Source organism: Nostoc sp. PCC 9305 (assembly GCF_963920915.1).
Lineage (GTDB): Bacteria > Cyanobacteriota > Cyanobacteriia > Cyanobacteriales > Nostocaceae > Nostoc.
Genome location: NZ_CAWUDN010000017.1, coordinates 1 through 57,671, shown reverse-complemented (window position 1 = coordinate 57,671; position 57,671 = coordinate 1). Strand labels below are relative to the sequence as shown.

26 protein-coding genes (1 of these 26 running past the window's edge) are annotated in these 57,671 nt (G+C 44.6%); 7 read left to right on the top strand and 19 right to left on the bottom strand.

From position 1 onward, the window contains the following. The 13 genes from ACM0OX_RS08965 to ACM0OX_RS08905 all read right to left on the bottom strand — a co-directional run. A protein-coding gene (locus ACM0OX_RS08965) for an efflux RND transporter periplasmic adaptor subunit (protein WP_414514571.1) crosses the window boundary here: on the bottom strand, positions 1-346 show its start. It extends 809 nt beyond the left edge of the window; 346 of the gene's 1,155 nt are visible here — the first part of the coding sequence; it begins with the start codon at positions 344-346; the stop codon falls past the left edge of the window. Positions 347-368: 22 nt separating this feature from the next. Then, entirely contained in the window at positions 369-1,787 is a 1,419-nt protein-coding gene (locus ACM0OX_RS08960) for a lipase family protein (RefSeq protein ID WP_414514570.1), read from the bottom strand. 302 nt (positions 1,788-2,089) lie between these two features. Beyond that, entirely contained in the window at positions 2,090-5,014 is a 2,925-nt protein-coding gene (locus ACM0OX_RS08955; RefSeq protein WP_414514569.1) for an AMP-binding protein, read from the bottom strand. A 192-nt stretch (positions 5,015-5,206) separates the two neighbouring features. Beyond that, positions 5,207-7,429, bottom strand: coding sequence for a beta-ketoacyl synthase N-terminal-like domain-containing protein (locus ACM0OX_RS08950; RefSeq protein WP_414514568.1), 2,223 nt, complete (start codon positions 7,427-7,429; stop codon positions 5,207-5,209). Next, positions 7,426-8,529 carry a radical SAM protein gene (locus tag ACM0OX_RS08945; RefSeq protein WP_414514567.1) on the bottom strand — a complete coding sequence of 368 codons (1,104 nt, stop codon included), beginning with the start codon at positions 8,527-8,529 and terminating at the stop codon, positions 7,426-7,428. The genes ACM0OX_RS08950 and ACM0OX_RS08945 overlap by 4 nt, the downstream gene beginning before the upstream one ends. Positions 8,530-8,568: 39 nt before the next feature. After that, positions 8,569-9,669, bottom strand: a complete 1,101-nt coding sequence (locus ACM0OX_RS08940; protein WP_414514566.1) for a 4Fe-4S cluster-binding domain-containing protein — start codon at positions 9,667-9,669, stop codon at positions 8,569-8,571. Between the two features lie 258 nt (positions 9,670-9,927). After that, on the bottom strand, positions 9,928-10,200 hold the full coding sequence (locus ACM0OX_RS08935) for a phosphopantetheine-binding protein (RefSeq protein ID WP_414514565.1): 273 nt from the start codon (positions 10,198-10,200) through the stop codon (positions 9,928-9,930). Between the two features lie 39 nt (positions 10,201-10,239). Then, positions 10,240-10,983 (bottom strand): polyketide synthase, encoded by a 744-nt coding sequence (locus tag ACM0OX_RS08930; protein ID WP_414514564.1) that lies wholly within the window; start codon positions 10,981-10,983, stop codon positions 10,240-10,242. Further along, entirely contained in the window at positions 10,976-11,776 is an 801-nt protein-coding gene (locus tag ACM0OX_RS08925; RefSeq protein ID WP_414514563.1) for an enoyl-CoA hydratase/isomerase family protein, read from the bottom strand. The genes ACM0OX_RS08930 and ACM0OX_RS08925 overlap by 8 nt, the downstream gene beginning before the upstream one ends. Next, positions 11,767-12,987, bottom strand: a complete 1,221-nt coding sequence (locus ACM0OX_RS08920; RefSeq protein ID WP_414514562.1) for a hydroxymethylglutaryl-CoA synthase family protein — start codon at positions 12,985-12,987, stop codon at positions 11,767-11,769. The genes ACM0OX_RS08925 and ACM0OX_RS08920 overlap by 10 nt, the downstream gene beginning before the upstream one ends. Before the next feature lie 69 nt (positions 12,988-13,056). Beyond that, positions 13,057-15,885: a type I polyketide synthase gene (locus ACM0OX_RS08915; protein ID WP_414514561.1), complete on the bottom strand. Its 2,829-nt coding sequence runs from the start codon at positions 15,883-15,885 to the stop codon at positions 13,057-13,059. Then, positions 15,882-22,328, bottom strand: a complete 6,447-nt coding sequence (locus ACM0OX_RS08910) for a beta-ketoacyl synthase N-terminal-like domain-containing protein (protein WP_414514560.1) — start codon at positions 22,326-22,328, stop codon at positions 15,882-15,884. Before ACM0OX_RS08910 ends, ACM0OX_RS08915 begins: the two co-directional genes overlap by 4 nt. Before the next feature lie 38 nt (positions 22,329-22,366). Next, positions 22,367-22,576, bottom strand: coding sequence for a hypothetical protein (locus ACM0OX_RS08905; protein ID WP_414514559.1), 210 nt, complete (start codon positions 22,574-22,576; stop codon positions 22,367-22,369). A 178-nt stretch (positions 22,577-22,754) separates the two neighbouring features. Here ACM0OX_RS08905 and ACM0OX_RS08900 point away from each other — a divergent pair, with 178 nt between their 5' ends. From ACM0OX_RS08900 to ACM0OX_RS08885, 4 genes are all read left to right on the top strand, one after another. Continuing rightward, on the top strand, positions 22,755-24,212 hold the full coding sequence (locus tag ACM0OX_RS08900) for a PP2C family protein-serine/threonine phosphatase (RefSeq protein ID WP_414514558.1): 1,458 nt from the start codon (positions 22,755-22,757) through the stop codon (positions 24,210-24,212). Positions 24,213-24,248: 36 nt separating this feature from the next. Next, the gene (locus ACM0OX_RS08895; RefSeq protein ID WP_414514557.1) at positions 24,249-24,680 is read left to right on the top strand and encodes an ATP-binding protein; all 432 of its coding nucleotides are present in this window, start codon (positions 24,249-24,251) and stop codon (positions 24,678-24,680) included. A 643-nt stretch (positions 24,681-25,323) separates the two neighbouring features. Further along, positions 25,324-36,252 carry an SDR family NAD(P)-dependent oxidoreductase gene (locus ACM0OX_RS08890; RefSeq protein WP_414514556.1) on the top strand — a complete coding sequence of 3,643 codons (10,929 nt, stop codon included), beginning with the start codon at positions 25,324-25,326 and terminating at the stop codon, positions 36,250-36,252. Next, positions 36,249-41,078 (top strand): thioester reductase domain-containing protein, encoded by a 4,830-nt coding sequence (locus ACM0OX_RS08885; RefSeq protein ID WP_414514555.1) that lies wholly within the window; start codon positions 36,249-36,251, stop codon positions 41,076-41,078. The genes ACM0OX_RS08890 and ACM0OX_RS08885 overlap by 4 nt, the downstream gene beginning before the upstream one ends. A gap of 181 nt (positions 41,079-41,259) precedes the next feature. Here the strand turns inward: ACM0OX_RS08885 and ACM0OX_RS08880 are convergent, their stop codons facing one another. The 3 genes from ACM0OX_RS08880 to ACM0OX_RS08870 all read right to left on the bottom strand — a co-directional run bounded on the left by ACM0OX_RS08880 (position 41,260) and on the right by ACM0OX_RS08870 (position 49,338). Further along, positions 41,260-43,488 carry a CHASE2 domain-containing protein gene (locus ACM0OX_RS08880; protein WP_414514554.1) on the bottom strand — a complete coding sequence of 743 codons (2,229 nt, stop codon included), beginning with the start codon at positions 43,486-43,488 and terminating at the stop codon, positions 41,260-41,262. Between the two features lie 191 nt (positions 43,489-43,679). Beyond that, positions 43,680-44,417: a DUF928 domain-containing protein gene (locus ACM0OX_RS08875; protein WP_414514553.1), complete on the bottom strand. Its 738-nt coding sequence runs from the start codon at positions 44,415-44,417 to the stop codon at positions 43,680-43,682. An 82-nt stretch (positions 44,418-44,499) separates the two neighbouring features. Continuing rightward, on the bottom strand, positions 44,500-49,338 hold the full coding sequence (locus tag ACM0OX_RS08870; protein WP_414514552.1) for a CHAT domain-containing protein: 4,839 nt from the start codon (positions 49,336-49,338) through the stop codon (positions 44,500-44,502). A gap of 892 nt (positions 49,339-50,230) precedes the next feature. On the opposite strand from ACM0OX_RS08870, the gene ACM0OX_RS08865 reads away from it, so the two are divergent. Beyond that, a complete protein-coding gene (locus ACM0OX_RS08865; RefSeq protein WP_414514551.1) occupies positions 50,231-51,565 on the top strand; it encodes a phthiocerol/phthiodiolone dimycocerosyl transferase family protein in 1,335 nt (444 codons plus the stop codon). Between the two features lie 50 nt (positions 51,566-51,615). Here the strand turns inward: ACM0OX_RS08865 and ACM0OX_RS08860 are convergent, their stop codons facing one another. Then, on the bottom strand, positions 51,616-51,942 hold the full coding sequence (locus ACM0OX_RS08860; RefSeq protein ID WP_414514550.1) for an anti-sigma factor antagonist: 327 nt from the start codon (positions 51,940-51,942) through the stop codon (positions 51,616-51,618). Between the two features lie 311 nt (positions 51,943-52,253). Continuing rightward, complete coding sequence (locus ACM0OX_RS08855; RefSeq protein WP_414514549.1) at positions 52,254-54,476, bottom strand: sensor histidine kinase; 2,223 nt, start codon at positions 54,474-54,476, stop codon at positions 52,254-52,256. A 670-nt stretch (positions 54,477-55,146) separates the two neighbouring features. Here ACM0OX_RS08855 and ACM0OX_RS08850 point away from each other — a divergent pair. Then, on the top strand, positions 55,147-55,875 hold the full coding sequence (locus ACM0OX_RS08850; protein WP_414514548.1) for a DUF3865 domain-containing protein: 729 nt from the start codon (positions 55,147-55,149) through the stop codon (positions 55,873-55,875). Between the two features lie 25 nt (positions 55,876-55,900). Beyond that, positions 55,901-57,001: an aromatic ring-hydroxylating oxygenase subunit alpha gene (locus ACM0OX_RS08845; RefSeq protein WP_414514547.1), complete on the top strand. Its 1,101-nt coding sequence runs from the start codon at positions 55,901-55,903 to the stop codon at positions 56,999-57,001. Positions 57,002-57,247: 246 nt separating this feature from the next. Here ACM0OX_RS08845 and ACM0OX_RS08840 read toward each other — a convergent pair. After that, positions 57,248-57,671: WD40 repeat domain-containing protein (locus ACM0OX_RS08840; protein WP_414514546.1), on the bottom strand; the 424-nt coding region annotated here is incomplete at its 5' end.

Sequence of the window (57,671 nt, the reverse complement as noted above, 5' to 3'; positions counted from 1 at the left end):
CTACCTGGCTAGCAACCAAATTTCGTTTAGCCAGCATTTCTTGGTGACTTTTTAGATAAGCCAAAACTTGCCCGGTTTTAACCCAATTACCCTCAGAAACTTTTAATTCATCAATCTGTGCCCCCACTGGAACTGCAACCTTGGTAATCTCCCCCTCTGGTTCCAACCGCCCCAGTGCCAGGACTTTTGTTTTTTCAGGGGGCAACGATAAGGATGATGGTGAGGCGTTGTTGACGGGTGACTGGCTAGATACCTTAGATAGGAAAACGTATCCAGCCCCGATACTTAATGCCAGTAGACCAGCAAAGATACTAAGATTGCGAGCAGTAACAGTAGGGGTCATCATAAGTAGCAAAAGTTATCAGTTCTTATTCGTTTTTCAAGTTCAGCCCCGATCGCTGAATTTCGCTTTTAAGTTCGTCTAGAGATTGTTTGAGACTGCGAATTTCTTCAGATGTCTGTTCTTGAACTCCCCGTATTTGTTCTTCGGTAGTCATCACAATCCCAGCTTCCTGTTCCTGGAGCATTTCTTGTAAAAAGATGCTGAGAATTCCTCTAATCGGTTGCCACAACTGATGCCACCGTTTTTTGTCTTCTTCTAGCAGTTGAATGTAGGTATCGAAGCTGTGAGGGAAAGGAATACCTCCCATAAATTCTGCTGCTCCCCCAAAATTCAGAGAGACACCGTGATTTCCCAGTCCGATTACGTGATGAACTTCTCCCACATGTTCGTAATTGCCTAAGTAAAGTTCCCCCACTCTCAAGCCATTGCCAGCAACCATACTTAAAGGGAAAGGAAGGGTAAAAGGTACTAGAGTAAACAGATCCAGTTGATTTTCGACGCGGTAACTAAATCCTTCTCCTAACTGTTCGTTGTAGTAATTGGCAAAATGGTGATTGCCAACTTTCACAGATCCAAAGGTGTATACTTTGACTCGTAAAGCTGACTCTCCTAAAGAACTAAAACGGCGTTTTAAGAACAGAGCGCCGAGTTGAGCTAAACCACCACCCAAACTATGTCCCCCTACGAAAACCTCAATCCGGCTGGCGTTTTTAGGCATCTTAGGTCTAGAACTCAAGCTAGTACCAACCCTGCGACTATTCGATAACTCACTCATTTCTCTAGAGATATCTTCAAAGTTCAAGAGTTCATCGCGGGCAAAACTCCAGGCTCGATTCAGGTTGCCGATCGCATCATAAGAGAAGACTTCCGAAATTAGTTTTTTTAATCGACGCTCAAAGGCCAGTCCGAATCGGATTCCTCCAGCTGCCGCAATGGCATGGGCAATAGCAATTTGTTTGGCAGAATTTAAGGTTTGAAATATCTCAAAATCTTGAGCATTAATTTGACCTAAGAGAACCTGAAAAAAGGCAGCAAGTTCATCTTTAACGGCTTCAAATCCTTCAAAAAATCCCCGTGCAACTTTGACTCGCGTATCTGGTAGAGAACCATAGTTAATTAATGACCAATTGAGATCGGTCAAAATATCCGTTAATTCAATTTGACCGCGATCGGTAACAATAGAGCCTCGAAAAATCACCGCAAATTGATTACTTCCTTCTCGTTTAAAAATGAAACCTCGAATATTATTTTCATTATTCTGCAAGCTATGAACTAATTTCCAGCCCTCATTCTTATACAGAGAGTTATAGATATCTTGGACTTCGGCATCTTCAACAGAGCCTCCTCCGACTTGAAATATTTCATAACTTCGTTTGGAGAACTTAGCCATTAAAATTGCTTCATCAAAGCTAAAACCACTGCGAAGCTTTAAAGGTATACTCATAATAAGTAGGTCGGTGTGAATATTGATTATTGGAATTGGGCAGAAGCCAGCTACGCTGGAGGCAGAAGGAAAAAGGGTTTAAGGTATTTCATTTTTCTTTACATAGTTTGGTTTTTTGAAGTCGTTCTACTTATGCTTGACTTTTATCCTCTGAATATAAATGGGGACTTGATAGGATAATATCAGTTAGTGCGGTTTTATAACTATCAGTAATAAAATTGGAAACTTTGGTTATTATTTATTTTTATAAATCTCCTGATAGTATTATCAAGCTAATAGAAGACTGCTAGGAAAGACAAAATCTACAACACCTCCATCTTTTGAACCTGCACGCGATCGAGACAAGCTTTTAGTTTTTCGGCAAGTACCTCTACATGGGGCGGGAGGACTAAATTCAGATGGTTTCCCGGAATTTGATGAATCTCAACTCCGCCGATTGCTAGATCGCCCCAGCCAAGGGTTGCATCTTGGGGATTTTTTCCAGTTTGTTTACTCGTCCGAAAGAGGGTAACTTTACCCGGATAAGGCTGCGGCTTGTATTTGAGGAGGGCTGAGTTGTTAGCTTGTATGACTTGAAATAGCCGTCGCGCAGCTGGTTGGAAAAGCTTACTCAGCCTGGACTGGTGGGCGACAACCTTAGCTATACTTCCTGGCTCAACCAAAAAATGCAATGGCTTCGAGGTCTTAGTTCCAATCTGTTGGGTGAGTTGTCGTTCTTCGACAGCAGTCAGAAAATGATCCACTGTTTCATCCAGATAAGGGCCAAGATTGCGAAGCACGGAATTCACCAGAAATTTAGCCATCTGGAAGAAATTCTGAGTGCGATTGTCGCAAAAGGCAGGAGTATCAATCAGTGCCAGTAATACAATGGTCTGTCCTGCTTGCTGTAGCTGTTGGGCCATTTCAAATGCCACCAGCGCCCCAAAAGACCAACCTCCTAGACAATAGGGGCCTTCTGGTTGCACCTGTTGGATACCGTGGATATACTCAGCAGCAATGTCTTCTATACAATCTTTTGATTTGCCTTCGCCAGTAATCCCCGCAGATTGTAGCCCATAGAAAGGTTGTTCTTGACCCAATAACTCTGCCAGATCGGAATAAACGGAAGCGACACCCATCACCGGATGAATGCAGAAAAAGGGTAGCTTTTCGCCTTGCTGCTGAGAATTTACTCCAGTCAATTGTCTGAGAATTTGAGCAGCGAGATTTGCGATCGTCACACCTTCCAAAAACTTGACCACAGGAACATTCACTTCTAAATCGACTTCGATTTGATGTTTAATCTCGATTGCAGTCAAGGAATCAAGGCCTAGCTGATGCAAGGGTTGTTGGGGATGCAGTTTTGCCAAGTCAACTTTCAGTCCCCTTGCGAGTTTTGCTTGAATGTAAGACTCTAAGTGCTGCTGTCTTTTTGTGGGAGCGATCGCTAGCAGTTCTGCTGCTGTGAGTTTATATTCGCTATCGCCGCCATCCCATTGGGGCAAGATGTCAGCAGCAATGATGTCCAAACTCTCTGTTTGAAATCCATTGCGGCAAGCAGTACGGGAAATCTTACCACTTGAAGTTTTGGGAATGCTGGCAGTCTTAAGCAGCAACACTGCATAAACTGATAACTCATGAACCTGTGACACCGCTTGACGAATTGCCGCGATCGCTTCATCTGCATTGAGCTTTCTTAAGTAGGTTCGCTCGATTTCTTGAGCCACGACGATTCTTTCTTCCCCTTCTACCTCAATGGCAAACACTGCTCCACAGCCATGTCGGAGAGCTGAATGACTTTCCTGTACCGTCAGTTCAATATCTTGAGGATAGTAATTGCGACCTCGAATCACAATTAAATCCTTGAGTCGCCCGGTAACAAATAATTCACCATTATGCAGAAATCCCAGGTCGCCCGTTCGCAGAAACGAACCCCCGTTTGTATCGTCTAAACAGGCATAGAATGTTTCTTGCGTCTCTTGGGGTTTCTGCCAGTAGCCTTGAGCAATACTCGCTCCTGTAACCCAAATTTCTCCAACTGTACCATCTGGACATCTCTTGAAAGATTGCGGATTGGCGATCGCAATTGTTTGACCTAACCCCGTCCTCCCTTGTCCCACAATCTTTATACTATGCTGCTGTTGCTCTCCACAGAACACAACTTGGTTTTGTTCGAGAGCAGCACTTTCTACATTACACACCGTTGGGTAGCACTCTTTTATCCCCCCGGAAATCAACAATGTGCCTTCAGCCATCCCATAGCAAGGATAAAAAGCTTCAGGGCGAAAGCCGTAAGGCTCAAACTTGGTAACAAATCGTTCTAGGGTCTGGGCACGAACTGGTTCAGCACCATTGAAAGCAACTTTCCAACTGCTCAGATCGAGACCCACTAATTGTTCTGGCTGAATTTTCTGCACGCACAAGTCATAGGCAAAATTCGGCCCGCCGCTAATCGTCGCTTGATAGCGGGAAATTGCTTCTAACCAACGATAGGGCTTCTGCAAAAACGCAACGGGCGACATCAAAATTATTGAAGAGCCGACATAGAGGGGTTGGAGGATGCCACCGATTAAGCCCATATCATGATAAGGGGGCAGCCAGGATACGCCTAATTGGTTGGGAGTGGTTTGGAAAAACTGATGAATCAGTTCTAAATTGTGCAGTAAGTTGCCATGACTGACCATAACCCCCTTGGGTGTCCCGGTTGAGCCAGAGGTGTATTGTAGAAATGCGATCGCGTCTGGATCGAGTAAAGGTTCGTGCCATAACTCTGCTTGCTGATTAGTGATGGTGTCTGTAGTTAAAATCTGTTTTGTAGCCAGTTGTGGATGATGCGTAAACTGAGTAGCGATGGTAGCGAGTAGGGAGGTTGTAGTTAGGGCAACCCTAGCCTGGGCATCTGCCATAATTGCCATCAGCCTAGAGATGGACTGATTTTGTCGAGGCGGATAAGCAGGAACGGCGATCGCACCAGCATATAAGCAGCCAAAGAAGGCGGTAATGAAATCAAGACCAGGCGGGTAGAGGAGGAGGACACGTTCATGCTTGGCACTGACAGTTTGCAGTTGCACCGCGATCGCTCGTGCCGATAAATCTAGTTCTCCATAGGTAAGACTAATTACTTCCTTTTCTCCATCCAGCAAAAAACTATAGGCGAGGCGATCGGGTTGTTGTTCGGCGCGATAACGCGTCAGTTCTACTAAATTTTTGACTGACAAACTGGATGTTAACAATTCATTGAATACCATATTTAGCCCTCTCCAAAACCCGATCTGCTTCTGTTTTGGCGTTGCATATTTGCGGGATGATTTTGCTAGTTTTGTGGGATGGGCATCTTGCCCGTCCCTTGTATTTCAGGGCTCTCGTGTCGCCCACCCTACAAGAATCATCTCTTAATTCAGCAACACCTGTTTTTTACCCGTCTCAATACCGAACTGAGGCTAAAGTGTTAACTCCTCTATTTCCTCGACAACATTAGCAATCTGAATAGTTGGTATCAAATTTTTCAAAATTAATTGTTCGTGGCAAGCTTGAGCTAATTCTGCAATGCTAGGACTAGCAATAAACTGTTCGATTGGCAGTTCAATCTTTAAATTGGTGACAATGTGATTTCTCAGACTCACAGCCATCAGAGAATCGATGCCCATACTATTAAGTGGCTTTTGGACATCAAGTTGAACAGGCTCACACTCTAAGGCTTGGATAATTTGTGCTTGAATGTAAGTGCTTAATAAATCGGTGCGTTGGCTATTTGCCGCTACTGACCATTGCTTTATAATATCAATCTGAGAGCCGTTGGATATAACCGCATTAGAGGCTTGGGCAGTATTAGATTCTCCTAATCTATCTTGCCGTGAGGCTTCTGATTCTTGCCAGTAACGCTGTCGTTGCCACGGATAGGATGGCAAACGCACAAAACAACCACCATGAGGATAAAGAGCGTTCCAATCAATGGAATCTTCTAAGGTATAGCGCTCTGCTAAGGAATTCAATATCTGAGCGCGTTCAGTAGCAAAATTTAGAATTTTGAATTGAGGAATTCTCCCCTGCCCCTCTGCTCCCCTGCCCCTCTGCTCCCCCTGTTGCTCTAAAAACATCGAGGGACGGCTTTCTTGTGCGAGAAAAGCCACTAAATGCTCGACGAGTTGTTTCTTAGAATCAACTACCATTGCTAAACGGTAGGAATGATGGCTGCGGCGCAGACTAGTTGTATAGCAAATGTCTGCCAAAGAAATTCTGGCGCTAGAATCCTGGCTTAAAAACTCAATATAAGCTTTAGCAAAGGCTTTCAAAGCCTCTGGACTACGAGCCGACATTAAAAACAGTTGTGGTTGGTTAGCGATCGCAGTATCACTTGTCAAGGATTCTACTCCTTGCAGAATCACATGAACATTCGTGCCCCCCAGACCAAACCCATTCACACTGACGATCGGTGGTTGATTATCCTTATTTGTTAGTGGTTCTAAGGATTGTGGCACCCGCAACCGCAGTTCCTCCCAAGGAATTTTGGGATTGGGGGTTTGAAAATGCAGATTGGGTGGAATCTGACGATGGTTAACCGCCAACGCAGCTTTAATGAGTCCGCCAATGCCGGCAGCCGCTTCCATGTGTCCAATATTTGTTTTCACAGATCCGATGGCGCATTCATTGCCTAAAGAGCGATCGCTGCCGATGACAGCCCCGATCGCTTTGGCTTCAATCTCATCCCCCATCGGCGAACCGGAGCCTTGAGTTTCTACATACTGCACCTGCTGAGGGAGAATTCCTGCCCGCTGATAGGCTTTTTGCATGACTGCCTGCTGCGCCAAAGCTTCGGGGGCTGTAAAACTGCTGCCGCGACCATTCTGGCTGACAGCACTGCTGCGGATCGTTGCATAAATAGCATCACCGTCAGCGAGGGCATGGGATAGCGGCTTCAGAACCACAACCCCCACCCCTTCAGCCCGAACAAAACCATCTGCTGCGGCATCAAAACTCTTGCAACGACCATCCGCAGACAGTAAAAATGCCTTACTCATGGCGATGCTGATTTCTGGTTTGAAGATGATATTGACCCCACCTGCGAGGGCAAGACTACATTCACCATTCCAGAGACTAGAGCAAGCAAAGTGAACGGCAACTAATGACGAGGCACAGCCAGCGTCAATCGGTAGACTGGGGCCTGTGAAGTCAAAGCAGTAGGAAATGCGATTTGGTACCAAGTTGAGGTTTGAGCTAACTATGGTATGGGCATTAATCGCATCGCGATTGCGCTCATCCATTTGAATGTAACTGTAATCTCGGTTAAGTACCCCAATAAAAACCCCGGTATCGCTGCCAGCCAGATGTTCCGGCACTTGCCCAGCATCCTCTAGTGCCTCCCACGTCGTTTCTAACAAGAGTCGTTGTTGAGGGTCAATCCGAGCCGCCTCCGCGCCGGAAATTCCAAAGAATTTGGCATCAAACTGGTCTATTTGGTCGAGAAACCCACCCCAACGGCTGTACATTTTACCTGGTTCTACCGGATCGGGATGATAAAATTTGTTGACGTTCCAGCGATCGCTAGGGATTTCTGTAATTGCATCCCTGCCATTTTGCAACAGGTTCCAGAAGCTAGCTGGACTGCGGACACCTCCGGGAAAGCGACAACCAATACCAACAATTGCAATGGGTTCTGGAATCATAAGCTGTTCACTCTTCTGTGAATCTCAGGTAAAACCTGAACGCCGGCTTCAAAGTCAATAGCTCTGGCAGTCAGGTAAAACATATACATTGTTGTCAGCCAGTTGGTAAACTCCTGCTTAGAACCTAAGTGCCGCTCCATATTCAGCATAATCCAGCCAATCTGCGACCAGGTTTGATAACAGGTTGAGCAATCGGGATGTTCGCTGGTGCAGCATGTCCTGGTTGATTTGGCATCAGGATTGTAAGCACGAAAGTGAAGATTATAGGGTTTACCATTTTGGAATCGGGCTGCATTCTCTGGGCGATTTTCACTGATGCAAGGACAGACATCATAGCCCCAGGTTTCATCATACATTTGCCCTGTAGTAAACACTTGATTCATGTATGAGGTCATCAAGATGCGATCGGGATAACGGGCAATCATCCGGTCGATTTCATGACGCACATCTGCAAACCCGCGATCGTCATCATAAACACCCCCTAACCCCGCCTTATCCCCGTAAAAGTTAAATATTACAAAGTTGCCGTTCTCGACACATTGTTCAACAACCCGTTCTATTTCATGGGCGTTACCAGCAGTGGTAGTGTAGTACCAAAAGACTCGGCGATCGTCTTTGTAATTTTTGAGAGCCTTGCTGAAAACATCTAACTTCCCTCCTCCGCGTAGCTTTTTATCGGTTTCGCGATCGCCCCAAAGAGAAACACTGATTGTTATATTTTCAAACCCCTCATAAGGGATTTTGATCATCCCGTTTGTGACGACAATCATCCAAAAATTTTGCGCCAGCTTTCGCAATCGATCCAGCATTAGGGTAGGCTCACCCCCAACTGCTGTAATGTAGTTAGTGCCTCTAGCTTTTTCTTGTGCAATTAATGCCTCAAATTCAGCATCATCTTTGGGTGCTGCATTTTGATCCAAGTCGTCGGTGAAAAAACAACAACCCTCACACCGCAGATTACATAGATGAGTTAAGTCTACAGATATTCCTTTAATGGCACCCGCTTTTCTAACCTGAGTAAACAGGTGATGTAGAAAGGGGTCTTCTAAATACTCCATTAAGGGATCTTGTACCTCGGTTTCTATTACCTGAGCAGCCATAACAATTTATTTCCTTTGCGAAAAACCGAGCAATGATGATTAACAAGTTACTCGTTGATGAATTTCCGGCAAAAGTTGCACACCGGATTCAAAGTCAACCATGCGGCACATCAGGTAAAACAGGTATGTGGTAGTCAGCCAGTTAGTAAATTCTTGTTTGGAACCGAGGTGTCGTTCTAGATTAATCATGATCCAACCAACCTGCGCCCAAGTTTGGTAACAGGTTGAGCAATCTTGATTATCACCTGTGCAACAACGCCGAGTTGATTTCAGATCGGGATTGTAAGCGCGATAATGGGGGTTATAACGTTTACCATTTTTAATCCGGTTTTGATTAATTTCATGATCTACAGTGAGGCTGGTGCAAACTTCATAACCCCAGGTTTCATCGTAAAGTTGCCGAGTAGTAAACACGTTGCTCATGTACGAAGTCATTAAAATTTTGTCAGGGTAACGCGCGATCGCTTTATTAATCTCACGCCGCACATCTGCAAATCCCAGATTATGATCGTAAACTCCTCCCAAGTCAATGCGATCGCTGTAAAAGTTAAACAAGACGCGATTACCGTTGGCTACGCACTGCTCAACAACGCTAGCGATTTCATGGGCGTTACCCGGTGTGGTAGTGTAATGCCAAATAGCACGCGGATCGTCTTTGTAATTTTTTAAAGCTTTGCTGAAAACATCGAGTTTACCACCCCCTCGGAGTGTTTTGTCAGTTTCGCGATCGCCCCAAAGAGAAATAGCGATCGGCATTGTTTCAAACCCTTCATAAGGGATTTTGATCAGGGCGTTGGTAACAACCATTAATCGAAAATTCTGGTAAAGCTTCTGCAATCGCTCTAGCATCAGGCTGGGTTCTCCCCCAACCACTGTAATAAAATTTGTTCCTCTGCCCTTTTCATGGGCAATAAATGTATCAAATTCGGCTTCATCTTTGGGTGCTTTGAATTGATCCAATTCATCTAAAAAGAAGTAGCATCCCTGACACCGAAGATTGCACGCATGGGTTAAATCAACTGATATCCCTCTAATTTGTTCAGCTTTTCTAATTTGTTTAAAAAGGTGATTTAAAAACGGATCTTCCAAGTATTCAATTAATGAATCTTGGACATCTGACTCGACAACTTGAGTAACCATTTCCACCTGCTTTTATAAAAAGGATTGGGGACTGTCTAAAGAGCAGAAAATCGTCCTTGCTTCAATCCCACGTTTTTAAGCGTGGGTTCCTCCTGCCTCCTGCCTCACTTCGATTCCCTTCTCTACGAGAGGCTGCGCCCGAAGCGTAGCTATGCCGCAGGCTTTACGGCTCCGCTCAGGGCAAGCCGCTCAGTGACCACCTGCCTCCTCCTCCTGCCACCTGCCACCTGCCTCCTGCCTCCTTCACCGATCGCCCTTTTATTGCGTAACTTTAACTTCTTGAGAAGCTTCGTCTTTAAACTTGGCAAACAGTTCCACCAAGTCATTGATTGTCTTAAAGCTAGAAACTTCTGTTCTGGGAATTTTTATTTTGAGTTCTCGCATACAAGCAGAAACAATTTCTACGCCGTCAAGACTGCTGGCTCCATATTCTCCGATTGTTTTCTGCGGATCTATTTCAACATTTTCTAGTCCATCTACGTTGAGCTTGATATGTTTAATTACGACATTTAATACTTGCTCTCGATCCATGATCTCTTGTCTCCTATATTGAAAATCAAAAAACAAAATTTAGGCTAAATAGGCCGCTTCGATATGTGCTAATGTCCCTGGAACCCCAAAACAGATTTTGTGCATTAGGTGTTCGCGGGACAATGCTGCTTGGAGAGCTTGACGCCGGGGTAATGACAAGGTGTCTTTTACCATCTCCAAAACATGTCTGGGTTTTTCAGCGATTCTCCGTGCCATATCCAAGGCTAAAGTCATAACTTCTTCAGTTGGAACTATGTAGTTAAATAAACCTCGTCCCTTGAGTTCTTTGCCTTTGTAGAGCTTGGCGGTGAGGAGCATCTCGCTAGCAAAGTGATGTCCAACCATTGCTGGTAAGACAGATAAGATACCCATTCCAGGAGTAAATCCCAAATCTGTAAAATTAACTCCGTACCGACTGTTTTCGGATGCGATCGCCATATCGCAGTAGAGTGCTAACGCTACCCCACCTCCCACAGCATGACCTTGCAAAGCTGCAATAATTGGTACGGGAAAGCTAAGTAGTTGGTTGGGCAGTGATAAATCTTTGACATCTGCATTGCCACTCACAACTTGTTTGATGGTGTCCAAGCTTGCTCCGGCACAGAAGACATCGGATCGCCCAGTCAAAATCAAGACTTTCAGGCTCGGTTCTGTTGCTAGATGAGTCAGGGTTGTCATTAATTCATCGCACAGTTCTTCGCTCAAACGATTTTCGTTTTCAGGGTCATCGATTTGCAGTTGGAAGATGCCGTCTTCTAGATTGGCGAGCAAAATTTTAGACATGGGTTTTCCCCCTGTACTTTTGAAACCAAGGTGGCGAGAATCCCTCGGTGAAATTTTGAATTCCTTCTAAAACCTCCGGTTGTGCTAACCATGAAACAAGTTGATTAAGGGCAATATTGGTTTGTCGCTGTAAATCTGACCCATAAAGTTGTTCAAAATATTGTTTACTGGCAGCGATCGCTTCGGGAGAAGAACGAAACAGCCGTTGTAATTGTCGGTTCAAGGTGGTAGCCATGCCTTCAGTCGCAACTTCATCTACTAACCCACAGGCCTTGGCTTCTAGGCTGTCAATTCCCCGACTGCTGAGGGTTAAATACTTAAGCTGTGCTATGGTCAGACGACGCAGTAAGAAGGGTGCAATCAGAGCCGGAATCATACCAATGATCACTTCTGGCAACATAAATATTGTGTTCTCGTTGGCAATGACGAGATCGCAAGCCGCAACTAAACCTAGTCCTCCACCTGTAACATTACCTTCAACACAGGCGATTACAGGCAAGTGGGAATGACAAATTAATTGCAGACAATTTATAAAGGCTTGAAACAGTTCGATTTGAGGTCTTCCTCCCTGCTGTAATATCCATTCCAAATCAAGTCCTTTGCAGAAGTCAGTTCCCTCAGCCCGCAGCACGATCGCCCGACAAGATGAATCAGCGATCGCAGCTTGTAAGGCTTGACTAAGTTGATTAATAAAAGATGGATTGAGCGCATTACCTGTTTGGGGCTGCACTAAAGCAATCTGGGCAACTCCTGAATCGATTTTATAGCGGACGGCCTCTACTATTAACTCCATTTATATTGCCTATAGTAATTTTCAACATTGCTTAACACAAGTAAACCTCGGTCTCGATAGCGTTTTTCATAGCATTCATCTAAATAGTTTTCTAAGTTAAAGTCTCGGCGATCGCTATATTTTTCACGGGTCAATTCACTAGCTTCATAATCTGCAACAGATAAACGAAGTCGCTGATTGAGGTGTTCGTCAATGTTGAGCGATCGGACAATTTCAGTTGCAGCCTTTCCAATGGTGGCGCTGTAGAATTCTGCTTGGCAGCCACCACCATAAGCAAACAGGGAAATGCGATCGCCCGGACTCAGATCCTTGGCATAATTCAAAAGACTTAACAAACAAATAAAATTGGAACCCCCATACGAACTACCAATTTGTTGAGCAAAGTGTATACTCTCTGCAACTTTTGATTGAAAACTTAACTTAGCAGCCGCTTTCCCTACCGCCTCAAATCGGTTGAGTATGGTGCGATGTGCCTGAAACGTCATTGCTGGAAAGGGCGCATGATAAATGTGTTTTTTGAAATCAGCATCATAGTCTACAGAACCCACGATTTGCTCGTAGTGACTGAATGCTCCCTCCAAAGCATCTAAATAAGAGTAAAGACTCGTTTCACTTTTGATCACTTCGGTGTTGAAAGTGGGGCGCAGGTAGTCAGAAATCTCTTTTGTCCAGTAACCCGCCTTATCCAGTTCAATTTCGAGAATTTGTGGATTAGTACTAACGAGCATCGCCACTGCACCACCTCCGCAGATAAACTCCTGGTCAGTATTGAGCGTGACGCTGCTGAAATCCGTGTTAATTACCAATGCCTTTTTCCCAGGTCTCGCCCCTGAAGCTACCCACGAAGCGGCCATTTTGAATGCCGCAGTGCCACCGTAACAGGCATGTTTCACCTCGAAGTTACGGCAATTAGGAGACAAATTACAAAACCGATGTACCCAGGTGGACAGGGATTTGCCACAATCAACCGCAGATTCTGTACCAACAATTAGTAGTTCAATGTCTTCTAGGTCTTGAGGTGATAAGAGTTGTTTGGCGGCATTCACCGCCAGAGTAATAGCATCTTCATAGACCGGATAAACCGATCGCGTTTTGCACATTAAACTATCGGCAATGTGCTGGAAGTTTTTACCACGCGCTTCGGCAAGATCGGCAATATCTAGATAGAACTGCCCTGAGTAAAGATTAAGTTTCTCAATTCCTATAGGCATAGAGCGTCAGTTATAAGCTGTGCATTACTATTTAACTTCTAAAATTTACGTAAAAATTCTCTAAAACTCTTATTCCTCCGTGTCCTCTGCGTCCTCTGTGGTTCGATTTTCCCTTACCTCTGCGTAAGCCTTAATTCCAAAAGAATCATTCCAACAGCGTTGGCGCTGGAAAGGATAAGTGGGCAGAGCAACTCGTTGTCTGGGAGAATCTCTATGAAATTCCGACCAATTAATGTTTATACCCTTCTTGTATAAAGTAGCCAGACTGTCGAGCAGCGATCGCCAGTCATCATGCCCCTGTCTTAAAGAAGACAACCAAGCAGCAGTGTTTTTAGGTAGACAGCGCTTACCCATACTTGCCAAAGTATCTGTTGGCCCAATCTCCAGGAAAATATCATACCCTGCCTCTGCTAAGGTCTGGATACCTCGGTCGAAACGCACGGGCGATCGCAGTTGAGAGCGCCAGTAGTTAGCATCTAGTACCCCTGCCTCGAATTCTCCCGAAAGATGAGAGATAAACGGTAGACTTGGGGGATGAAACTGCATTTTCCTCAAAGTCTGCTCAAAGGCATTTTGGATGGGGTCTACTAAGGGTGAGTGAAACGCGTGGGCAACATTCAACTCGCGAGTCATAATGAAATCGGATTCCAGACGGGCGATTGCTGCTGAAACCGCTTGTCTATCGCCCGCAATCACAGTTTGGCTAGGGCCGTTATAGGCAGCAATTGCAACAGCATCTTGGTATGATGCGATCGCCTCCTCCACAATCTCCTTAGCTGCAAACACCGCCACCATTTGCCCTTCTCTGGGCTGCGTTGCCATCAGTCGTCCCGGTTCGGCGCTTAAGTACAGTCCTGCCTCCAAGCTAAATACACCTGTCACGCAAGCAGCTACATACTCTCCGACGCTATGACCCATCACCGCATCTGGTTCAATGCCCCATGACTGCCACAATTTTACTAATGCATACTCTACGGCAAATAGAGCAGGTTGGGCGTAGGCAGTTTCATCTAAAAGATGAGGCGCTGAGTTTCTTTCCCTTTCCCCTTTCCCCTTTTCCCTTTCCCCTAACTTTGGATACAGTACCTCCAGAAGTGGTCGATCCAAATAAGAGCGTAAGATGCGATCGCAATCGTCTAAGGCAGCACGGAAAATAGGTTGGCTGTTGTAAAGTTCCCATCCCATACCAAGGTATTGCGAACCCTGTCCAGCAAACAAAAATGCAATCTTCGGCCTATTCTCCGGCTGTAGCCGTCCTGTTGTCTGTTTGCTAGTGGCGAATGTCTTCAGTTGGCAGATTAAATGAGGTAAATCGCCTGATGAAATAATGGCATGACGATAGTTAAAATGCGATCGACCGATATTAGTTGTGAAACAGATATCAGGAATGGATGGATCTGCATGATTTTCTAAACTATCCGCATAGCAACTTGCTAGTTCCCGTAACGCTGTCTCAGTTTTTGCCGAAAGCGTCAACAGCGATTTGATATGTGAAGCTACTCCCTGCCCCCCTGCCCCTCCGCCCTCCTCTGCTGCTTCCAATACTACATGAGCATTAGTACCGCCAAAGCCAAAGGAATTAACGCCAGCAAACCGAGGCTTGATATCTATCGGACGATCGATTGTAGGAATCAAGAATGGTGTTGACTTGATGTCAATATGGGGATTGATGGTTTTGAAATGGGGATGAGGGGGAATTTCTCCCTGTTGCAAACAGAGGACAGTTTTGATGAATGCGGCAATTCCACCAGCAGCTTCTAGATTGCCAATATTAGTTTTCACAGAACCAAGTCCGCAGGGTTGGTCAAGGGTTCGCCCCTGTCCTAGTACCCCCAAGATTGCTTGTAGCTCAATGGCATCCCCCATTGGAGTACCCGTACCATGTGCCTCAACATAGTCAATTTCATCGGATGCTACTCTCGCATTTGCCAATGCTTGGCGAATCACTGCTTGTTGAGCCAAGCCATTTGGTGCAGTTAGTCCAACACTGCGGCCGTTGTGATTCACCGCGGTTCCCCGCAGTAAGGCTAGAATGCGATCGCCATCTTTGACTGCATCTGAAAGACGCTTCAAGATAACTATCCCACATCCTTCTCCTCGCACGTAGCCATCGGCTGTAGTATCAAAGCTTTTGCAGCGTCCATCAGATGACATCATGCCAGCCTGAGAAAAGGTAATATTCACCTCCGGTAACAACATAATATTCACACCGCCCACCAATGCGAGATTTGACTCTCGATGCCGCAGACTTTGGCAAGCGGTATGAATAGCAACCAGGGACGACGAACAAGCAGTGTCCATTGTGACGCTAGGGCCTCGCACATCCAAAAAGTAGGACAGCCGATTTGCCGCCATACTATTAGCAATACCAGTGCCGGCTCTCGTGGGAATTGCGGTCATGGCTTTGTAATAATCACAAGTGGCAATTCCCATAAACACGCCAGTCTGAGAACCAGCTAATTGTAAGGGGTCGTATCCGGCGTTTTCTAATGCCTCCCAACTTACTTCTAATAGCAGCCGTTGTTGGGGGTCAATACTAGCTGCTTCGCTCGTGGAAATTCCGAAAAAGGCAGGATCGAATTGATTGATGTTTGCTAAAAAGCCACCCCAACGGGTGTTAGTTTTGTCATAACTACTTAGATCGGGATCGTAGTAAGCATCTACATCCCAGCGATCGCTAGGGACTTCGGCGATCGCATCACCACCATTTTTGCACAACAGCCATAACTCCTCTGGAGAGTTAACTCCTCCAGGAAAGCGGCAACCAATACCGATGACTGCAATGGGTTCAGTGGCAGCATGTTCGAGAGTATTTAGCTTTGCTTGTAGGGCCGATAGCTCCAGCAATGCGCTCTGCATCAATTGTCCATAATCTCTGGTTTCTGAAGGACGACTCATAGCAGTTTTCCCTCTCTGATTGATGCTAGTTTTGCAGCCAGCAAATCTGCAATTTCGTCAAGCGATTGGTCGGGTGATGACAATTTCACTCTTTTTTCTTCTAATAATGATTCTTCGAGTAAGGCTTGTTGCTGGAAACTCTCAGAATTAGAGTTAGCCTCCTGGGCTGATGCTTGTGGATCTAAGAGCGACAACACTTGCGTTTCTAGATAATTTGCCAACGCTGCTACCGTCGGATAATCAAATAGTGTGGTTGGGGAAAGCGAACAGCCTAAACTATTTTGCAATTGCTCTTTCAACTCCGTAGCAGTTAATGAATCCATCCCTAATTCAAAGAAACCTTGCTGCAAGCCGATGGACTGGGGTTGCTTTAAGCCTAAAACTTTGGCTACTAGTGAGCGGACATGAGCTACTAATTCCTCCTGTCGCACTCGTGGAGGCTTGGTTAGTAGCGATTGGAGAAATGTTGATTGTGGCGTGTTGATGGTAGCAGCAATGGGCGATGGAAGATGATTGTGGTTAACTGGGTTATTGCTGCTTATGCTCTGAGCCAGGATGACAACCTGTTGGAATGAATCGCCGATCGCTTCGCAATCAGGCGCAAGATGCACAGCCCCTTGAAACCCACAATCAGACAATAATTCCAGCCAGTCAGTCACTGCTAACAAAGGGTAAAATGGTCGCAACTCGTAGTCTGAGAATTTCCACCACCCTGGCGTTAATCCAAAGACCAAATCTAACCAGCGTCGGGGACTTGTTCCCTCCAGCAACACTAACAATCCTCCTGGTGCTAATAGGCTGCGAACGTGACGTAAGGTTTGCTGTAAATCCTCAGTTGCGTGCAGGACATTTGCTGCCACAATGATGTCGTATTGATGGTTAGTAAATCCCTGAGATTGGGGGTCTTGTTCAATGTCTAAGGATTGATAACGGACAAATGGGTAATCCCGGAATTTCTCTTGAGCCTTGGAAGTAAACCATGTTCCTAAGTCTGTGAAGACATATTCAGTTCGATCTGCTGGGAGATGAGGTAGGAGGTAAGCAGTTGTTCCACCAGTTCCGGCTCCAATTTCCAAAATGCTGACTGTAGTAGTGGAAATCGCGGTTGAAATTGCCTTTTGGACTAGCGCGTTCATTACCTTTGCGCCAGGAGAGTCCTGGTAAAGCTGGGTTAATGCTATCAAATCGCCTTGGGGAAATAGCAACTCCAGTGGGCGAGTTTCACCTTGGAGTACTTGAGCCAGGTGCGAACCGCAACGCTCTAGCAGTGTCAGTTCTGCATTTGCTTGGGGATATTGCGATCGCAACTTATGCAGTTGCACTTGTGGCGTGGGTAACTCCAGTATTCGAGTTACTTCCCACTGATTACCAATTCGCTGAAGCATCCCTTCTTCAACCAGCATTTCCAACAGGCGCAAAGCGAGTTTCTGATGTTGCTCAATGACTCCTAGTTTGGTAAGTTGGGGGATGGAATAGCGATCGCCTAGCTGCAAATTCCACCCCATCTGCCGGAATGCCGCCACCACATAAAGGATACTTAGTGATTCCAAATTACTTAGGGCTTCCCCATAGTGTTTGAGACTTAGTTGAACTGTCAATTCAGCCAACTGGGGTACGAGTAAACGCTTGATTTCTGCTGGCGAGCAGAGCGATTCTCTAGCAGTAACGTCACTAGATGCAGTTTCCATCCAGAAACGCGATCGCTCAAAGGGATAATTAGGCAATATGACCCGACGATGTTGAGAGTCATGATGGAAGCTTACCCAATCGATGGATATTCCAGACTCGTACAAAGTTGCCAAACTGGACAACATCTGCTGTGAATTCGATTCCTTTTTGAGGCTGGGAAGCCAGATATTCTCCCTATTGGGTAAGCACTGGCGACCCATTCCCAATAAAATCGGTTGCGGCCCTACTTCCAAATACACTAACGCTCCTAATTCTGCTATAGTTGCCATCCCATCAGCAAACCGGACTGGCTGCATCACATGTTTTACCCAATATTCAGGCGTGGCGATCTCTGCTTTTGCTAGTTGACCTGTGAGATTAGAAATAAAGCGAATATCGGGGTTTGGCGGACAGTAGTTTACTTGCTGGACAATTTGCCCAAACTCCGCCAGCATGGGTTGCATCAATGGCGAATGAAAAGCATGGGAAACCTCAAGTGGTTTTGTCTTCATTCCCTTTGCTTCTAATCTGGCCACAGCCGATGTGATAGATTGAGATCCACCTGAGATGATCAGATGTGCGCCATTCATTGCTGCGATCGCCAAATCTGAATACTCATCAATAATGCTCGATACTTCTTGCGACTGGGCAAAAACCGCTACCATTGCTCCCACAGACGGTAATGCTTGCATCAGTCTTCCCCGTGCGGCAATCAACTTCAGCCCATCTTCCAGACTGAACACTCCTGCTACACAAGCAGCAACATACTCACCGATACTGTGTCCCATCACCACACTCGGTTTGATTCCCCAAGACTGCCATAGCTCAGACAATGCATATTCCAGAGCAAATAAAGCAGGTTGAGTATAAGCAGTTTCGTGAATAGAGGCTTGAGTTGTATTGTCTAACTCACTCGTAGGATATAGAACCTCTAACAGAGACTGGTTCAAGTATGGCTGTAAGATTTCAGCACAGCGTTCTATGGCTTGCCGGAAAACGGGTTGCGTGTTGTAAAGTTCCCGCCCCATACCGATATATTGCGAACCTTGCCCAGTGAACAGGAAAGCAACTCCCTGACAACGATCGCCTATTCTGGAAGGCGGTGAATTATAAATGAACGCTGCGAGTTCCTCGCAAAATTCCTCAGAGGATTCTGCAACCAGAGCTAGCCGATGGTCAAAATGCGATCGCCCCACATTGCTCGTATAACAAATATCCCCCAGAGATACTTCTGAATGAAACTCCACAAACGCCACATACCGCCGAGCTAATTCCCGTAACGCTATTTCACTTTTTGCCGAAAGCGTCAACAGCGATTTGACGTGTGAAACTGCTCCCCCTGCTTCCCCTGCTCCCCCTGCCCCCCTACTCTCTTCCGGCGCTTCCTCCAGAACAACATGGGCATTCGTACCGCCGAAGCCAAAGGAACTTACTCCTGCAAAACGTTGCTCTCCAACACCAGACCACTTCTGAGTCTCGCGGGGAATTGAAAAAGGCGTGTCTTGGATGAAAATCTTCGGATTTAGCTCCTTGAGATGAAGCGTACCGGGAATCTCTTGATGTTGCAAAGCCAGTACAACTTTAATTAACCCTGCAATTCCCGCCGCTGATTCTAAATGACCGATATTAGTCTTCACCGAACCGATCGCACAAGGTTGCTTTGGAGAACGACCTGACATCAACACTGATTGTAAGGAATTAACTTCAATCGGGTCGCCCAAGGCTGTACCTGTCCCGTGAGCCTCAACATAGCTAATCGCTGCGGGTGCGACTCCAGCATTCACAAGCGCCTGATTGATAACGGCTTGTTGGGCAATTCCTCTAGGAGCAGTCAACCCATTGCTGTGACCATCCTGATTGACTGCCGATCCGCGAATCAGCGCCAGGATATTATCCCCATCTTTGATAGCATCAGTAAAACGCTTCAGCACTACGATTCCACAACCTTCTCCCCGGACATAACCATCTGCATCCGCATCAAAGGTTTTACAGCGACCATCTCCTGACATGAATCTTGCTTGGGAGAGGGCGATTGTCATTTGGGGGGTGAGAATTAAATTAACACCACCTGCCAAAGCCAAGTCACATTCCCCTAACCGTAAACTCTGGCAAGCCTGGTGAACTGCAACCAGAGATGAAGAACAGGCAGTATCGACTGCCCAACTGGGGCCGTGCCAATCGAACTGATAGGATAGGCGGTTAGCGGCAATGCTCAGAGCGTTGCCTGTGCTGGCATAGACATCAATATCAGACAACCGATCGAACTGGAATCGAGCATAGTCATTGGTACTGATGCCGATAAATACACCACTGTTGCTTCCTGTCAAGCGATCGCTTGCTAATCCAGCATTTTCTAACGCCTGCCAGCTCACTTCTAATAACAGCCTTTGCTGCGGATCGATCCGCTCGGCTTCACGAGGAGAAATGCAAAAAAACTGGGGGTCGAATTGGTCAACTTGCTCGATAAATCCACCCCAACGAGTACTCATTTTCCCTGGTTGGGCGGGGATGGGGTTGTAGAAAAGATGAGAATCCCAACGATTGGCGGGAATTTGCTCAATGGCACTTTTACCATTTCGTAGTAATTGCCAAAAGGCTTCTGGATTATTAGCTCCGGGAAAGCGGCAGTCAAGACCAATAATCGCGATCGCCTCGACGGATTTAAGATTACGTGTAGGTTCTGGAGATTTTCGCCGTTGGGATAAAGTTTCTGTGAGATAGGCTGATAAAGTTGCGATCGTCGGGTAATCGTAAGCCAAAGTAGGCAACAACTGACAACCTAACCAATCCTCTAAATCTGCCGACAGGCTGACTGCGGCAATAGAATCTAATCCGTAGTAAGCAAACGATTCACCCGAATCTATTGAATGCGGTGCAATATTTTGTCGTTGAGCAATCTTATTTACCAACCAGTTTTGAATTTCCGCCGCTCCCTTGTCTCCTGACTTGCGACTTCTCAATTCTCCCTGCTCCCCTGCTTCCCCTGCTCCCCCTGCCCCCCTGCTCCTCTGCCCCCCTGCTCCCCTGCTCCCCCGCTCCCCTGCCTTCCTCCACTGTCCCACCACATCCAAAGTCCCCGCCAAAAATCCTGCGCGGGTGGCATAGCGCTGAATCTTCCCACTGGAAGTCTTGGGGATACTGACTGGCTTCAACAGCAAGACGGCATAAAGTTCTAACTCGTGCTGTGTTGTGACTGCTTGTCGGATGGAGCCAATTACCTCACTTGCATCAAGCTTCCGCACAGCAGTTCGCTCGACTTCACACACCACAACCAGTTGTTCTTCACCGTCTACCTCGATAGAAAATGCGGCTACTCCCTGCGATCCCAAAGCCGAATGACTATTTGTAACTGTGAGTTCAATGTCTTGAGGATAAAAGTTGTGTCCTCGAATAATAATTAAATCCTTAAGTCGTCCGGTGATAAATAGCTCGTCATTTTGCAAAAAGCCTAAGTCTCCCGTGCGGAGAAACGGCCCTTCCCCTGTATCTGCTAAATAAGCTGCAAATGTATGTTTTGTTTCCTCAGGTTGCTGCCAATAGCCTTGGGCGATACTTGCTCCTGCGACCCAAATTTCGCCAACTTCATCCGGTAAACATCGCGTCAACAATTCAGGATGAACGATCGCTATTTGTGTATCGCCTTGCCTGTGATTGCCACATCCAACCAAAAGCCGCACATTGGGATGGTCTGCTGTTGCTGGCACTACTCGATTTTGTGCCAGCGCGGTTGCCTCAACCTTGCTAATAATTGGCTTGGCTTGTGTTTGCACGGCAGTTACTTTCAGTGTTGCCTCAGCTAGTCCGTAACCCGGACAAAAAGCAGTTGCTTGAAACCCACAACAAGCAAATGCTTTGGCAAACCGTTCTAACGTTTCTGCTTTGACTGGTTCAGCAGCATTTAAAGCCATCTGCCAACGACTGAGATTCAGGCTGGCACGTTGTTCTGGGGTAATTTTACGGATACACAGATCGTAGGCGAAGTTTGGCGCACTAGTATGTGTTGCTTGATAGTGAGAAATAGCTTGGAGCCAGCGAATTGGACGCGCAATAAAGGCTACAGGTGGCATGATGTAACAAGGAAATCCCTTGTACAAGGGTTGGAGTACTCCATAAATCAGCCCCATATCGTGAAAGAATGGAATCCACGTCACCATCACGCTATCAGATGTGTGTTCCCAGCCGCGATCCAGATAGGCTAAATTGTGCAGCAGATTGCTGTGGCTGACCATCACCCCTTTGGGCGTTCCCGTAGAACCGGAGGTGTATTGCAGAAACGCTAAAGTATTTCCATCAATATTAGGTGCTTTCCATTCGTGTGCGATAGCCTCAGAAATCCCATCGCTGGCTAAGAGTTTTAGAGATGCTAGTTCTGGATTGTCTGCAAAGTAGTTCTTAACGATCGGCAATAGTGCTGTTGTTGTCAGGATGGCAGTTGCTTGGGCGTCGGAAACGATCGCACCCAACCTAGCAATCGACTGATTTTGCCGAGGCGGATAAGCAGGAATTGCGATTGTACCAGCATATAAGCAGCCGAAAAAGGCAGCAATAAATTCTAAACCAGGTGGGTAGAGCAGGAGTACGCGATCGCCTGGACTTGCAAATATTTGCAAATAGGTAGCGATCGCTCTTGCCTGTTTATCCAATGCTCCATACGTGAGTCTACTTCCCTCAGATTCACCATCTACCAAAAAGGTATAGCCTAGCGTCTGAGGTTGGTGAATAGCTCTGTAGCGCAATACGTCTACTAGCGTCTCACTAGTATGTTGTTTTTCCATGCATGGCTACTCCTAAAAGCTGGAAATTGTTCAGAACGCTAATCTCTAGCACATTGACAAGCAAAGCCAACATCTGCGAGTAAATGAAGGTATTGAAGATTTATCAGACTGATGAAGCCATCAGTTTGATAAATTTTAGTGTTCTCCAAAAAATCTTGGTGTTCTCCGAAAAAATCTTGGTGTTCTCCGAAAAAATCTTGGTGTTCTCCGAGAAAATCTTGGTATTGTTTAGAATACCAAGATTTCACTCCTCATGCACAAATTTTATAGATTCTCAACTATTTAAGGGATGACTTTTATATCAAAATAACTTAATAGTTAGCGCGGGAGACTTGTGGAATTTCTATCTAATTAGCAGATGCATTCAATCAGTTAAGAGATTGCCATGCTGAATCTTACCCCTATAATAAAGCGACAGGTCTATTTATGATCCAACAATCTTATGAAGAGAATGGCATAGCAGAGAATCAACAGCTAATTGAGGAACTGAAAGCCCTGCGGCGAGAGGTAGCTGAATTAAAAACAGAAAAAGCTGCTTTCCAAGCTCAAAAAAAGCTGCTGGAGCATTCAGTAGCAACAATCATCCGCGCTTCACCAGAAGAAGAGATGTTGAAAGCTACTTTACAAGACACGTTAGATGTTTGTAGTCAGCTTACTGGTGCCCAAAAAGGCAGTCTGTTTTTACTCGATCGCCAGGGTGCTGTCACCGATAGTATCCTCACGCAAAGGGAGACAGCACTAGCGGAGCGCGATCGCCTGATTGGTTGTGTTTTAGCACAGGGGCTTGCTGGTTGGGTATACAGACAGCGCCAGATCGGATTGATCGTAGACACAGAAACCGACGATCGTTGGTTGCAGTTGCCCAATCAGCCTTACACTGTACGTTCAGCATTAGCTGTTCCCATTCTCAGGAATGAAGAAATCTTAGGTATTCTTACCTTACTACACCAAGAACCGGGGCACTTTAGCCTAGAAATTGCCCATCTAATGCAGCTCACTGCTGACCAAATCGCTATAGTTTTAGAAAATGCCCAGCTTTATGGGAAAATTGAAACCTATTCCAAAGCGCTCAACTACGAATTAGAAAAAGGGCGGCAAATTCAGAGAGATTTTCTACCCAACGAAATCCCACAGCTACCTAATTTAGAGATTGCCACGTTTTTCTCTCCTGCGCGTCAAGTTGCTGGCGACTTCTACGACGTTTTTATGCTACCTGGCGACTACTTGGGGCTAGTTATTGCTGATGTCGCCGACAAAGGTGTAGGCGCTGCGTTATTTATGGCTTTGTTTCGGAGCTTAATCCGTATTTTTTCTGGACAAATTAGTTTGGGTGGACTCTCTATTATTGCCAATGAGGCGGAATTATCGATTTTGCTTGAGTCAGAGATGGCAACCAATTTATACCAAATTAACCCCCTGAAAGCGGTAGCACTCACGAATAATTACATCGCCCAACAGCACGCCCAGATGAGTATGTTTGCCACGCTGTTTTTTGGCGTGCTAGATCCGGCAACTGGCATTCTCACCTACATCAATGGTGGACACGAAACTCTGTTTGTTGTTGGTGAGACTGGTATCAAAGCCAGTCTCAACTCAACTGGGCCAGCAGTAGGGATGATGCCTAATATGAAATTTAAAATTCAACAAGTACAGTTGGAACCAGGCGATATCTTAATTGGCTATACCGATGGAGTAACTGAGGCACGCAGCCCCAGCGGTAAGTTTTTTACTGAAAAGCGACTGCGATCGCTCCTAGATCGATCTGCGCTTTTGCCATCTTCCCTGCTAGAGCGCATTACAACTGATTTGTTCGCTCACATCAGCAGCGCACCTCAGTTTGATGACATCACAATGCTGATTGTGCAGAGAAAGGCACAAGACTAAAATTTCATCCTTTCACTCACCCCCAATCCGTAAAATATGGAACCTTTAACTGTGCCTGGAACACTAGACTCTTTAAAGGCGATCGCAGAATATGTGATGGCAGCAGCAATGGTAGCAGGTTTGAATAAAAAAACCTCCTATAGACTGCGTTTGGCGGTCGATGAAATCGCTACAAACATCATTAATTACGGCTATAAGGAAGCAAATCGCGAAGGCATATTGATTTTAAAAGCCGATCTTGACGATCGCTCCTTAACCATTGCGATTAAAGATACTGGTGTTCCCTTCAATCCTACTCAAAAGTTAACTCCAGATGATTTGAACAAGTCGCTACAGGAAAGACAAATTGGTGGTTTGGGAGTTTATCTAGCTCTTAACAGCGTAGATCGGTTTATTTACAAACAAGACGGAAACCAAAATTGTAATATTTTAATTGTCAATCGTGACGACGGATTGGGAACCAGTTAAGTAAGTTCGCAGGAATATTAATTATAAAAAAAAAGAATAATGAACTTAACAGGATACAAGGGACTTCCAAGAAATAAATTATCCATTTTGTGGTGTGGGCAACATGAGCGCCCTAAATCTGGGACGGGTGGGGACACCCATCCCACAAGAAAATTTGGGGTGTTTTTTTTATTTGAAAGTTCCCAACAACAAGAGTTACAAGTTAATTTATTTTTATTTACATAGTTTTGTTTTTCGACACCGTTGCACTTCAAACCGAGTGAATTTTATCCAAAAATCTTCCTAAAACTTGCTAGCAAATATTTACAAAGCTTTAAGTTCAATCCTTCCAGATTCTCTTTTAACGTCACTTGTTACAAAAGGTCACAAAGTTAATGACTACGAAAAAATTTCATGTATTCTCAATATTCACAAGGTCGCGACCTTGGACAGCAAATATCTCAAAAACAGCCAAAAAACGTATATATAGCAGTTACCAGATAGGTTAGGACATCAACCGATTGTCAAACCTCGACACCAAGGACTTTTATGCCTGTTGCTTATTAGCTGTTGCCTGTTATATAAAACTACCCAATAGGGTTGCTTGTAGAAGTAAAGACATCCCGCAACAGCAAACGTGTCTAAGTTAGTTTGGAGCTTATGAATGTTGGAGAAAATTAGTACCCTCAATGGTTTTCAGGCAAACTTAGCAGACCAAGCAGCCCTGCAAGCAGCACTGGAAACTGCACTCCTGACCCATCCAGAAATTGAAGAGTGTCGGGTATTAATCCGAGAAACAGAAACCGCAGATATGTGGTTAGTTGCCTACATAGTTGCATCGGCAAAATGTTCGTTGGCACAACTAAATGCATATTTGCAGGTTGATTTGCCAAACACTATCCTGCCTCAATCCTACGTTTGGTTATCCAGATTGCCGCTCACCAGCGAGGGACTAATTGACGATCGCCGTCTAACTGATTTGGTGGCGATCGATATCGATTTGGTACAGCGATGGGAGTCGTCTTTGCGATCGCTCCCCTCCATTAACCAAGTCGCAGTTATCGTACAAGACCAGACGAAACAACTACCACCATTACACGTTTGGGATTTGCTAGGGAATCCACAAGCAACAAAACTCAATTTTCAATTAGAGGATTCTGGGCAAAAACTAGAATTAGATGGCGTAAATCAACAATTTGAGCCTTCACAATTTCAGATTTCTCACCCGAAAGCCAAAGCAATTAGTCATGGCGAACCTCTACAAATTGAAACAGGCGCGATCGCTAACTTAGTGGAACTCCTCCAAAGGGCAGCGTTACAAAGCTCAAAAGGAATTACTTACATCCAACCCGATGATACTTACCAAAACCAATCCTACAAAGATTTATTAGACGCAGCTCAACGGATTTTGGCGGGTTTAAGAAAGTTAGGGCTTGTACCTCAAGATAGAATCCTCTTTCAATTTGACCAACCTCAAGATTTCATTCCTGCCTTCTGGGGCTGTATTTTGGGCGGATTTATCCCAATTCCTTTATCCGTTCCTCAGAGTTACGATCGCTCTGATGGTTTCGTTAATAAATTAGCTCAAATCTGGCAAAGACTAGAACCCAGTTTGGTGCTGACTAGCGAGCGATTAGCATCTGAACTGAGACGTTCCTTGGCAGATTTACCAGTTGAAGAGAATTTGGCGATCGCTACCCTCAATGAGTTGCAATCTCACCATCCCGATCCTAACTGGTATGTTGCTGCTTTAGATGATTTGGCAGTACTGTTTCTCACTTCGGGCAGTACAGGTACGCCGAAAGCAGTTATGCAAAGCCATCGCAGTCTCATCTGTCGTTCGGCTGCGAGTGTCCAGATGAATGGGTTAACTCAAGAAGATGTTTCCTTAAACTGGATGCCACTCGATCACGTTGCCGGATTAATATATTTCCATATTCGGGATGTGTATGTGGGTTGTCAACAAATTCATGCCGTCACCGATTGGGTGTTGCAACAACCCCTGAAATGGCTTGATTGGATGTCTGATTATCGCGTGAGTGTTACCTTTGCACCGAATTTTGCCTATGGGCTAATCAACGCCGCCGCAGCAGAACTTTCTCAGGGGCATTGGGATTTGTCATCAGTGCGATACATCTTTAACGGAGCAGAAGCCATTGTCGGCAAAACTGCAAGAAGATTTCTAGAATTGCTGACAGCGCACGGACTCCCGACTACGGCAATACATCCAGCTTGGGGAATGGCTGAAACTTGTTCGGGAGTGACTTACTCTCACAACTTTTCTGGAGAATCAACCACGGATGAAGATGCTTTCGTAGAAGTTGGAGCGCCAATTCCCGGATTTTCTCTGCGGATAGTTGATGCTCAAGACCAGCTCGTTGAGGAAGAAGCTATCGGACGACTGCAAGTCAAAGGATTGACAGTAACATCAGGTTATTTTGGTCAACCGGAACTGAATTCAGAGGTTTTTACAGAAGATGGCTGGTTCAAGACGGGAGATTTAGCTTTTTTACGACAAGGACGTTTAACAATTACAGGCAGAGAGAAAGACGTTATTATCATCAATGGACTGAATTACTATAGTCATGAAATTGAAGCAGTTGTTGAAGAAATTGAAAGTGTAGTTGTTTCTTACACTGCCGCAGTGGCCGTACATGATGGAGAAACTTCAGAACAACTAGCTATCTTCTTCCATGCAGGTGACGCGAATGAAATGCAAATTTCAACGTTGATGCAAACCATTCGCCAAAAAATTGTCCAACGTTGTGGGATCAATCCCAGCTATGTGATTCCAGTTGAGAAAGCTGTGATTCCGAAAACGGCCATTGGCAAGATCCAGCGATCGCAACTGGTTAAACGCTTTGAATCAGGTGAATTTAAACCTATCCTCCGTCAGTTTGATATCCTCAGTGGTAATACCAACACAATACCTGACTGGTTTTATCGCCGAATTTGGTGTGTTAAGCAGTTAAGTCACAAACATCGGGAGCTAGTTAAACTTCCGACTCAGAAATTCCTTGTATTTCTCGATGGTTTAGGTTTAGGAAATTACCTGTGTACAGAACTCGAACGCCATAACCAATCTTATATCTGCGTTGCAGCAGGTACGGATTTTATCAAATCTGAGCGGGGCGATCGCTTTACCATCAATCCCGAAGATCCCGATCACTATCGGCAGTTGCTAGAGTCTTTGGCATCGGATATTCCCACTCAGATTTTGCATTTGTGGACATATAACGAGTTTATCGGTCAAGTTTCTAGTCTAGAGGAACTAGAAGATGCCCAATACTTAGGGTTATATAGTATTCTATTTTTAGTGCAAGCCTTAGCAAATGCCAAGGAAAAACACCAACTACTAGATATAGACATTCAGTTACAAGTCATTTCTAACAACGTCCAGTTAACTAGCAGCGATGATGCGATCGCTTATGAAAAATCTACACTTATTGGATTACTAAAAACAATTCCTTTAGAACTATCTTGGTTGCACTGTCGCCACATTGACTTGGAAGTTGGGTTACTGGAAACAAATGCCAATTATGTTTTCAAAGAACTAAATATTACCAAGGGTGATAGTGAAATTGCTTATCGTCAAGGTCAACGGCTAGTCTCGTCACTTGCCAAAGTCGATATGCTTGCTAGTCCAATCCAGGAAATACCAATTAAACCAGGTCAAACCTATCTGGTAACAGGCGGATTGGGTGGAATTGGGACTTCAGTTTGCCAATATTTACTTCAGCAATATGGTGTGCGATTGCTAATTGTTGGCAGAACAAACTTGCCACCAGAAACAGAATGGTCGCAGCATCTCGACCAGAATACAGCGATCGCCAAACGATTGAAAAATTATCAATCTCTCTTGGCAATAAATAGTGATTTCTTATACAAAGCTGTTGATATCTGCGATCTAACTTGCTTGCAGCAGGCTCTCACTGAAGCAGAGTTGAGATGGAATCAACCCTTGGCAGGAATTATTCATCTCGCAGGTGAAGGCGATCTCAAACACCACTGGACGGTGATGGAAAATCACTGGATAGCTGTGGCTACACTAGAAAGCTTTCGTACCATGCTGCGCCCAAAAGTTCAGGGCACTTGGACACTTTTTCAACTGATTCAGAATCGACCAGATGCCGTTTTCATCGGCTTTTCTTCTGTAAATAGTGTGTTTGGGGGAGCAACCTTTAGTGCCTATGCTGCTGCCAACAGTTTTTTAGATGGTTGTTGTCAGTATCAGCAATACCATTACCATCCTGATACTTACTGCTTGAACTGGAGCCAGTGGGATGATGTTGGTATGAGCGAGGGCAACCCCATCCACAGCCGGGAAGCAGCTCATCGCTTGGGCTATCAGAGTATTACTCAAGAACAGGGTTGGCGTTCCTTACTGGCAGGTTTATCGCGTCATCAACCGCAGCTAATTGTCGGTTTAGATGGCAGTAATCCTCATATTCGTCGATATCTGAAGACAGAAGCCGATAACATCGAGAAATTAACCGCTTATATTACCACTGTGGATGGTGCAGAGGTATATGAGCAAACTTTGAGAGTTAGCGATCGCTTTGGGACTCCTAGCCATTGCGAAATTGTACAGCTTGCAAAAATGCCCTTAACACAAACGGGTACGATAGACATTGCCAAAATTATTGGCAGCAATCAAAGGCACAACCAACCTTGGCAAGTCGTTTTGCCCCAAACTGACATTCAACGCCAGATAGCTCAAATATGGCAAGACATACTGGGCATTTCTTCGGTGAGTATCGATCGCAACTTTTTTGAATTAGGTGGCAGTTCGCTCACCTTGGTTCGGGTTCACGATCGGTTACAAAAACAATTTGGGCAACATCTGTCACTGATTGACTTGTTCCAATATCCAACTATTCAGACGCTAGCAGAGTTCCTGAATCAACCTCAAATCCCATTGCCGGAGCGATCGCAATTATCGTCATCCCATCGCTTGGGTGAAATGAAAAGTACCCAGCAATTAGAAATTGCCATCATTGGCATGTCCGGGCGTTTTCCAGGAGCCAAAACACTCGATGAATTCTGGCAAAACTGCTGTAATGGCGTGGAATCGATTTCATTTTTCAGTGATGAAGAACTGGAGTTAGCTGGAATCGATCCCTCATCCTTTAATGATGCCAATTATGTGAAAGCTAGCGGTATCTTATCTGACATTGATTTATTTGATGCCGCATTTTTCGATATCTCTCCCAAAGAAGCCCAAATCATCGACCCGCAGCATCGCCTGTTCCTAGAGTGTGCTTGGGAAACACTCGAAAATGCTGGTTACGATCCTGCAACTTATACAGGATTAATCGGGGTTTATGCAGGCATGGGGATGAATCTTTATGCAGGTCGAACCTACTGGAATCACAATCTTTACCCAAATCGGGAGCGACTAGAATACGTTGATGACTCGCAACTAGCGATCGCTAATGGTGCAGATTTTCTTCCCACACGGGTTTCATACAAACTCAACTTGCAAGGGCCCAGCGTCAACGTGCAAACTGCTTGCTCAACTTCCTTAGTTGCCGTCCATCAAGCGTGTCGGAGTTTGATTCAGAGAGAATGCGATATGGCTCTGGCTGGTGCTGCGGCGATCGCCGTACCCCAAAAATCTGGTTATCAGTATCAGCCAGGGATGATTCTATCACCCGACGGTCACTGCCGAGCATTTGACGCTAACTCCCAAGGAACTGTTGGCGGCAATGGCGTTGGCATTGTGATGTTGAAACGATTGGCAGATGCGATCGCCGATGGAGATAATATTTACGCCGTCATTAAGGGTTCTGCGATTAATAACGATGGCTCCCAAAAAATCAGCTATACGGCTCCCAGCGTTCAGAGACAGGCAGCAATGATTGCCCAAGCGCAAGCGATCGCAGATATTAATCCAGAAACTATTACTTACATCGAAACCCACGGAACCGGAACGACTCTCGGCGATCCGATTGAAATTGCAGCCTTAACTCAAGCTTTTCGTGCCAAAACACAGAAGCAGCAATTTTGCGCCGTTGGTTCTGTGAAGACTAACATCGGACATTTAGATACAGCTTCAGGCATAGCAGGATTGATTAAAACAGTTTTGGCACTCAAACACCGATTGCTACCGCCTAGCCTAAATTTTAAACATCCCAATCCCAAGATTGATTTTGCTAACAGTCCATTTTATGTAAATACAACTCTATCAGACTGGCAAACAGACCAAACGCCTCGGCGGGCTGGCGTAACTTCCTTGGGTGTTGGCGGTACGAATGTCCATGTCATTTTGGAGGAAGCGCCGGAGGGGAGTAGGGGGGCAGGGGAGCAGGGGGGCAGAGGAGTAAATTTCCACCTCAAATCGCTGTTGACGGTTTCGGCAAAAACTGAGACAGCGTTACGGGAATTAGCTCGGCGGTATGTGGGGTTTTTGGAGTCTCATTCAGAAGTATCTTTGAGGGATATTTGTTATACGAGTAATGTGGGGCGATCGCATTTTGATTATCGGCTGGCCTTGGTTGCCGATTCACCCGCACAACTCAAACATCAACTCACAACATTTATTGCCGAAAATCCGCGCGATCGCTCTCAGGCTTCAGGGGTAGCTTTCTTGTTCACCGGACAAGGTTCGCAGTATATCGGCATGGGACGAGAACTTTACGAAACCCAACCTGTTTTTCGGCAAGCCCTCGAACGCTGTGCTGAAATCCTGGACTCATTATTAGAGCAACCATTGCTAGAAGTGCTGTATCCATTATGGGAAAGGGAAAAGGGGAAAGGGGAAAGGGAAAAAAATTTAGCGCGTCATATTCTGGATGAGACTGGCTATACCCAACCTGCCTTATTTGCTCTGGAATATGCATTGTCTGAGCTATGGCAATCTTGGGGTATCAAGCCGAGTGTTGTTATGGGTCATAGTGTGGGCGAATATGTTGCTGCAACTGTTGCAGGTGTATTCAGTCTGGAAGATGGATTGAAACTCATCGCCGCACGGGGTAAATTGATGCAAGCACTACCGCAGACAGGGACGATGGTAGCGGTATTTACGGATTTGGCACAAGTCTGTGCAGCGATCGATTCATTGCCGGAGGTGGCGATAGCTGCGATCAACGCACCAAGGCAAATCGCGATTTCTGGTGCAGCTGCGGCGATCGCATCGGCTGTGGCTATCTTAGAAGCCAGAGGAGTGCAAACAAAGCCACTGAAGGTTTCCCATGCTTTTCATTCGCCGTTGATGCAACCAATGGTGGCAGAGTTTGGGCAGATTGCCCAGCAAGTGAGCTACCGTACACCAAATCCGAATATTCGCTTTATTTCCAATATCACAGGGCAATTGGCAGGAGTGGAGATTAGCACACCTGAATATTGGGTGCAACATATTTTGCAGCCAGTGCAATTTGCTAACAGTATTGTCAGCCTTTCAGCGTTAGGAAATTTGGCTTGTTTGGAAGTGGGGCCACACCCAATTTTAGTAAGCATGGGTCGTCAGTGTATCCCAGAATCGGGACATCTGTGGCTGGCAAGTCTCAAATCCCAAGAATCAGATTGGCAGCAGATGTTGGGCAGTTTAGCGGCGTTTTATGAGCAGGGAATATCGGTGAATTGGTCGGAGTTTCATCGGGGATCTGAGCATCGGCGCGTCGTGTTGCCGAATTATCCCTTTGAGCGATCGCGTTTTTGGGTTGAACCAAACAAAGACAGCAGCCAAAAAAATGTTCAACTCTCCTCTGCAAATCTTAAATCTTCTCATCCTCTGCTCGGTTCTAGATTGCACTTGGCAGACTCGAAAGAGATTCGTTTCCAGACGCAAATCAATTCTCATTTCCCCGCTTTTTTAGCCGATCATCGCGTTTACGGAAAAGTAATCGTGCCAGGAACGGCCTATCTAGAGATGGTTTTAGGGGCAGCAGCGAAGGTTTTGAAATCCAAAAATTTAATTTTAGAAAATGTCCTATATAAACGGGCATTGATTATATCAGAAAATGAAGTTAAAACACTCCAGCTTATTCTTCACCCAACGGAACAACAGGGATATTCCTTTGAAATTTTTAGTTGTGAACTAGATGAGGAAGACTCTTCACCTTTTTGGATGCTGCATGTTTCTGGAAATGTTACCGCATCCAATCTCAAACCATCGATGGAACTCTCTGCAACGCACTGGCTCCCCAAGAATGTAGCTTCCCACAGCCAAGCCGAACATTATCAACAGTTTCTTCAACGGGGGGTTGATTATGGTGCTAGTTTTCGGGGAGTTAAACAGTTGTGGTTGGATTCAGAAGTAGTGACAGGGGAAATTGAGTTACCCCAAACATGCGTTTTAGAAACAGATACCTATCAGTTTCATCCAGCATTCTTGGATGCCTGTTTTCAAGTTTTGCAAGCTACGTTCCCACAAGATGGTAGCAAAGAGGCTTATGTGCCGATCGCCATCAAGCGATTGCAAGTTTGCGATCGCCCCAGCAACCGACTATGGAGTTTTGCCAAATTACATCCTAGCCAAAACAGTAACAAAACACTCTTAAGCGATTTGCAATTAGTTACAGATAATGGTGAGATTCTAGCGGTTGTTGAAGGTCTGCAACTTCAAAGGGTTGTTTCGGCTACATTGACCTCTCCTCAAGTTCCGCCAGATTGGTTGTATCAAATCGAGTGGCGACCTCAAGCCCGAATGGGGCGATCGCTCTCACCGGATTACCTGCTCAATCCCAAGGACATCAGCCAAAACCTGATTCCTCAATTGGCTGAACTCCTAACAACAACCTCATCAAACGACGAATTTTTACCCCAACTCGAAGCCCTCAGCTTGTCTTATGTAATCAGTGCTTTGCAACAACTAGGATGGAACTTTCAACTCGGATTGCAGTTCTCCTTTACAGAAATAGCAGAACAGTTGGGGGTGATTAGCCAGTATCACCAACTGCTACATCGGTTTCTGGATATTTTGACTGAAGCAGGGTGGCTCAGACCTCTTGATTGTGCCAACGGCAGGCATCACTGGGAAGTAATTAGCGCCCTCGATCGCCAAACGCCGCAACCACACCGACTGTTAGTCCAATTCCCTACCGGAGATACTGAGATCGCCCTAGTAGAACGCTGTGGTGCTAGCTTACCAGAGGTACTTCAGGGAAAACTTGATCCGCTACAATTACTATTTCCCGATGGTGATTTCACCCTGCTGACGCAACTGTATCAAGATGCCCCAGCTGCTAGAGTGATGAATACATTGGTGCAAAAGGCAGTTTCCGCAGCACTGCTGCGAGTACCACAGGGAAGCAAGATCCGCTTGCTAGAAATTGGGGCGGGAACTGGCAGCACAACCGCTTACATTCTGCCGCAATTGAATAATTACCAAGCTGAATACACCTTTACAGACATTTCACCTCTGTTTGCAGCCAAAGCACGGGAGAAGTTTCGGGATTACCCATTTGTCCGCTATCAGGCTTTAGATATCAGCCAAGATCCAGCGAATCAAGGCTTGGAAGGCCAAAAATATGACGTGATTCTGGCAGCAAATGTGTTACATGCTACACCAGATTTACAACAAACATTGGCCCATGTCCACAGCTTATTAGCACCAGGCGGAATTCTGGTGCTGTTAGAAGTCACCGATCGCCATTGTTGGCTAGATTTGAGCTTTGGCTTGACCCCAGGTTGGTGGTTGTTTGCCGATCGCTGGTTGCGACCGAATTACCCGCTTTTAAGTAGTGCCGAGTGGCAAGATGTGTTGCAAGCTAATGGATTTACGTCGGCGGTGGCGATCGCACCGAAAAATCAAGTCATCGGTTCCCTGGCTCAGGCTGTGATTGTTGCCCAAAAAGGAACCGACCACATACAACAAAACTGGCTAATTTTAGCAGATAGTCAAGGTATCAGTCAGAAACTTGCTCGACAGTTTCAAGAACGAGGAGATACCTGTACTCTAGTTTTTCCCGGACAGGAATACGAACTGTTGAATGAGTTCGAGTTCAGAATTAATCCTCAGAAACCGGAAGATTTTCAGCAGTTGGTTTTGCACATACTTAGCAAGCGATCGCGTCTCTCAGGGGTGGTACATTTGTGGAGCCTGGAGACTGGAGAAACTGCACCAACCTTAACCGTCGAAGATTTGCAAGCAGCAACCCATATTGGCTGTGGCAGTACTCTGTACTTGCTGCAAGCGCTAGTTAAAAAGATGGGTATAACGCCACCTCAGTTATGGGTAATAACTAGAGGAGCAGTTGCCGATGGAGCTGGATTAGTTCAATCGCCCCTATGGGGAATGGGGAAGGCAATCGTCAAAGAACACCCAGAATTACAGCTGCGTTTGATAGATTTAGACCTCCAAGAAAATTATCGGCTAAGTCAAAATCCCCTTGATGCATTATTTACAGAGTTGACATCACCAGATGAAGAAAATCAAATTGCATTCCGTAATGGGATGCGTCAGGTGGCAAGACTGGTTCCTTACCGTGGAAAACAAAATCCCAATCAAGCAGATATCCCCATCCGTCCAGATAGTACCTACTTAATTACTGGTGGATTAGGGGGACTGGGACTGCTAATTGCCCATTGGTTAGTAGAACGTGGGGCAAAGCACTTAGTTCTCATGGGACGCAGGGGGACAAACGAACAGAGCGATCGCCAGATTCAGCAACTTCAGGCACAAGGTGTATCGGTGATGGTAATGCAAGCTGATGTGTCTGTACAGTCACAAGTGGCGGAGGTATTGGCAGAAATTGGCCGCAGCCACCCACCTCTACACGGTATTATCCATGCAGCCGGAGTTTTGGATGACGGTGTTTTACTCCAGCAAACTTGGGAGCGCTTTCAGCGAGTCATGGCACCGAAAGTAGAAGGGGCCTGGAATCTGCACGCATTAACCCAAGCCTTACCGCTCGATTTCTTCATCTTGTTTTCTTCTGCTGCTTCTGTTTTGGGTTCTGCCGGTCAAGCTAACCATTGCGCTGCCAATGCCTTTTTAGACGCTCTAGCACATTATCGTCATCAATTGGGGTTATCGGGATTGAGTATTAACTGGGGAGCTTGGGCTGAAATTGGTGCAGCCGCCGAGCGTCAGTTCGGTAAACAACTCCAACATCAGGGAATGGAAATGATGTCGCCATCCCAAGGTTTACAGGCTTTGGAGCAGAGCTTTTCTTGGGAGGTTGCTCAAGTCGGTGTGATGCCGCTCAATTGGCTGACATTTATGCAGCAATTCTCACCGGGGAATTGTCCGGCATATTTGGCAGAGTTTTCTCCGGTGGGGATTGCTCAATCGCTATCACCACCGCCGATGGAAATTCAGCAACAATTACAAACTCATGACTTTAGCGATCGCTTGCAGATTTTAACCATTTACCTGAAAGAAAAGATTGCCAAAGTGTTGGGTTGTTCAGTGGAGCGAGTCGATGCCAATCAAGCACTAAGCAAAGCCGGACTAGATTCTTTGATGGCGATCGAAATCCGCAATCGCATCATCACAGAACTGGGAATTGACCTTTCTTTAGAAAAGTTTGTTGAAGGTTCCAGCATCAACCAACTAGCAGACCTGTTATTGAAACAGCTAGCTTTACAGGGACTCAACGAAAATTCGGCAACTGAAATCACTGAGGATGTGGAAGAAATAATACTATGAACCTAAATGCCCTTTTAGCCGAGCTTTCAGACCGGGGAGTGAAATTATTAGTTGATGGGGAACAACTCCGCATTCAAGCGCCTAAAGGAGTTATCACTCCCGATTTACGGAATGCTTTAGCTAACAATAAAGTAGAGCTAATCCGGTTACTATACCAGAACAAAATCGGCGCTGCCTCCATCCCTTTGGTTCCGGTTTCACAAACGCAAAATGTGCCAGTATCTTTCCAGCAGGAACGCCTGTGGATTTTGGCCCAGTTAGCTGCTGTAGAATCTGCTCATAATATTGCTCAAGCCTTGCGGTTGAATGGGGATCTAGATTTAAACTGCCTGGAAAAAAGTATTAATGAAATTTTCCGTCGTCACGATGTCTTTCGGACAACATTTGGGGTATGGGAAGGCAATCCCGTGCAAAATATCGCTCCACCAGAACCGTTTAAATTATCTGTTTTAAATCTTGAGCATTTAGATGCAAGCGAACAATTAAAAACTTTCTGGCAAATTGCCGATGAAGCAGCCGAAGCTCCCTTTGATTTGGCGATCGCTCCTTTATGGCGGATTAAACTCATTCGCTTAAATGCAGGCGAGCATATTCTCTTGCTCGTCATTCACCACATTGTCAGTGATATGATCTCGATGGGTTTATGGATTCGAGAACTGGCGACAGTCTACAGTCATTTCTACAAGGGGCAACCTTCCCCACTGCTAGAACCTGCGATCCAATATCGAGACTTTGCCGTATGGCAGCGCCAGTGGCTCAACAATGATGCACTCAAAAGCGAACTAGCTTACTGGAAACAGCAACTAGAGGGGGCATCATTTGAATTAAAGTTGCCCATCGACCATCCCCGACCGCCACTCCAGAATTTCCAGGGTCGGCGAAAGTTTTTTAAACTCGATCCTGTTCTGTGGGCTGCAATCAAACAACGAAGTCACGAACAAATGGGAATTACTTCCTTTATGACTTTCGTAGCGGCGTTTAAGGCTTTGATTTATTTGTGTTCTCAGCAGGAAGATATTTTAATTGGCTTTACCGCCTCTGGTCGAGTTCATCCGCAAGTAGAGTCGCTGATTGGGTTTTTTGGCTATCCTTTGTTGCTGCGTACAGATTTGTCTGGCAATCCCACTTTTGCCGAAGTACTCAGCCGAGTGCGATCGGTGTTGTTATCTGCTTATGCTCACCAAAATGTCCCCTTTGGTAAAGTCGTTGAAGTCATGGGGTCGAGTCGGGTTGCACAAGATACTCCCTTTTTTCAAACATTCCGCACCGGATTAAGCTATGTCAACAGCCAACTACCGAGCGACCTAACAAATTTACCCAATCTGACGTTTTCATTGATTGACGAAGGAATTTGGGGGCCTACTGATTTAGATTTATATACCTATATTTACGAAGTCGGAGCAGATTTACAAATAGGAATTGCATATAACACCGATATATTTGAAAGTGAAACAATCGACGCTTTTGGTAATACTTTATTCCAAATTTTAGAACAATGGGTTAAGTCAAAAGATATTCGCCTTAATGAATTTATACTACCAACAGACCTTGATAGAAAAGCCAAATTAGCTAGGAGTCGATACCAAAAACAAAAGCTGGCGATCGCAGCTACTTTTACCGCCGATTTAGTCGCAGATTCTCTAAAATTCTGGATGCAGCAACTCAATTTACCCTCAGAAATTACCTTTGCTCCCTATAACCAGGTTTTTCAACAACTGCTGACTCCTGATAGTCTATTATCGCAAAATGAAACGGGAGTCAATATTGTTCTAGTGCGGTTAGAAGATTGGGTTAGGTCTGAGGATTCACAAGAGTTATCTAGTAACGAACAAAAGAATTCCATTGAGCGCAATGCTCAAGATTTAGTTTTGGCGTTACGTCAATCCTGCGAACGTACTAAAATTCCCCATTTGCTTTGTTTATTGCCAAGTAATGCAGAAATAGCAACTTTTTTGCAAGCAGTGGAAGCAAATTTATTAACAGAACTTGCCGATATTAGTGGACTGCATATTATTAATTATCAGGAGTTAGCAACAAGCTACCCAGTAACTAATTTCTATGATTCTTATGGCGATGAAATCGGACATATTCCATTTACGCCAGCATTTTTCACAGCGTTAGGAACAATGTTGGCAAGAAAAATTCACTGCCTACAGAGAGCGCCTTATAAAGTAATTGTCTTAGACTGCGATCAAACCTTATGGCAAGGTGTTTGTGGCGAGGATGGAGTTGAGGGCATTGTCATAGATTCATCTTATCAAGCATTGCAAGAATTTATGATTCAGCAGTGCGATCGCGGGATGTTGCTATGTTTGTGCAGCAAAAATAATCAAGCAGATGTCTTTGCTGTATTAGACCAACGCTCCGATATGCGGCTAAAGCGTCACCATTTGGCAGCTTGGCAAATTAATTGGCAGACTAAATCAGAAAACTTAAAATTGCTGTCTCAAGAACTAGGGCTGAGTTTAGATAGCTTCATCTTTATTGATGATAACCCCATCGAATGCGCTGAAGTTCGGCATCACTGTCCAGAAGTTTTAACCCTGCAATTGCCCACAAATACCACTGAAATTCCCCAATTCCTGGCTCATACCTGGGCATTCGATCGTCTAAACATCACTGTAGAGGATCGACAGCGAACGATTGTTTACCAGCAAAATCGCCAACGTCAGCAAGCGGCAAACGAATCTCTCACGTTGCTAGATTTCCTCAATAGCCTCAATCTGCAAGTGGATATTATGGAAATGCAGCCCTCCCAGGTAGATCGTGTTGCTCAACTAACGCAGCGAACAAATCAATTTAATACCACCACCTTACGCAGAACGTCGGCTGAAATCAAAGCCTTTTGCCTGTTAGACACTCATACTTGCTATGTTGTGGACGTGAAAGACCGCTTTGGGAATTATGGTTTGGTGGGAATGATGATGGTACAAACCACAGCGTCGGCAGTGGTGGTAGATACGCTGTTACTCAGTTGTCGAGTTTTGGGCAGAGGAGTTGAGTATCAAATGCTCAATTTCCTGGGTAAAATTGCCCTGGCACGCGGACTGAAGCAGATCGATATTATTTACACGCCCAGTTCTAAAAACCAGCCTGTTGGGGATTTTCTAGAACAGTTGGTAGCAATTGACAAGGAACGTTTAGCAGAAAGCTACTGCTATAAGTTTTCAGCAGATGCTTGTCGAGCGATCGCTATTGCTTCTGAACGATTAGACAAACAACCAAAACATTCGGCATCTGAAGGGAATTTAACGCAAAGCGATCGCGCAATACCCCAACAATCTGCCAATTACACCGCCTTATTCCAAAAAATTGCCTCAGATTGGCATACACCAGACCAAATTCTCCAGCAAATTGAGGAGTCTCAAGTTCAATACCAACAACAGCATCAGACATTTGTTGCACCCCGCACCGAAACCGAGAAACACTTAGCTGAACTGTGGCAAAACTTACTTCACAGATCCCCACTCAGCATCTACGATAACTTCTTCGACTTGGGAGGCAATTCTTTGTTAGCAGTGCAACTGCTGTCTCGGTTGCGAGAAAATTTCCAAGTAACCATACCCATTCATCAATTATTGGAAGTTCCAACAATTGCGGGAGTAGCTCAAGTAATTGAAGCGATCGCTCAGACAGGAGTGGCTGCCAATTTAGCGATCGATCTGGCAGCAGAGGCTATCTTAGATCCGGCAATTCGTCCAACGACAGCATTCAAGTTTATCGCCCAACCCCAGGCGATTTTCTTAACTGGAGCAACCGGTTTTCTCGGCGCGTATTTAGTAGACGAACTCCTGCAACAGACCACGGCTAATGTTTATTGCTTAGTGCGAGCGCAGGATGTACAACAGGGAATCCAACGCATCCAAAGCCATTTGCAAGCACATGGACTTTGGCAAGAACAGTTTCGCTCTCGCATCATTCCGGTCATTGGCGATTTGGCGTTGCCGAACTTAGGTTTGAATGAGTCACAATTCCATCAACTTAGCCATCAAATTGATGTCATCTATCACAATGGTGCTGTCGTCAATTTTCTTTATCCCTACACAAAACTCAAAGCAGCCAATGTCCTGGGAACTCAGGCGATTTTGCGTCTAGCAGCTCAAACGAAAGTCAAACCCGTGCATTTTGTTTCGACGCTGGGCATCTTTTCTGCTCCTGCCTATGCAAATGCTAACTCCATTCAAGAATCCGATAGATTGGCAGAATTTGAAGGGTTGCAAGGGGGTTATTTACAAAGTAAATGGGTGGCAGAAAAGCTGGTCATGCAAGCCCGCGATCGCGGGCTTCCTGTATGCATCTACAGACCAGGTGCAATCTCAGGACACAGCCAAACGGGAATCGCCAATGTGGATGACTTCTTTTGCAGCCTGACTAAAGGCTGTATCGAACTAGGTATGGTGCCGGATTTGGAATTTCCGCTCGATTTGACCCCAGTTGATTATGGTAGCAGAGCGATCGTCCACCTCTCTCAAAACCCTGACTCCTTCGGCAAGGCATTTCACCTTGTTTCTCCTGATTGTCTGTCTTGGCGTAATTGGTGTGACTTAGTTCGGTCTTTGGGCTATTCGCTAGAGCAAGTTTCTTACCATGAGTGGTATGCTAAATTGCTACACAATGCGGAACACAATATTCCAAATGCTTTACATGCTTTCCTGCCATTGTTAGACGAACAATTATTAAAGAACGTGCAGTTACCAGCATTTGATTGCCAAAATACATTGACTGGACTTACTGACACCAATATTATTTATCCAACAATAAACACCGAATTACTCAATATCTACTTTGCCTACTTCAATAAAAGTGGATTTTTGAGCGGAGTTTAGCCAATACTTGTTGGTTAAGGGGGAAAGGGGAAGGGGGAAGGGGGAAAGGGAAATTAAAAACCCTTAACCCTTACCCAAAACCAAACTTTGGGTTCAAAATGCAAAACCCAAGTAGTATTGGGAGTTTAGCTTTCTCTTGCCTTCTGCCTTATCCCAATGATAAATATTTACGCCCACCTACTTAAATCTTACTAAGAATTAATTTTATTTCAGAACTTGTAGTAGTAAAGCAGATATAAAATACCCCATCTTCTATTGGTTTTTCTAAAACTTTGGCATAAATATCAACGGTTAATTCTTTTGGAGAATTTGGTGATAAAACTAATTTAATATTACTGAAAAAAGAAGGGATAATATCCTTTTCTATATCCTTGGGACGTACCTCAGCTCCCTTGGTGGAAAGTTTAACTAAACTGCCTTGAAAAAGGTTTTTTGCAATGTGTTTTTCATCTAGAATTGTATATTCTATTGGTATTGCTTCAGCTAAGGCTAGTAATCTTTCTTCTTCTTGAGTTAGAAAGAGATTGTATTCTCCAATAATCCCCCTAACTTCATAAATATTTATCGGTAGTTTAATTCCTTTTACTTGTACTTGCTTTTGTCCGCCGACTTTAACAATTGACTCTACTTCTCTAAATGTCGATTCTGAAATAACAATCTGTCCTCCAATTGTATAGGATTCAATACGATAGGTGAGATTCACCTGGCTACCGACTACACCATATTTGGTTCGGATATAAGAGCCAATATTTCCAACAACAACTTCGCCTGTGTTGATAGCTATTCCCATTTCTAATGGCGGCAGATTCCACTGCTGCATCTTTTCATTTATACTGATCATTGCTAACTGCATAGCGATCGCACAAGCAATAGCCCTTGTAGTGTCGTCTTCTTTGACAGTAGGCGCACCAAACAACACTAAAATACCATCACCTGTAAATTCATCAATGGTTCCTTGATATTGGGTAATGATATCTGCCATTGATGATAAATAAAAGTTGAGAACTTGAACAACCTTTTCCGGGGGTAATTGTTCAGAAATACTGGTAAATCCTCTTAAATCGGAGACGAGTATGGTGATTTTGCGCCGTTCGCCCCCAAGCTGTAAACCTTTTGGGCTTTCTAATAAGGTGGTGACTACTTCTTTGCTTAAGTAACGCCCAAATGTATAACGAATTTCTCCAGCAGTACGGGCGATGTAGACTGTAATGGCGATCGCAGATCCCAACAGAGCTAATAATGGTGGTACTACAGGTATCCACCAACTGGCGATAAAGGCTGTATATGTAGTAGCTAATAGCAAACCTGCTGCCAAAATTGGGCTAGTTATTTTTTGGAGGGATAAAAATTTTATCCCGCCTGCATATCGCCATTGCCAAGTTAGACTTGCACCCACAAAAGACCACAGAAAAATCCATCCTATTTCTATTGGTTGCGACCAACTTTTAATTAGTGGGCGACCTGCTGTAGCTGCACTGATAATTTGACTCGCCATATTCGCGTGAATCTCTACCCCAGGCATAGGTTCTGGGGAAGTTAACAAACCACTACTATAGGGAGTGAAGAATAAATCCTCAAAACTCTCGCTGACGTTACCAATCAAAATAATGCGATCGCGTCCCCATTCTGGTGGTACTTTGTCTTCCAAAATATCTGTCATCGTGACTGTAGAAAAGCGCCTGGCTGGCCCCCTGTAATTAATTAAAATTTGGTAGCCACGGTCATCAGCTCGCACATAGCCACCATCATTAGCGGCAAAGGGGATAAATCTTGTCTTTCCTAACTGCCAATTTTTTGTCTGTCCAGAAGTTTGGGGTGCAATACCTTCGGCATCAAGATAAAGTAAAGCTAAATATAATGCAAAACTGTAAATAGTTTCCCCATTTTTATCTGTTAAGTAGAGCAAACTGCGTCTTACCTTTTTATCTGGATCTAAAACCAAATCATTTGCACCTACTTGCCCTTTATCTTTGAGTGCTGGTGGCGGGTCAATTGGTTCGCGTTGGTTATCCCCTACCACTCTTTGAATCCCGACTAAATTGGGGGTAGATGCAAATACTTTGGTTAATTCTTGATGTCCTGGTTCTACAGGTAAATCGCGGTAGATATCTAAACCAATAGCTCGTGGTTTCCTGGCTTTTAATTTTTGCAACAATTGAGCATACAGACCATCTGGAACGATTGGCTGACGAATTTTTTTCATGTCTGCAAGATTTACCCCGACAATGACAATCCGATCGTCGGGTGCTTCTTGGGGTCGCAGACGCATATATCCATCGAAAGCCTCCAACTCCCAAGGCTGCATTAAACCAGCAAAGCGTAATAAGATGACTACACCAGCCACACTAGGAGTAGTAATCAAAACACCGCGCCATTGCCACAGTAGCTTTTTCCACTTTCTCCACATCATCTTTTTTGCACCAAAATTAATTTTTCAGGTTAGCAAAGTAGCCGTTTTAACAAGTTCCGTGGGTTTAAGTCCCCCGGTTCTATAATCGGCAAGTTCTGTGTTGAGGTTAAATCCCCATTACAAAACTTAATTACGAATTACGAATTACGAATTACGAATTACGAATTATGAATTACGAAGCTGTACAGAGGTTAGCGATCGCTCGTGCAGCAGTCAAGGAAAGGTTCTTTGGCGATCGCCCCTAAACCGACTGATTGTAAAAGTTCTTCCCATTCAGTTGGCTTCTCGCGGCGCAATTGAGCAACGGTATTCAGTGCTTCCTGCCAAATTTGAGACTCTGCATAAATTTTTGCCTGTTCTAGAAGTCCTGCCCCAGCTAGCTGACTCTTCAGGGATGAACTTACTTCGGTACGCTGGAGCGATCCTTTGACAAATTGATCCTGAGCGCGATCTTGAAAATCGCAAATCATCGTGAAGTACCATCGATAGTACTTGCCAACTTGGAGAGAAACATTTGCTGGTAATTCCAGTTTAACGATCCCAGGAGTGCTAGGTAGTTTAAAGGTTGTCAGATAAACCTGATTTCCGGCTTCATCTGTCAAAGCCAATTCTCCAGATTGGGCAGTATTTTGAGGAATGTACCAATATAGTGTTGGATTGGCTGCAACCGTTTTCCCAAAATTATTTTTTGACGGCATCAAAGGCGTTATCGGTATTCCGCTCCCATCGATACAAGAAGAGCCACGCGTTCCTCCACCCAATGTTTGAGAGGGCGCTCCTCGGTCATCTACAGGTGGGAATTTGAGACTGACTTTCCGCTCGAAGTCAGATGGCGATCGCCGTGATGGCAAGCTAGCAAAAGTGACAATGGTGGGAGAAAGTGCGCTAACAAGGATCGCTAAAAACAGAAAAGATTTTGGTAAATTCATGATCCGCGTAAGGACTTTGTTGGACGTAAATCTTTAAAACAGTAAATCAGTTTTTTCAGAAGTATCTGAAAAATACGCTCCCTTACCAGGGATTGCCAACGATCGTGAAACCGCTCCAATAGTAGGGATGAGCAAATTCTTTATCTCCTATCTCTCTTAACTCCGGCGGTAAAGGAAAACTCTTACTCGCTGTTACCAACCGACCCTTCTCTAGTCGCACCTGACCCTTGAGCATCGCTACCTGTGCTTGCCGCAGAGCCTCGGCTTTAATCGGAGTTTCTTTCAATTTCTCGTAGAAACTTGTCATTAGTCCCATTGTGCTTTCATCGTTGACAGACCATAGACTGCCCATCGCTGATTTCACTCCTGCTAACACCGCCAAACCTGCAAATCCCAACTCCGCTTCTGGGTTCCCTAGTGCTGTACGACAGGCACTCAAAACCAATAGTTCCACTGGTGGCTGACTTAACTTCAACTGCCGCAATTGGCTAATTAGTAATTTGCTATACCAAAACTCAATATAGGATTTATTGATATTACCAGGCTGAAAGTTGGCATGGGTAGAGAAATGGACAATACCAAAGGTCTGTAGAGCGCGGGCTTGTTTGAGCTTTTCCACGGTGAAGTTTTCGTTGAGGAAAGATTTGCCAGTCCACAATTGACTGACGATTAAAGATAACTCTACTGAAGCTGCTGGTAAGGGCTTTTGATCGGGGAAGCGATTGGCTCCCATTGCTAAGACTTGCTGATTTCTCACATCTGCATAGCGAGTGTCAGTCAGTGATAGGCTGGGCATGAGACCAACGCTGTATCTTTCCACAATAAACCCTCGCCCGTCATGCAGGGCGGCGATCGGCAGGGAGCGTAAACCTGCGTCCATCAAAAAGCTGAGATTCGTAATTTTTTGAGCTTGTAAATCCTTCTCCAAAGGTTCAAGCAGCCAGTTATAGAGCTTTTGAGCCAAAGGCAGGTAAGGGGGAGAGCGTTGAATGTTAGTGATAGCTGCTTGGAATTCTTGAGCGTTTTTGAGGACTTGCTCTCGTGTCGCTCCCTTAATCTGCCGTCTGATTGGTGTTCCAGAGGAAGTGACCATCACTAGTTCGAGCTGGTAGTTATCTTGAGCTTGTTGCTGAGTGGATTGTACTTGCTGTCGGCGCTGCTCCAAACTTTGAGAATGGAATTCCCAGATAGGTTTCGGTTGCTTGGCAGTTTCGTCTTGTTGAGATTTGGAGTCTTGCTCGGTTTGGGGTTGAAACAAGACATAAATCAGGGCAGGTTTAACGCCAGTGGCTTGTTCAATTCGGCGCAATATAGCCTGGGCTTCTTTTAAGGTTTTGATGCGGACATTACTGATGCCCAAATGGTTCTCAAAGGTCTTGGTGAAGACTTCCTCCAGTTCTGGCATGTTGGTGTCAGTTGCTTGTGTGGAGGCGAAGCTTACTTCTGGTTGCTGGGTAAGAGGAAAAGGATTGCTGACATCGACAGGATTAAATTTAACAAGTGGAGTCTCAGTTGGAGGTGGAGGGGGGATGATAGAAATTTTCCCACCAACGATCGCACCAGCTGTACCATTTACCGAGGCATTGCCAATCTGAAACGGATTTAAGCTGCCTCCTCCATGCCGGATCGTGATGTCTCCGCCACTGTTACCGCCAAGGCTGGAAATGCTAGCCAGACCGCTGTTGCTGTCGGTGAAGGTGTCTGTTACTCGGAAAAATTGTCTAGCGGTGATATCTATGTCACCACCTCTACCGTTTTTCCCACCTTGGGCGTTAATCTGGGTAGTTTGAATGTCACGGCTGGAGTCAAGGGTGACATTGCCACCGTTGCCGAAACTACTGCTGGAATTAATTGCGCCAGTGGTAATATTGGTGGCAGCTTTGGCGATGATAGCACCACCATTAACTCCTGAACTGTTCAGGTTGCCCGTGGAGATGTCACCGCCGCCGCTTTCTAGAGCGATCGCTCCCCCATTCCCATTTGTAGAACTAGTGTTGAGAGTTCCCGCATTAGTATTGATATTGCCACTGGTGCTGGTTATTCTAATCTCTCGACCTTGATTTACTACATCGCCAGTAGTAATGTTTTGGTTGGCTTGCAGGTTCAGGGTGGTATTGTCAGCTCCAGTGAGTTGAAATCCACTAGTGTTGATGGAACCTGAGCCAAAGGGCGATCGCAAAGTAACCGGGTCATTGAAAGTCAGATCACCAGCCAACGTAATTGCACCGCTGCTGTTATCCCGCCCGATAAATATTTGAGAAAAGCCATTTTGCCAGGTGTTTAATTTACTGGCATTTAGATTTAATCGGGCATCGTTAATGTTGCCACCCAAGGTAATGTCTAAGCTAGGAGTACGAGGCTGCAACTGAAGGATACCAGTACCTTTGATTTGGGTGGAGCCAAGGAAGTTCATTTCATCAGCAGTGAGGGCGATCGTACCACTACCTGTTCCAGTGGGGTTAATGGAACTGTTCTTAATGCTAATTCCTTCTGTACTGTTACTACTAGCGCCTTCTAAGGTTATATTTCCTGTTCCCGTCGATTCCATCTCTGCGCCGTCTTCCAGTAAAATACCGAAGTTACGATTTCCCTCTCCATTACCGCCAGTACCCATGAGGCTGATATTTCCATTGGCTGAACGAACTCTGGAATTGCGACCGATATATATCCCCTCACTAATATCAGTTCCGACTCCGGCAATCCCCTCTAGATTAATTGTCCCCGTTTTAGTCGCGGTGATGATGCTACTGTTTACTTCAATGCCGTCGTTGTCCCTACCTCCCCTGGCGTTACTAGTACCTTGGAGTCTAATCCTGCCAGTGCCAGTGGAACTCACCAGGCTATTGTTAAGCTGAATCCCGTTGTTGTTGTTTCCATTCCCGTAGCCTATGCCAGTTAAGCTGATATCTCCATTTCCAGCCATGATGCTGCTATTATTCAGCCAAACGCCTTTCTGCTCGTTAGCATCAGCGTAGTTTCCCTGACCTTTAATCGAAATATTGCCAGTACCAGAATTGAGAGTAGCTCCATTAAGGCTGACTCCAATGGGATTTGCTGCTGTTCCTTGTGCCGGCTCGTTTAAGGGGTTACTACTACCGCCCAGAACTATATTGCCTCCATTAGAATCGATCGCAGCACCGCTTTTGAGGGCGATCGCTCCTCCATTGATACCGTCTCGATCTGCATTGAGGGTGACATCCAACTTCCCTGCGCCACTGGCTGTTAGCTTGGCATTTGAGTTGATAAAAATACTGTTATTAGCTTCTAGCGTTAGATTTGCATTGCCAGCAGCCGTTGTACCGATGTTGGCATTGATGTTGATATTGCGATCGGCAGCTAATTTCAAGTCAGAACCACTGCTCCATGAGATCGGATTGCTGACTGTAATATCTCCTTTACCAGCCAAACCCGATGTTGTCGAAACAGTAACATTACTCAAAGCTAGTTGATTTTGTAGCGTAGTCGAGTTGAGATTAGAAGAGGTTGTGGTGGTGTCAGCAAATATCCCCTTACCGAAGGTCATACTAGCTGTATCCATCGCGCTGCTGATGGTGATATCAGTCGGATCTAGCAAGAGCGTGCCGACTTCACCCGCAGGCGAACGCAAATCAACCAAGCCTTGAAATAAGAGCAATCCTTTGCTAGATACTTCTACTAACCCGCCATTCCCAGTATTAAGCCCCCCAATGGCGTCGATCTTACCAAAGAACTGAGTATTATTATCTGACCAAACGATCGCCCGACCGCCATCACCGTTTAGCAGCGCGTTAGCATTAATTACCGAATCGCTGCTAACAAACGTCTGTAAGGCATTGGGCAAGATACCTTGACCTTTATAATCTCCCCCAATCCGAACGATGCCGCCACCAGCTGTGCCAGAGGCATTAATGTTAGCACCAATCAATCCGACGCGATCGCCCAAGACGTTTACTGTACCACCTGTCTGCATAACTCCTGTATTGGAAACATCTAGGGTTCCAGAAGCGATCGTAGTTCCTGCGGCAGTTGGGATAGTTGTACCAGATCGTGTTAACTGCACTGTACCCGCATCTAAATTTGCGATCGCACCAAGATTTAGTCCCTTAGCCCCTTGGGTTAACAGCGTTGGCAAATCCAGAGGGTTAATTGCTAGCTGTTGCTTTGTTGTATTTCTTGGCAGTTCTAGCTCTAAACTCAGCAGGTTTCCCGCTTGAGAGATCCGAATCAGGTTTGTCCCCGGTACTGCTGCAATAGTAATATTTCCGCCGGGTGCGCTCAATGTAGCCGTATTGATGATACTGCCACCAATTAAAGTCAGATTGTGTTTTTCTAAAACTGACAAACTACCAGCATTGATAATAGTCCCAGGATTGGCGAAATCAAAGGCAAACGCAGAGGGATTGCCATTTAAATTTGAGTAATTATTTTTACCGACTGCATTAAACCAAAGGCGATTATCAAAGCCAATTGCTGTAGCAGTCGTTACCGTAAAGTCAGCCGGAAGGTTAATTTGGGCATTCGGCCCAAAGATGACTCCGGCTGGATTCATGATGAATAAGTTGGAATTTCCTCCAGTTACCTGAATCAGTCCATTAATGGTTGAAGGATCTCCGCCGACAACTCGTGTGAGAATATTATGAATATCGGGATTCGAGAGAAAATTGGCAATCTGCTCTTGATTGAGTCCAAATTTCTCCAAGCTGTGAAATAGGTTCGCCCGATCGCCAGAAAGCTGACCCCCTTGGATATCAATGCGATTTCCCTCTTGAGTGACAACTGTCCCTGTCCCATCATTAGCTGGAACAATGGATTGTCCAAGTACGGGTTTGGCAGCAATGTTCCCTAACCATAAACATAGGGTAAGCACGATCGGCAATGAAGCATCCTGATTTTTAAACACCAGTTGCTTCTGCTGGCAAAGACGCTGTAAGAAGAAGTGCACAACTGCCTTGCCAATGTACTGCCTTGCCAACCTACTATTTCGTTTTGACTTTTGATTTTTTCTGTTCACTGCCAATTCCCCAAGCTTAAAGTTGATAATTCACTTGGAAATAAAAGCCATCATCTTCAGCGTTACTGCTATGTGCGATCGCCATAATTCTAGTGGTGCGCCACACAAACTTTGCCTCGTAGCGAGCAGAGGGGAAAGAACACTTGCGAACTATCTTCTTTTTGTCCAAAGTCCAAATAGTAGATATCTCTAAAATAGTATCATTTTGTGATAGAAGAAGATTATAGACCTTTTTTTACACAGAAATATGAGCGACATACTGAATTATATTAAAGACAATCCTAAAAAACAAAGCCTTTGATTAGTTTGGAGTATGAACAATTACAACAATTAATCTTAAAGACACAGTGATTGTATCATGAAAAACAAGCTTTATTAGAATTGAAAAAAGTGAGAATTATTGTTATATGAGGAGGTCGTAAACCAAAACTATCTATTAAAGAACAAATCATTTTAAGAGGCTCGACCTTAACCTCTCACGAATACATACTGCGTCGTCTTGTAAGGGACTTCCAAATAAAAAAATATTCAATTAACTCTTGTGGGGTGGGCGTCTCGCCCGCCCAGTCTACAGGGCGGGCAAGATGCCCACCCCACAATATTGGATAATTTATTTCTTGGAGTTCCCTAATCTAAAGATTTACTTGATAAATGGTCTCTAGGCAGAAATATAGAAGACTATTTAACCAATAATATAATTTCTAGTTCAAAAGTAAGGATCGCGTTTTAGGAACAGTTGATGAGGCGATCGCTCTCAGTCGTTGGTTGAACTATTTAACCACTCAATTGCCCACATATTAACATTGTATTTGAGTAATTTATAATGCAGATAAATTCTTCCACTTTGAATGTAAATAGAATACTCTCTCCTGACGAACGCGTGTTTGAAATTGCAAATCAGCTTGGGGGCGCATTAACTAACGTCGTCATTAACCGTATTAGAGGGCCCCTGAGTGCAGCCATTGTCAGACAGGCAATTGACTTGACCCAACGTCGCCACCCACGTCTAAATTGTCGGATCGTTGGTTCTACCGATTCCCCACGCTTTGAAGAGGGAGGCGTGACGATCCCGTTGCAACTAGTACATAGCCACGATGATAATCAGTGGCAAAATATTGTTTTGCAAGAACTAAATCAAAAAATTGAAAGCGACAAATATCTCATGCGTGCTGTATTGGTTCAGCCTGTCGGCGAACCCAAGGAATCAACAGTCAGCTTTTTGATTGTCACCTTACATCATGGTGTTGCAGATGGCACATTCTGCATCCGACTGCAAGCAGATATCTTGACGTACTGTCAAAAGATAGCAACAGGCGAACCTGTCGAAGCAGTAGTGCGTTTACCTGTACTGCCTGCCTTGCCAAAGCTTTTCCCTCCCTCAATGCAAGGATACAGTGGTGTAGTAAATACGATCGATTGTTTGTTGCGGCTTGTCAGCCAATATGTCGCCCATCGTCCCGAAACTTTAGGTTTTGAGCAGTATCAAACACCGGAATTACGTCGTGCTAACGTGGTTTATCGCCAGCTTGATGAAACTTTCACCCAACGGTTTAATGAAGTTTACAGAAAGGAGAAAGCGAGCGAACAGAGTGCTTTGTGTGCTGCGATGATGCTTGCAGCCGCGAATAAAATAACAGGTGGAAAAAAGCGAGATATCTATTTGAATTGTCAGTCATTTGCAGACCTGCGTCGCCGCATCCAACCAATAATTAGTGATGAGCAGATGGGGTCTTTAGCTTCATCCACTGTTACATTTCACACCCTAAAACCAAGTATGTCCTTTTGGGATTTAGCACGCGATGTGAAACAAAAAATCGCTACGAATATCCAGCGCAACGATCTATTTAGTATGATGCTAGCATCTGGACTGGCAGTGGCAACGAAGGGGATGCTCCTAAATCAAGTACTGGCTACTGTTGGAGTCACTAAGCTTGGTTTAGTTAACATTTCCGATCGTTATGGGGTATTTGAACTCGAAGAAATTAATGCTGTAGCTTCAGCATCGGTGTTTCCAGGTGTTTTTGTGATTGAGGCATTAAGGTTCAAGAAAAATATGTTTTTGAATTTTATATTTTCTGAGCCTTCACTCAGTCAAGAAACGATCGCGGCACTTGCAGACGATGCTATTGTCTACCTAGTTGATGCTTGTGCAGATTAGATTTACTGCCAGCGTAAATTTGTTTTTCTGGTAGTGACTAGTTGAGTTTTTCAGAAAGCAGCATCATATTCATCAACTATAAGTAGGCTTTGGTCAAGTCCAGTTTTTTTGAGTGTATCCAAGACCATTTCTTGTGGAGCAACTATGTAAATATTTGCATTAGCATCTATTGTGTGTTTAGCAAAAATGAGTACCCGCAGACCCGCACTGGCCATATATTCTAAGTCTTGCATCAACAACACGAGGTGTTTTGGATTCTCAGCTGCTGCTTTCTCTACCTCTGTCTTGAAAATGGGTGCAGTCATTGCATCTAATTCTCCAGACAAAGTGATTTTAGCAACATCATTGCCGATCTCTAGTGTGACGCTGAAAGCCATAACTTTTTCCTCTATGCTTGTTTATTTGAAGCTATTCGTGAAATTTTAAGGTCGGAGACAATTTATCAACAAGAAATTATACTTAAAATTGGCGTTGGAAACATAATTTTTGAGTAGGTGATGCCTACTTTGGGCTATGCCTACGCGTAAGGGACTTCCATCAAAAAAGCTCCCATCGCTGTGTAGACACAGAGGCAGGGAACTCTTAACAGTCTAGGACTTACGCAAAAACCCTCTCAAACTCTCATTCCTCCGTGAACTCTGCGCCCTCTGTGGTTCGTTTTCCGTTACCCGTGCGTAAGTCCTACAGTCTATACTTTGACGACGCATTCAGGAGCTTGTTGGCGGATAGGCACTTGAATTATGAAATTAGTGCCTTCCCCAAGGCTAGAAAAACATAGCAATTTCCCACCATGCTTTTCCGTAATGATTTGGTAGCTGATTGCCATACCCATACCTGTTCCTTTGCCTACAGGTTTGGTAGTAAAAAATGGATCGAAGATCCGGCTTTGAACCGATTCTGGCATTCCTTGTGCGTTATCAGCGATCGCAATTTCTATTGATTGTGAATCAACTACAGAAGTGCGGATAGTAATTTGACTGGGATTTTCTTGTATCTGTTGAGAAGTGCGCTTGATGTCTGCTTCATCAAGGGCATCGATTGCATTTACCAAAATATTCATCAATACTTGGTTGAGTTGACCAGGATAGCATTCCGCTTGCGGCAAGTTGCCATAATCTTTAATAACTTCAATGGCTGGACGATCTGGTTTATCTTTAAGGCGGTGTTGCAGAATCAAGAGCGTACTTTCGATGCCTTCATGAATATCAACTCTCTTAAATTCCGCTTCATCCATACGCGAAAAATTCCGCAGCGATAGCACAATATTACGAATTCTTTCAGTCCCCATTTTCATTGAAGGCAGTATCTTTTGTAAATCTTCAATGAGAAATTCTAGATCGATTTCCTCTGCTAATGCTTGAATTTCTGGGTCATGACTAGAATAGCGTTCTTGGTAGAGAGAAATCATCTGTAACAAGTTTTCAGTATATTCATCCAAGTGAGTAAGATTGCCGTGAATAAAGTTGACTGGGTTATTGATTTCATGGGCAATACCTGCTACAAGTTGACCCAGACTAGACATTTTTTCACTTTGAACTACTTGTGCTTGAGTACGTTGCAATTCACTCAAGGCTGTTTTCAGTTCAACAGTCCGTTGTTCGACTCGCGCTTCTAGTTCTGCATTACTATTTTCTAAAGCAATAAAGGATTCGCGCAATTGCTTTGCCATGTGATTAAAAGAGTGAGCAAGAGTGTTGAGTTCATCGATATTCCCCTCTTCGAGTGTCTGTTGTAAATCACCAAATGCTATTGCCTGGGTAGTCTGATTCAAGCGCAAGATAGGATGGGCAATCCAGCGTGAGGTAAATACGCCAATCGTTGTTGCTACTATCAGCGCCCCAAAACACAACAGAATACTAATTTGGGTGTTGGCATGGATTTGCGCCATGTAAGTTTTTTCGGGAATACCAACTACTACCAACCAGTCCAAACCATATTGGTCTCGCCAAGGTACAACATGCACGTAGAAATTTTCCCCTTGAACATTAACTTTCAGTTTTTGGGTATTGGTAATCGACTGGAAATTTGGAATGCGCTGCTGAAGCTGCTTGGCAATGTTTTGTACCGCCGGATTGGGGCTGTCGATCGCTTTCAGGCGTTTAATTTCGTTATTGACTACGGTAAAAGGCTTTTCTCGAGCAGAATTGGCAACCAACATACCATCACGCTCCATAATAAAAACTTGTCCGAAGCGGCTGACATTTAATTTTTGTAAAAATTCACTGAGTTTCAACAGGTGAATTTCAGCCCCTACAACACCAATCAGTTTTTTGCTGGCATCATAAATCGGACGACCTGCCGATGCCACAATATAGGGGGGATAAGCAGGATCGTAATAAGTATAAATGCGAACCCAAATAGGTTTACCGGCTTTCACAGGTTCAGTATAGGCAAGTTCATTGACGGTATCCCAAGTACTAGTCGTCATCACTTTGGTTGGGTTGCCATCATTATCTGTTAAGTAAGTTTTCGTATTTTTCGGCAGACTTGGAGTTTTGATTGCATTATCATCGATTGTCACCGTTTTACCATCGTAACGGCCGGCTCCAGTCCCTTCCCCAGTTGCTAGGTTCAAGCTGATAAAAGTTAGGTCATAGGCTTGCATTTCGTGCCAGAAATACTTGCCAACCTTGAGGCGATCGCGCACATTCAGCAATCCCATGCGAATTGCATCCGCATTTAACTGGATAACTTTATGGGGAATCGACAGGTAAGCATCTAAATGTTGATTGACTTCACCACTGGTTCGTTCCATCAACTGATCCGCAAGATCGTTCACCGCTTTCTCGCCATTTTTAAACGACAGATACCCAACCAGTCCCACGATGGCAAAAACTTGCAATACGAAAGGAACGATCAGAACAAGCTGTAATGAAAATGCACGGACTTTGCTAGACGGATGTATCTTCATGAGTGGTAAATCTTGGTTCGCGCAGGTCTTGGCTTAACCTAGATTACCCATCACAAACTTCATACTATCAAATACCAGAAAAATCACTTAGTTGTATTTATACTATTTTTCAGATAATTTGTGCTTCATCTTCCCAAACTTTATCCTCAATCAAGCTCCTTCCTTACTTCTGCGAGCAAGATAAATACATTTGTGTCCCGCTATTTGGGATATTGAATGCGATCTACTAAGTATTAATATTTAGTAATTAAGTTTACTTTAATAATGCCACTTGAAGAATGTTTCAGTATCGAAACATTACTTTAATAATCTTAATGAAGTATTGATGTTTATAATGATTTAATATTTCTAGTAATAAAACTTAAGGTTTGTGGATTCCAAAAACCAAATCTGGCAATTAAGAATGCCAAAAACTTCATAAATTAACTGTTTGCAAGTTCAGGCCTGATATCGGTATTCAGAAATCTTTGGTAATCAAGTAACTGAGTATCAATTTTGCCTTGCCTGTATTCAGAAATACTTGGTAATCAGCCCAGTGAAATGCGTATTAATTTTACGTATCAATTTTGCTTGGTTTTGATATTGCCGCTAGTATCACCTTTTTTATATTCACACCAACTTTTGAGACAAATCGACCGAAACTACTTCAACTCTTGAAAGGACTAAAATTGTGAACACATTCGATCGCCTAACTCAGCAGCTGAATCAACTGCTCGCTCAGGATTACCTGGCATTTAGTATTACAAAAAATCCTGTTGCACAAATGCTGAGCAAAGCTTGCTTTGCTCAGATTGCTTATATCATGCAGCAATATTCGATTTTTCCAAAGGAGTTGGTGGGTTTCACAGAGTTAGCAAGACAGAAAGCGCTGGTAGCAGAATGGGACATTGTAGCCCAAGAACTCAAAGAAAACATTGCTGAAGAGATGGGCAAAAGTACACAAGGAATCTCTCATTACACGCTTTTAGCTGAAGGGTTAGAACAAGGATTAGGTGTTGCTGTGAAAAATACAATGCCGTCAGTTGCTACATCCAAATTGTTAAGAACCGTGCAATCGATATTTGAGCAACCCCTACCTAATGTGCTGGGGGCAACCTATGCGATCGAGGCAACCTCAATTCCTGAGTTAACTCTAATCGTGCAACTTCTAGATTGGTTGCTAGAAGGAGCAATGCCCAAAGATTTGGAATATTTCTTCAGTAAGCATTTAAACGAGTGGGAACTCGAACATGAAGCAGGCTTGAGAACATCTCTGGCAATATATATACAACCCGAACAATTTGGAGAGTTTGCAGCAGGGTTTCGGGCAACGATCGATGCGATGGAAGCTTGGTGGCAGGAATTAGCGCAAGAGGCAATCTCATCTGGGGTTGTTCTGAGTACAGCGATCGCTCAATAGCACTGATTAAATAGAATTTAACAATATGATCTCGATCTATCCTTCATTTCTCGATCGCACTTCTAGTACCAATCAAGCAAAATTTGGACTACCCGGTGATTACTACTTTAGCGAGCAAATTTTTGCTTACGAGCAGCAAACTATCTGGCGTAACACCTGGCAGTTTGTAGGACGTGAATCCGATCTACCTAATCCTGGGGATTATTTAACTTGCCAAGTTGGCGATCAGCCCATGTTCGTGATTCGCGATAATAATGGTGAATTGCAAGCAATGCACAATGTTTGTCCGCATCGCGGAGCGCAGATATTACAAGGGCAGGGTCATTGTCAACGGGTGCGTTGTCCGTATCATGGTTGGAACTTCAATTATGAAGGCAATCTTAAAGGTTTACCTCGTGCTGAGTGTTTTCCCAATTTAGATAAGTCGGCTGTCTATCTAGCTAAGGGACGAGTAGAGACATGGGGCGGCTTTATCTTTGTTTGCTCAGAAGCAGAAGGCGAATCGTTAGTCAGTTATTTAGCCGGATTCTCAGCCTATTTAGAGCAATATAAGCATTCTTGGCAGGAACTTCAGCAGGTCGATCGTTGGTTTTATGAAGAGCCAGCCAATTGGAAATTTCCCATTGAGAATTATCTAGAGTGTTATCACTTGTCAGTTGTTCATGCCCAAAGTTTAAAGTGTTTCGATCCGAAGAATATTATTTACACTCCAACTGGGCGACACTATCAGATATTTGTTCCCTTTACAGATGATGAATTTGTCAAAGATCACCCCGCTTTTTCAGGAGAACCAAGGGGACAATCGTATCAGGGCTTCATCTTTCCTAATATGATGGTGAATACTGCAAGAGACAAAGTTTCAGTTTTTCGGCTGACTCCTTTATCTCCCACAAGAACTAAGTTTGAGGTTTTTATTTATCAAACAAAAGCACAGATTGAAGCATTTCCTTATAAACAGGATGAATTTCGACCTGAATTTGAGCGGGTGTTAAATGAAGACTTTGGAGTGGTGCGATCGCTACAAGCAAGCGTTCATTCCAAAGCTTATGGTGTACTTCAGCTTGCAGATATTGAATATGGAATTTCTCACTTCCATCAAGCTTTGTCGAAGTACTACCAACCTTAATAGACATCTCTAAAATAGTCTATTTAGTCTTCATCTTGATACAAGACCCCAAGTTGATCGCGCAAGCGCATTAGGTTCTGGGTTTCACAAAAATGGATAAAGTCGAGCTTATGCTTCAGAATTTTTCTCATGTTTTGCTTCAAACCACAACCAGCTACGCGATCGATACCAAAACAGTTCAAATTTGAACAACCAAAATCACCCCTAGTCAACCCGCTAGTACAGTTAAACAAACCGTAGCCCGAGTTATTGTTTATCCGTGGGTACTGATTGCCAAGCAAGACGATGTTTCCAGTGCGATGTGAAATTAAGTTGAACTGCTTGGTTAAAGTCCTCCAAAGCTGCTGAAAAAGCTAGCTTTGCTGCACCTTGGTTGTTCAACTGTTTAGGGCATTGTGGATTCCATACATATTTTTGACAAGTTTGGTGGGCAATTTCTACATCACTGCCATTCTCAGGATTTTGAAAGACGGGATGATAATGTAACCTGTTGCAGCAAACTTGCAACCATTCTTGCCACCCACATTGCCACAAGCGGACTGTTCCATCAAGACTACCACTGGCAATCAATTTACCATCAGGGCTAAAAGCTGCGGAATTTACCCAATACTCATGCCCGCGCCAAGGTTGACCAATGGGGTTGCCGTGAATATCCCACAAGCGCACTGTC

Coding starts and splice junctions, on each gene's coding strand:
- ACM0OX_RS08950 (WP_414514568.1), bottom strand. CDS start 7,429: ATGATTCCAGAACCCATTGCAATTGTTGGTATTGGTTGTCGCTTTCCC.
- ACM0OX_RS08875 (WP_414514553.1), bottom strand. CDS start 44,417: ATGAATTTACCAAAATCTTTTCTGTTTTTAGCGATCCTTGTTAGCGCA.
- ACM0OX_RS08960 (WP_414514570.1), bottom strand. CDS start 1,787: ATGAGTATACCTTTAAAGCTTCGCAGTGGTTTTAGCTTTGATGAAGCA.
- ACM0OX_RS08845 (WP_414514547.1), top strand. CDS start 55,901: ATGATCTCGATCTATCCTTCATTTCTCGATCGCACTTCTAGTACCAAT.
- ACM0OX_RS08890 (WP_414514556.1), top strand. CDS start 25,324: ATGTTGGAGAAAATTAGTACCCTCAATGGTTTTCAGGCAAACTTAGCA.
- ACM0OX_RS08860 (WP_414514550.1), bottom strand. CDS start 51,942: ATGGCTTTCAGCGTCACACTAGAGATCGGCAATGATGTTGCTAAAATC.
- ACM0OX_RS08880 (WP_414514554.1), bottom strand. CDS start 43,488: ATGATGTGGAGAAAGTGGAAAAAGCTACTGTGGCAATGGCGCGGTGTT.
- ACM0OX_RS08955 (WP_414514569.1), bottom strand. CDS start 5,014: ATGGTATTCAATGAATTGTTAACATCCAGTTTGTCAGTCAAAAATTTA.
- ACM0OX_RS08895 (WP_414514557.1), top strand. CDS start 24,249: ATGGAACCTTTAACTGTGCCTGGAACACTAGACTCTTTAAAGGCGATC.
- ACM0OX_RS08930 (WP_414514564.1), bottom strand. CDS start 10,983: ATGTCTAAAATTTTGCTCGCCAATCTAGAAGACGGCATCTTCCAACTG.
- ACM0OX_RS08920 (WP_414514562.1), bottom strand. CDS start 12,987: ATGCCTATAGGAATTGAGAAACTTAATCTTTACTCAGGGCAGTTCTAT.
- ACM0OX_RS08925 (WP_414514563.1), bottom strand. CDS start 11,776: ATGGAGTTAATAGTAGAGGCCGTCCGCTATAAAATCGATTCAGGAGTT.
- ACM0OX_RS08885 (WP_414514555.1), top strand. CDS start 36,249: ATGAACCTAAATGCCCTTTTAGCCGAGCTTTCAGACCGGGGAGTGAAA.
- ACM0OX_RS08940 (WP_414514566.1), bottom strand. CDS start 9,669: ATGGTTACTCAAGTTGTCGAGTCAGATGTCCAAGATTCATTAATTGAA.
- ACM0OX_RS08855 (WP_414514549.1), bottom strand. CDS start 54,476: ATGAAGATACATCCGTCTAGCAAAGTCCGTGCATTTTCATTACAGCTT.
- ACM0OX_RS08900 (WP_414514558.1), top strand. CDS start 22,755: ATGATCCAACAATCTTATGAAGAGAATGGCATAGCAGAGAATCAACAG.
- ACM0OX_RS08945 (WP_414514567.1), bottom strand. CDS start 8,529: ATGGCTGCTCAGGTAATAGAAACCGAGGTACAAGATCCCTTAATGGAG.
- ACM0OX_RS08935 (WP_414514565.1), bottom strand. CDS start 10,200: ATGGATCGAGAGCAAGTATTAAATGTCGTAATTAAACATATCAAGCTC.
- ACM0OX_RS08910 (WP_414514560.1), bottom strand. CDS start 22,328: ATGGAAAAACAACATACTAGTGAGACGCTAGTAGACGTATTGCGCTAC.
- ACM0OX_RS08865 (WP_414514551.1), top strand. CDS start 50,231: ATGCAGATAAATTCTTCCACTTTGAATGTAAATAGAATACTCTCTCCT.
- ACM0OX_RS08915 (WP_414514561.1), bottom strand. CDS start 15,885: ATGAGTCGTCCTTCAGAAACCAGAGATTATGGACAATTGATGCAGAGC.